The sequence below is a fragment of the Marivita geojedonensis genome, from assembly GCF_002115805.1.
GTDB classification, from domain to species: domain Bacteria; phylum Pseudomonadota; class Alphaproteobacteria; order Rhodobacterales; family Rhodobacteraceae; genus Marivita; species Marivita geojedonensis.
This window is the reverse complement of sequence record NZ_JFKC01000013.1, coordinates 1-56,129: the sequence shown is the minus strand read 5'-3', so window position 1 is coordinate 56,129 and position 56,129 is coordinate 1. Positions and strand designations below refer to the sequence as shown.

Genomic DNA, 56,129 nt, shown 5'->3' with positions numbered 1-56,129 from the left:
GAGGACGGCCATGCGCTCTTTCTCGGCCTCGCTGTCGAGAATGCCGGTCAGATCGAAACCGACGACATCGCCTTCCAGAGAGAACGTGTCTTCCAACGTCTGGCCGAATATCCAGCCGTAGCGGCCCTCTTCGGTCCACTCGAGCAGGCGCTGGTGCAGATCGCCGCCATCATCGGTGGACACAAAAAGCGATGCGAAGTCGCGCCAGTTTCGCAAGGCTGGGTTCGTGGCCTGCGCGTTCTGACGCACGACCTCCTGGATGCGGTTGGTCTGCGCAGGCGTGAGTGGTTTGTCGGCACGGTAAAGCAGGGTGGCGAGCCAATCCGAGAGCCAGGCCGTGCCGCGACTATCGGTTTCGGTCCAGAGGGGATTGAGACCCGTGGGCTGGCCGGCTTTCAAAGACGCGTAGCGCCCGTCATTGGCGCGGACCGCCATCTCCATACCGAGACGGTAATCGAAGACGAAGATCCGCGCCCCTGCTCGACGGGCTTGCGTCATCAGAAAGGCCGACAGCACCGACTTGCCAGACCCCGGTCGGCCCATAATCAGCGTATGCCCGCTGGTCGGTTCCTTCTCGGGACTGCCTTGCTCGTGATAGGAAAACCGGTAGGCGCTTTGCTCTGGCGTGGGTAGGTAGGTGATGACTTTGCCCCAGGGGGTTTTCTGAGCAGGCTTGCCGAGCTGGGTCCGATGAAACGCCGCAAAATCCGCGAAGTTGCGGTTGGTGATCGCGCTGGCGCGCACGCGCTTGGGCTGGTTGCCGGGATGCTGGCTGAGGTAATGGGCCTTGGCCGCGACCCGCTCGCCAATCATCTTCACGCCTTCGGCGGCGGCGGCGTTCACGATCTCGGCGCTCAAGCTCTGCAACTCGTCGAGCGTATCGCAGAAGATCGTCACGACCATGTGGTGCTCACCGAAACTCTGGCGCTTGGCCTCGAGATCATCGGCTGCGATGTCGAGGGCTTCCATCAGCGACAGGGCCGCATCCTGGCTGGCTTGCATCTGACGCTTTTGCCGCTTGATCCGACCCGCCATGAGGTTCGAATTGATCGGCGTGAAGGAATGCGTGACGATCATGTCGACCGGCAGGTTCAGCATGTCGAACATGGTGCAGGAGGTGGCCTCGGAGTATTCCCCGATTGTGAAGCTTTTGCCGTAGCGATGCCCCACGACGCCTTCGGAGAGCTCGAAGTGATCTCCTTGAAACGTCACTCGCGTGTTGGCCACGTTGAAGGACAGAAAGCCGTAGGTGTTCGCCGGATAGAGCGGCAGTTCCTGGCCGGTGTTGAGGGCACCCAGAAAGCCGATCAGCTCGCCGCTTTTGGCTGTTAGCACGCGCGGATTCAGTTCCGTCAGGCCCGACAGGAACACGCTCACGGCCTCGCCCAATCGGCGAAGGCGTTTCTCGGTTGCCTCCTTCAACCGGTCCGGAGCGCTGCGATTGAGGAAGGGCAGGACGCTCTTGGGGGGCGGGCGGTGAATGACCGTGAGGGTCAACGTCTTGTCGCGCAAGCCGCTGTTTTCGAGTTTCGCGCGCCACAGGCGGTCAACTTCTCCAGCGAAACTGTCCTCGCGTATGGGCTCGAGCTCCGGCTTGATCGCCTTCGAGACCTTGTGGACGTAGTAGCTGAACTCCGGCCCCAGCTGCGCGATGATCCGGGCAAAAAGCGCGGTCACCTTGTCGAGATAGGCATCATCTGTGGTGTAGCTGTTGACCCCGTCGAGCCGGATGCACTGAAAAAGCTCGTTCACCCGTGTGCGCACGGTGTGGTCATCGACCAGGCTGACGTACGGCAGCATATGCGCGAGGCGGGTCTCTCGGGCATACCAGTCCGGCGTCATTGTGCGGAGATCGAAGGCTTCATCCAAAGCTGTATTAGGGCGCATAGCTGTCCCCGCCATGGATGGAGCGGTTCCGCGTCGGTGGCGTCTCCTGCAGCGCCGTCATCATCACGTCGATGAAGCGCGGGTCCCAGTCAGCGGCCTTCCACAACACCGGATAGAGCAGGGCGGCCACGCCCAGCACTGCGATGTGCTGCACCCAGACAAAGAGCAGCACAGAGCCGAAGAGCCAGACCATCGCATACATGATGGGCAGGCCCAGAAGCTTCGGCGGACGCACGAGGCCGAGAAAGAGGGGCGAGCGTTCAGCCACCGGCGAAGACCGCGGCAACGATAGTGGGAGCGGCGGCGACACCTGCGATTCCGACGAGAACCCAGAGGGCCTGTCGCAGATCGATGATGTTGAAGAACCAGCTCAAGAAAACGCCGAGCACCGCCAGCGTTGCGATGACAACACCAAGCGGGCCGGTCAGCGCATCTACGATACCTTGCAACAGGCTTTGGATCGGCGAGAGATCGATACTTTGCGCAAGCGCAGGTTCGGCAACGAGCAGGAACAGCGCCAAAGAGGCGACGAATAGGTGTGAAATCCAATTTGTTTGGAAATAGCGGTATCGCCAATGCACTGCCGCGCTGCGCGCTCTCGTGACATTGGCGATAAGTGTTTTGAGGAATGATTTCCAAAAAGGTTGGGACATCATGAATTTGATCCTTCCAATCGGGCCACGACGGCCATGACACGGGCCACGTGGTTCTGGGTTTCTCTGTAGGGGGGAATGCCGCCATGCTGGCGGACCGCTTCCGGGCCAGCGTTGTAGGCAGCGAGGGCAAGACGCGGATCGCCAAACGTCTCCAGCATCATCGCGAGGTATCGGGCGGAGCCGTCAAGGTTCTGCAGCGGATCACGCGGGTCGACACCCAGATCGCGTGCCGTCGCGGGCATCAATTGGCCAAGACCGAGGGCGCCTGCGCTTGAGATCGCATCCTGCTGGTAGGCGCTCTCGACCTCGATATTGGCGCGGTAGAGGGTCAGCCAATCGCGAACCGAGAGATCCGTGCGCCGAAGCCCGGGATGCCCGGCGTAGCGAAGCGCGGTGGCCTCGATGGCCGCCAGAACATCGGCGCGGGGCAGAGGCGCAGGCCGCGCTGGGGCAGCAACCTGGATTTCGTCTGGCCCAAGTCCAGTCTCGCCGAGGATCGCCAGTTCATCAGCAGCGGACCCCTGGCCGATGCCGTCATTGTAATTTCGTGCAAAGCTGTCTTGAGAGCGGGACGGGGTCAGAGAGCCATCGCTCTCCATGACCAGTACCATCTGCGCATTGGCGGAACCCGTCAGGAACCAGAAAAGGAAAAGGCTACTTGCTGCCGCCCTTGTCGGTCGCAGCCAGCTTGTGTGTCGTCCGCTGGCCTTCCTCGAGCGGGACATCGGCATGGGAGAAACCGATGCCGATAAGGAAGGAGACCACGCCCGTAATGGTCTTGAACTCGCGGATCTTGATGTCGTTGTAAGTCGTCCGGGTGCGGGCCGTGACCAGCAGTTTTTCCACGCCCTCGTCAGAGACGACACGCATGATCCAGACCCCGTAATAACTCGGGCCCTTCTTGTGTGCCGACTCCTGGCACAGGATTTCAGCGCTATAGCCACTTTCCACGAGTTCGCGGAAACGTGCTTCCGTAACCACATTTGGTGCTTCTATGTCCCAGTTCATGGCCCGGCTCACGCTTTCTCCAAACGCGCAACGTCCGGGCATTCCCACTTGAAGCCCAGAGTTACGATAGTATATTATTAACCGCAAGATATAATGCGGCAGATACGGCTGTATCTCGGTTACTCAAACTCTAGGCACGGCCATTGGCGTCTATCAAGGAAAATAGGGGTTTCAGAAACCTGCGGTTGAGCCGATGGGTGAAGATGCAGGCTGTGGCCTTGCTGATGCTCGCTCCGGTCGCAAGCCAGGCCGGATCCTGTCTCGCCCCTGTCAGGCCTTTCGTTCCAAGCGATTCGCAGGCCGCCCGGGATTATGCCGACATCATCCGACGGGACTTTGAGGTCTACATCGCGGACATTCAGGACTACTTTCGCTGCCTCGAGCAGGAGCGTGCGCGTGCTTTTGAGGAAGCTCGCGAAGTCAGTCTGGACTACGGTCGGTTTCTGGAACTGGTGGGGGATTGATGGGCCACTGGGCATGCACCAGACGTGCACCCCTTGGAAACCAGACGCCGATAACACCCTCAAATATCTACTTTTTAGATAACAGATTTCATCCGCTAGCGACGTCACAAAAGGTATGTGACGCGTGGCGAAAACAATCAGAACAAATGGCCAGTTGGCGCTCGTCCGTGCGTTGGTTGATGCACGTCAGAATGCGGGTCTCAGCCAGCAGCAGTTGGCGGCGAAGCTCAAACGCCACCAGTCATTTGTGGCGCGTCTCGAAAGCGGCGAGCGTCGTATCGACGTGGTGGAATTTACAGTTCTGGCGAGGGTCATTGGCTTTGACAAAAATGAAGTCCTGTCGATTGTCGAAGCCGCCACGGAGCCCGACCACAAGATTTGAAAACAAAGAATTTTGGGGCGCTCCGTATTGGACGTTTTCATGTGAAGTGAGCTCCTTCAAGGAAGAGTATCAACCAACATCCACCAATTGCGTCATGCTGTGCAGGCGAGGCCTGGAAACACGATGCCGCGATTGCAGCGCCATAGTGCAGGAAGTCAGTAAACAGTGGACGATGATAAAGGTGAAGGCGTCGCGATCGCCAATCTGATCGGGACCGATGGGGACAGCATTGTTGGTTGGGTATATCGCTGGACTACAGGCGCGCATGCGGTGATGTGGGACGTCCACGGGCCCCAGCCGGTATCGGAAATCCGGCCGGATCTCACTGCGGAACAGAAGCAGGAAATCGACTTCGACGGTTTGAAGCGGATCGGAAGCGGCGACAGCAAATAGGCCTCTCAGGTAGCCGCCAGTTCATATTGATGGATAGGGTCCGCGAGCATACCAGACATTGGAGCCGAACGCGGCGAATGCGGACTCTGAGCCCACTTTACCGAATGTCGTGCAAGCCTCGAATTACTGCGAAGCACGCTTAGCTGACATTGCCCAGCATAGAGCCGGACCTGTCCCGCCTTCTGGGCTGCCACATAAGGCTACTTCCATGCCAGAAATCAGCCTGCCTCTCCGGTTTCCGGCAAAGCCGCGATCACGATCATCTCTACTTTGTAAGCATCAGTGGCCAACCGGGCCTCTCCGCAGGCGCGGGCCGGTGCATGGCCGTTTGGAACCCACGCGTCCCAAACGGCGTTCATTTCACCAAAGTCTTTCATGTCGGCCAACCAGATCGTTGTCTGGAGAATGTGGGATTTGTCTGAACCGACCTCAGCCAGCAGGGTGTCGATGTTTCGGAGACATTCCTGCGTCTGCCGTGTCACGCTGGCATTGGCCGTGCCAACCTGCCCGGCCAAATAGATAGTGTTGCCATGGATCACGATCTGGCTCATGCGATCGCCGATGTGAGAGCGTCTAATTTTAGGTATCGGATTTCCTTTGGTTTTCAAGAAGTGCCAACGAGTTTCAGTCCAAGGATCCCGGCGAGGATCAGGCCGACACAGGCCAGACGCGCGGGCGTCGCGGGTTCTGAAAAGAAGATAATGCCAAACAAGACGGTGCCCACTGTGCCTATACCTGTCCAGACGGCGTAGCCGGTGCCCAGTGGGATGCTGCGCAGTGCAAGGCCCAGAAGGCCCAGGCTGATGGCCATCGACACCACCGTCAGCACGGTTGGGCCCGCTCGGGTGAACCCTTCGGTGTATTTCAACCCGACGGCCCACCCGGTTTCGAACAGGCCGGCAACGAACAATATGATCCAGGGCATCAGGGCATCTACTCTTGTGGCATCAGACGCACAGCGTTTCGACCAGCCGTTCCATGAAGATCTCGCCCTTTTGGAACTGGTCGAGTGACATGAACTCATCTGGCTGGTGGGCCTGGGCGATGTCTCCGGGGCCGCAGATGACCGTTGATAGTCCTCGTTCCTGAAACAAGCCACCTTCGGTAGCATAGCTCACCACATGCGTGGCATTGTCTCCGGTCAGACGCCGCGCCAGTTTTTCTGCCTCGCCTTGCGTTTCAGGCGCGAGGCCAGCAACCCCGAAATCCTGATCGGCCGTTATCCGGGCATCGGGATGGATGGCCTGCATCTGGCGTTGCAGCGCCGCAACCTCGCCAAGAAATTTCTGTTGCCACTCTGAATGATCTTCGCCCGGCACCACGCGAAAGTCGATTTCAAAACGGCAATCGCGGGCGGTGATATTGTGAGCTGTCCCGCCAGAGATCGTCCCGACATGGATTGTGGTGTAGGGGGGCACGAAATCACCCGCCAGCGCGCCTGGCGTGGCCTGCGCGCATTGGCGGTTCATCCGGTTGGCCCAGCTGACCAGTTCGCCCGCCATCATGACCGCGCTGACCCCTTCATGCATCATCGAGGAATGCACCTCGTGTCCGCGCACATGCACTTGGTAACCGAAGCCACCTTTGTGGCCTGTCACAACCTTCATCATCGACGGCTCGCCTACGATGACCGCGCCCGGCCGTGGCAGGCCATGCGACAGCATGTGGTCGATCATCGGCGGGGCGCCGGTCATCCCGGTTTCCTCATCATAGCTGAGGGCGATCTGAAGGGGGCGTTTCAGCGGTTTACGCAAAGCCAGCGGAACCGCTGCCAGCGCAAGCGCGTCGGACCCTTTCATATCGCATGTGCCGCGCCCATAAAGGCGGCCATCGCGCTCGGTCAATGTGAACGGGTCGCTGCGCCAATCCTGTCGCTTGACCGGAACCACGTCGGTGTGCCCCGAAAGAACGACGCCACCAGCAGTTTCAGGTCCGATATTGGCGTAAAGGGCGGCCTTGTCTCCTTCCGGATTCATGACTTTTGTCGGGGTTATCTCATGGCTTTGCAGGTAGGTTTCGACAAAATTCACAAGCTCCAGGTTGCTTTGATCGCTGACTGTCGGAAAAGCGACAAGCCGCTCCAGGAGCTGCCGCGCGGTCAGTTCCATGATCTCAACCTTTCGATCTGTTCAGCATGCCGAACAAATCGCGTGGATCATCTGGGTCAGCTAGCATGTCGAGCTTTGTGAAATATCCGGTGCCCTGAACCGCCTTGTGGATATAGCGCAAAGCGGAAAAATCTTCGATCGCAAAGCCGACACTATCGAACAGTGTGATCTGCTTGTCATCCCGGCGGCCTTGCGCCTCGCCAGTGATAACACGCCAAAGCTCGGTGATCGGGTGGTCTTTTTCCAACTGCTGGATTTCGCCTTCGATCCATGTTTGTTCGGGATATTCCACAAATATCTCAGAGCGCAGCAGGATGTCGCGGTGCAGTTCGGTCTTGCCGGGGCAATCGCCGCCGATCGCGTTGATGTGAACGCCCGGGCCGATCATGTTGTCGGTCAGGATCGTGGCGTATTGTTTGTCCGCCGTGCAGGTGGTGATGATCTGCGCACCTTCCATGGCATCTTCACCCGATTTGCACGTCACGACTTTCAGACCGCTGGCCGCCAGGTTGCGCGCGGCCTTTTCCGTCGCCGCCTCGTCGATGTCATACAGGCGCACGGTGTCGATACCGCAGATCGCCTTGAAAGCGAGGCACTGGAATTCCGATTGAGCGCCGTTGCCGATCATTGCCATGGTTGTGGTACCCTTCGGCGCAAGATGGCGCGCTGCCATCGCCGAAGTAGCGGCGGTGCGCAAGGCGGTCAGCAGGGTCATTTCGGAGAGAAGTTTGGGATAGCCTGTGTCCACATCCGCCAGAAGGCCGAAGGCGGTGACTGTCTGCAAACCGTCCTTCGTATTCTTGGGGTGGCCGTTGACATACTTGAACCCGTACATTTCACCATCCGAAGTCGGCATCAGTTCGATCACGCCGACGTCCGAATGGCTGGCCACACGGGGTGTTTTGTCAAACAGCTCCCAGCGTTTGAAATCGGCTTCAATCTCATCGGCGAGATCGCGCAGCATTCGCTCGATGCCGAGGTGATGAACAAGCCCCATCATGTGTTCGACTGAAACAAATGGCACATAAGCAAGGTCAGATGGCAGCAGTGGCATCTTTGGTCCTCTTTTGAGTCATCGCCATGAGCAGACCTGAAATCAGGATGACCGTGATCCCTGCCCATGCGAGAAGGTTGGTTGCGGTACCCCAGAGCAGGAAGGCCCAGAGGCTGGCGAAAATCAGAAAGGAGTATTCGAACACGGCCACCACGGCAGGGGTGCCGATACGGTATGCTTGCGCAATCAGGGTCACGGCGATTACGGCGCCGGCGGCCTGGAACAGGGTGAGCCACAGGAAGCGCGCCGATGGGGTGGCCCAGGGGGCAGTGATGAAGGCCTCTCCCGGCCAGATCGTGACAACCCCCGACATGAGCAAACCGGCCAAACCGATGGTCAGGAAGATGCCGATGGCTAGTGTGACGGGGCTTTCGTCGGCGCACCAACGGCGGGTCAGCATCATGCCGAGCCCGTAGAAGAAACCGGCGGCCAGCGGCATGAACGACAGGACCGTCAGAGTCTGGAAATCGGGTTGGAGCAACATCAGCGCACCGGCAAAACCCAGCACCACAGCGAACACTCCTGTGACCCCAAGGGGTTGGCGGAACAGAAAGACCGTCAACAGCGCCACCCAAAGCGGAGCGCTGAATAGACCCGCGCCAGCCTGGGCAACGGGCAAGGCGCCAAGCGAGGCGAAATAGATCAACAGCCCGACGGAAACCGCCAGGCTGCGACCGATCAGGCCCCTGAGGTTCACCGGGCGGATCGAGCGACGAGTCATCCGGCCGACCACTATCAGGAAGGGAAGAGCAAACAGGCTGCGGAACAGCTGAAACTGCCATAGTCCGGCTTCTTCTGCCACGGAAGCCACGAAATTGTCGATGAAGCTGAGGATCGCCGACGCGGCGAGCGCCAGACCCGCCGCGGCGATGTTCTGTGTGCTGTGCATGGGGGATCAGGCTTGTGCGGTCATGGCGGCCAGAACCTCGTCAATAGAGCGGATCGCGCCATGTTGCAGGTATTCCATCGCATTGAGCGACGCCTGATGCGCTGCAAGACTGGAGCCTGCCACGCAATCCTCGATCACCCGGCAGAAATAGTCGCCCTGATGCGCATCGACAAAGGTGTAGTGCACACAAACATCTGTCAGGCCACCGACAAGGATCAATGTCTCGGCTTTGAGGCCGCGCAAGAGGATTTCCAGATCGGTGCCATAGAAAGCGGAATAACGGCGCTTGGAAATCCGATAGTCATCGGGGCGCATGCCAAGCTCTTCTTCAGCGAAAGCAGTGAGCGGGTTGCTATCGAGGCAATGAATTGACTCGTCTCCGTCCAGCTCTCGCCCAAAATCCACCAGATCCGCACGGTGAATTTCCTGGATGAAGATCACCGGGATACCCACTTCACGGGCCTTGTCGATGGCGACCTTCGAACGCGCCATGCGATCTGCATAATCGGGCATGTGCGCGATCGAGCGTTCGTCGTCGGGGATCGGGGCGAAGGTTGATTTCTGAATGTCGATGACAATCAGCGCGGGACGGCCTTCGATCAAGTCTCGTTTCTTGGAGTTGGTGTCGGCCATGAGTATCCCTTTCGACAGAGCTGTTGACAGTTTGGGTTTGGTTGGGCTGCGTCTTCAGGCGAGCGCGGGGCGCGGCGATTTTTCCGTTTCGCGGGGGCGCAAATGCTTGAGGTAGCGTTTTTCGGCATATCTGAAGGCCAGCGAGATCATGAAGACAATAGCCATGTAGAACAGCATGGCCGTTACGAAGCCTTCGTAGGCAAGGTAGTAGCGTCCGTTCAGCCAGCGTCCGACGCCAAGCAGGTCTTGCAACGTCACGGTGCTGGCAATGACAGAGCCGTGCAGCGTGAAGATCACCTCGTTGGAATAGGCGGGCAAGGCGCGGCGAAAGGCGCTTGGCAACACCACCAGCCGCATCCGGGTCCAGGGGGACATGCCGGCGGCCTTTGCCGCTTCGATCTCGCCGCGTGGTGTGGTTTCGATGGCGCCGCGCAGGAATTCGGTCGTGTAAGCAGCAGTGTTGAGCGTGAAGGCGATCAGGACACACCACCACGGATCGCTCAGGATCGGAGACCAGAGAAAACTGTTGCGAACCGCTTCGAACTGGCCCAGTCCGAAATAGAACAGGTAGGTTTGCACCAGCAAAGGTGTGCCGCGAAACGCATAGGTGTAGCCCCAGATGATCGGGTTCAGGACAGGTTTTCTGTAAGCCCGGGCAATGGCCAGCGGAATGGCGATCAGCCCGCCCAGCAGCAGCGCAAGGAACGTCAGTTGCAGTGTGACCCATGCGCCTTCGACGAACCTGTCCAGGTTGTCGAAGATTAGCATGAAGTCCAGCGGGGCCGTGGTTTCGCTAATATCGCGCAGATATTCAAGGAAAGTGCGTTCGGGTTCCATGGCTTCAGGCCTTTCTCTCGCCGACGCTGTATTTGCGGTCGACCCAGCGAAGTGCGCCGTCGGAAACAGCCGTGATGATCAGGTAGATGACCAGGACCGCGAACATGAAGGTGAACAGCGCGTGGTTGGACCGGCCTGCCGAAAAGGCATTCCAGACGAGGTCATGTAGCCCGATCACCGACACAAGGGCGGTGGCCTTGACCAGCACCAACCAATTGTTCGTGAAACTCGGCAGTGCATACCGCACCATTTGTGGCCATGTGACCAGAGTGAAGACTTGCCGCGCGCTCATGCCCACCGACAGGGCGGCCTCGATCTGGCCGCGCGGAATGGCCAGGATGGCGCCGCGAAAGGTTTCGGCCATGTAGGCACCGAAGATGAACCCAAGCGTCAGGACCCCGGCAATAAACTGGTTGACGTCGACATACCCCCAAAGGCCGGTAGCCTGGCCGATATCGTTGAGCAGCGCCTGGCCGCCGTAAAAGATCAGCATCATCAGAACCAGCTCGGGCACGCTGCGGACAAAGGTAGTATAACGATTGCCGATACGCCGCAGGCCACGAGACGGTGAAAGCTTGGCGAAAGCCCCCAACAATCCGAAACCCACCGACAGAAGCAGTGACAGAACAGCGAGCGAGATCGTAACAATTGTCCCTTCGATCAGGATTTGCCGATATTCGAAAATCAGGCCCATGAGTCTCTGTCCGTTTCAAGTTTTTTGAAGTGAAAGGCAGCAGGGACTGGGGAACGGGCGCCCCTGCTGCAACGGGTGATCCTACAGGATCATTTGCCGTAGATATCGATGTCGAAATACTTGTCGTTGATCGCCTGGTAGGTTCCGTTTGCACGAATAGCCTTGATCGCGGCGCTCAACTCGCCCGCCAGCGGATCGCCTTTGCGCACGGCGATACCGGTGCCTTCACCCAGACAGGCCACGTCATCAAGGTCGTCGCCAAGAAATGCGAAACCCTTGCCTTGCGGCGTGTTCAGGAAACCGTCAATTGCTTGCAGCGTATTGTTGATCTGCATGTCCAGACGCCCGGCGACCAGATCGGCGAACACATCTTCCTGGGTGTTGTAGAGCTTAATGTCGGCTTCGGGGAAATGTTTCTCGACATAGCACTGCATGGTTGTGCCACGCAAAAGACCGATCTTCACGCCCTTGGTCCCTTCACGGGTGAGTTCGAAAGTTGCGCCTTCCTTGGCGATGAAGCGCGTTGGGGTGGCATAGTACTTCTCAGTAAAGTCGACCTTTTTCTTGCGGTCCTCGGTGATGGACATCGACGCGACGATGGCGTCGTACTTGTTGGCGATCAGCGCGGGGATCATGCCGTCCCATTCCTGCTCGACCAGTTCACATTCACGCTTGAGCTCGGCGCACAAAGCATTTGCGATGTCGATGTCAAAACCCGACAGCGTGCCGTCGGCTTCTTTCATAGAAAATGGCGCATAGGCACCTTCCACACCAATGCGAAGCGTGTCGGCCATGGCCTGCCCGCCAAACAGCGCCACGGCGCTGACAACGGAGGCGATCAGTGTTTTTTTGAGTTTCATATTGTCTACTCCCTGTGTTGAGTGATGCGGGCCTGCCCGATTGGAAGCGCGGCATGACCCGTGGTCAGTTCCTGGTATTCGACAGGAATTCCTTGAAACGTGCTGAGTTGGGGTTTGTGAACATTTTATCGGGCGCGCCTTGTTCCTCGACCAGCCCCTGATGAAGGAAGATGACCTCAGACGATACATCGCGGGCAAAGCCCATCTCGTGCGTGACGACGATCATTGTGCGCCCTTCGTCGGCAAGCGACCGGATCACCTTTAGGACCTCTCCCACCAACTCCGGATCCAGCGCCGAGGTCGGCTCGTCAAACAGCATGACCTCTGGCTCCATCGCGAGGGCCCGGGCTATGGCGGCACGTTGCTGCTGCCCCCCGGAAATGTGCGACGGGTAGTAGTCGCGCCGATCGTACATTCCGACCCGCTCAAGCACAGCCTTTGCCTTTTCGATGGCTTCGGCACGCGGTTGCTTCAGAACGTGAATTGGCCCGGCGATCACGTTTTCCAGAACGGTCATGTGTGACCAAAGGTTGAAAGACTGGAACACCATAGCCAAACGTGCGCGGATGCGCTCGACCTGCTTGGCGTCAGATGGCTTGAATACCCCATGGCGATCCGTCGCCATCTTGATGTCTTCGCCATGCACCGTGACGGTGCCCGAGTTCGGAGTTTCCAGAAGGTTGAGACAGCGCAGAAACGTGCTCTTCCCAGACCCGGAAGACCCCAGCATGGAGATGACGTCGCCCTGTCGTGCTTCCAGCGAAACCCCTTTCAGGACCTCGACCTTCCCGTAGGATTTGTGCAGGTCCTGCACCTGCAGGGAAAGATCGGCCTCGGGTTTTGCTTGCGGCTGGGCCATGAAGCGTCCTGTCTGTCCTGGTGGTTGTGAAGGCTGTCCAAACGGTAACGAGCGAATTCGTGATCGAAAAACAGGAAAAACTGGCCCTGAGCGTCTGTTTTCGCTACGCTGCAACAATGACAACGTCGCTTCGCCACTTGAACGCATTACGCGCCTTCGAGGCCGCCGCACGCCATCAAAGTATTTCCAGGGCGGCGGATGAGCTGAACGTCAGCCATTCGGTTGTCAGCCAGCATGTGAAAAACCTCGAAGCCTGGTTCGGTACGGAACTGTTCACCCGTTCCGGCAACCGGATTGTGCTCAGTGAAGATGGGCGTGCGCTGCTTCCGCGTATCTCGGGCGGGTTTCAGACCCTGAGCGACGCGTGCAGCGATCTTCTCAGGGCGACACAAAAGGGCACTCTGACCATCAGTGCGGAACCGGCGTTGGCCTCTTTGTGGCTGCGCAAGCGTATCACCGAGTTTTGCGACCTTTTCCCAAAGATCGACATAGACCTGCGGCCGGCCTGGCAACCACCCCAGCTTGGCGAAGGCCATGCTGACCTGATCATTCACTTCGAAACACGACTTCCGGCGGCCGGTGTGAAACGCCATCGCCTGTTCCCGATAGATGGCTACCCGGCATGCGCGCCAGGGGTCCGTGACAGGTTGCTTTCCCAAGATGGTAAAATCGACTGGAGCGATGCTCCTCTGATCCACGACAATGGTCGGGAGATCTGGCACAACTGGTTTGTCGAGCACGAGCCCGGCAAAATACGATGGCAGCAGGGGCGGGTCTATTCAGATCTTTCTTTGGCCATTGACGCTGCCGTGGATGAAGAAGGCATTGTACTGGCCGATGACATTCTTTGCGCCAAGGAAATGAAATCCGGTATGCTGGTCCGGTTGGACGATCGGCAAATTCGTTGCGTCTGGTATTCAGTGGCAACCCCTCGAAGAGCATCCAGAAAAGCAGCAGTCGACACATTTACGGTTTGGTTGCTGGAAAAAAGCTCAGCATTGGCTGATTAAGTCAGCTGGGAATAGCGCGAAATCACAGCGGACTTGTCACGCGGCAACTTGCGCGGCGGACACTATGATGCCGCGCGGTGAAAGCCCGGAGGCCAGCTTTTACTGAACTTAGCTCCAGTCGCAATCCGGAGATAGCTGCCATTGGTGCACCAGAGGCTAACGGCAGCAAAGTCCGCTCTACAGACTTTGGCATCGTCAGCAGCGAACGACCGGTAATTGAGTAACTCAGAGCACTTAGGTCAATACGGATGAATGCCAACGCTGTCTTTGTAGGCGCTAGTAGTTCACCTGCTCAAAGCCGTAGTTCCCTTCATAGTCACGCCAGTCGACGAAGACGGAACGGTGATAGATGCCGGGGCAATTCTGGCCCCAGCGTTCAAGACCGATATGGGCGGAGGGTAGGGCGGTGATGGAGGACCTCTGCCAGGCGAAGTCGCCTTGGGTTCCGTATGTGCCGAGGACCACGGTGGCGCTACGGTTGCAGTCGCCGTCACGTCCAGATTCATGCTGTCGCGCATACCGGACATCATAGACACGGATGGACCGCACGAAATTGAATTCAGGTCCGCTGATATCGATGTCCGCGCGGTCCTGAATAAGCTGGAGGGCCCGGTCGGCGAGAACGAGATCGTCGACTGGCAAGGATTGGAGTGGTCTACGGCTATCGGGCCGGTACAAGATCTCGAAGATGCGGCCAGCGTTGTTTGATAGCCGATCGCTCTCATAGGAGGCGCCCATGGGACAGCGCCAGATTTGCAGTGGCGGTTCCACCGGCCAGGGCGTAATCCGCCGAATGAATTCGGCGCGGGCTCGGGCGCAAGGAACTGAAGCAGGCCAACCGCCAGAGAGACACAAGAGGATCGCGCAATCGATCGGGTATGTCTGCGCTCGGGCGGACATCGGTAGCGAAAGGCCTGTCACGGTTAAAGCGACTACGACCGAGGGGAGAAGCTTCTTTAGTAAATGACGCATGCTGAGGACCCTCTGTGACAGACCTCAGCATACATACGAAAATATACTATCGCAACACTAAGTATAAAGTCGCATAAAGAAGTTTATGTTAAGTAAGTACTATTTCGTGAACGGTTCAACACGCGACATCTCGCTTTGAAGCGATGCTGCTAAAGAGCCACCGCTCTAGATCGTGTGCATCCGGCTCAATTCTTTTCGCAAGACCGCCACAGAACTCCATGAATGCTTCGGCATTGAGGGCATTCAGTCCAACTAAAACCGGAAGTTCAATAGCCAGGGCCTCTCCGATCACCGTCCGAAATCCACGCCCGTCTGCTTCATGCTTCCCGAATTTGTTCACGATCAGACAATCGCTTTCGGGCAAACGAGCCTGTACCAAGCCTACGGCAGATTCCAGTGCTTCGGGGTCCAGCCTGCAGCCTCGCGCTTCACGTCCAAGACTTTGCGAAATTCTGAGCGTTGGTCCGGTTGGAAGAACGAGGACATCCATATCGCACGGACCGGCATCCGGTCTTTCTGTGTTGATTTGGGCCGTACCGGCCGGCCGATACCCTGATCTGATGATCGATTGCGCAACCTGGTGAAGGAGCAAGTCGGTGTCGCCCCGCCCGGGGGCCATTGTGTACGCGATGTGCATGTCAGTTCTCAGTTCGTGCAAAAGGGAAGAAATTCGACCAGGGCGCCTGCGGGCACGTGATCCAGTTCTGAGGGCAGAAATGCCAAGCCATCTGCCTCGGCGAAGTGGGAGACCTGTCCTGAGTTCCCGCCTGATTTGAATTCGATGACATCTCGCCCGTAGCCATCGATACCGACGATAGATGCGGCACGGATCTCACATCGACCCGCTTTCCGAGACAGGTCTTGTCCCAAAAGAACGTGCTGCCGTTTCGGGATTGTCTCCTGTCGTCCAGAAAGTGCGTTCAAAACAACCTCTCCGAAGATAGACCAAGTGACAAAGGCGGAGCCAGGATTTCCGGGGAGCCCGAGCCAGATCGCTTTGCCGATCCGTCCAAGCGTGATGGGTTTGCCGGGTTTAATCGCAACTCCCGCAAATATCATCTCACCCCCTGCCGATAGAACTGCATTATGCAAATGGTCTTCGTCCCCAACAGAGACGCCGCCTGTCGTGACAACGAGATCCGTGTATGCAGCGGCGGATTGAACGGCATCCCGAATGCTCTCCAGACTATCACTGACCCTCATGATGTCGTGCAGGACTACATCCGGGCGGGACAGAAGGGATTGCAGCATTGGCGTGTTGACGTCCCAGATTTGCCCGCTCTCCAGCGCTTGCGCGCCCGGCGTTGCAACCTCCGATCCTGTCGCGATGAGGGCAACGCGAACGCGGCTTTGCACTCTGACGCTTCCGTGCCCGGCGGCAGCGCAGGCCGCGATCGCGCGCGGCGTCAGCAAAGAGCCCGCAGGCAGGATTTCGGTGCCCGATTGATACGCCTCCCCTCTTCGGCGCACGTTTTCGCCCGGTTCAGGTCGTTCGTCGAACCGGATCGAGTTCCCAAGCCTCTCAGCCCTCTCCTGCATGATCACGCAGTCATACTGCACGGGAAGCGGCGCCCCAGTGAAGATCCGGCAGGCATCCGAAGAGGCGTATCGTGCGTTCGGAGCGTCGCCCGCAGCAATGCGACCTGCGACGGGAAACAGCCATGGGCCGTCGCCTGCAAATGCCCTGCTGTCTACCGCATATCCATCCATGGCAGCGTGGTCGAAGCGGGGCATGTCGCATTGTGCGCAAACCGGCTTTGCAAGGACACGCCCGCGGACGTCTTGGATCGGCAGAGTTTCCGTAGGCGCGCTTGGGAGAACGTGATCCGATATCCTCCGAAAAGCTTCATCGATGCTGATCCAACTTGATGACGTTGTGAGATCATCACACCCACAGCCGGCTGGAATTTGCCTTGGGAGATATGTCATGAGGGCCCCATTCACTTTTGAGGCGCTTTACGCGCCAGATGCTCTGTGGTCGCGAAAATCGGAAAGACGACGCTGAAACATTGCTGAGCGCAACTCGGCCAACTCATCCTCGGTCAAGAGCTGCTTGGCGAGCGGCAGCAGCCTGCTGTTTTCCATCGCCATGTCTGTCCGCAAACTTGTTGCCAGATCGCGCAGGCATTTTTGTTCGGAATATGTGAGCCCGCGAAGCTGTTTCTTGAGGATTTGAAGCAGGTCAATCGCGGGCCGCGATCTGAATGCGATTTCCTGATGGAGCTCCGTGACGCGGCGCAGAACTTCGAAGAGCGATGGTGCTTCGCCCACATGCCCGCGCATCAGTCGCGCAAGGTCTGCATCCTCATCAACGATGAAGAGAGGCAATTCGTTTTCGAGGTAGGTCAGCGCTTCGAAGACATCTTCTCTGGTAGGCATTTCACTGTCGGCTATCCGATCAAATGCTGCACAAACTGTTCTTGTCCGGAGGTGATCCTCTTCAAGGAACTCGAGCGGGTTGGCCAATAAGTCCATGTCTGTCGCATGATGGTGTGAGTCTCGCGAACGCGCATTGGACAAGGATTTCTTCATTTTCGTGCTCTCCGGGGGAAGGATTGATGATGTTGGAACTACGTCGCGAAGAGGCTCTCTAATCCTCTTCGCTTGAGCATTGCGGAGCGAAGCGCGTGCAAGTCTTCTTCGGTCAACCGCGCTTTGGCCAAAGGAAGCAAAACCGCATTCTCGAGGATAAGATGACGTCGTGCTGCGTTTGCCAGTTCAATCATTGATGTCCGCAGAGTGTCCGATAACGACGTAGCAAGTGCCAGACCGGCAAGACCTGAAGTCACAGCCTTCAAGTGATCGGATATATCGGAGTGCTCCTTTTCCAAGCGCTTCGCCAGCTTTGGCAGTTCATCTTCCGGTTCCGCGCGAGACAAAATGCGTGGCATGAGGTCGTCGTCTTCGTCAGCCAGCAACAGCGGCAATTCGTGCTCCAGATACTCGATCATTTCCGAGATCGCCGGACCTTCGATCGTTGTGGCTTCTGCCAGACGATCCAACTCTGCGCTCATTGCTCTCAGACGAAGGTGGTCCTCTGCGATGAAGTCCAAGGGATTCTTCAGGAGCATGACATTGGTCGGTGTCTTGCCGTCGATTGAACGTTGGTCAGTGGTGATGCTTTTCATGATCTGCCCTCCTGGGCGAGACCGGTCGGAGGTCCGCGCCGGAGATCTCGGCGGACGCAACCAGGGTTTGCACAAAGTCTTTGGCCGCGCGGGCCCAGGATGCCTTCTCCATGGCATCGGAAATCTTCTGTTTTACGCTGTCGAAGGGAAGCACGGCCCCTGTCGCGACCGCATCCATCTTGATGATGTGCCATCCATAGCGCGTAAGGATGGGTTCTGCCGTGATAGCACCTTCTGTCAATTCGCGGAGTGCGGCTTCAAATTCGGGGACAGAGTCACCGGGGCTCAACTGGCCCAAAGCTCCACCGCTTGATTTGGAGCCGCATTCGCTGACTTGCGCCGCAAGCTTGGCAAAAGCCTTCGGGTTGCCCAAGGCCTTCCCAGTTAAGTCGACTGCGCGGGCATGCGCTTCTTTCCGCGCGCTGTCATCGCGAGGGTCACACGCGATCAGGATATGCGAGACTTCCCACAAGGGCGGGCTGCGGAACCGAAGCGGGTCTTTTTCCCATTCTGCCCGAATAACCTGTTGCCCAGGCTTGGACACGATCACAGCCTCGTCGAGAAGGCCCCGGATCAGGGCCTCCTCCTCTGTTTCAAATCGACCTGGGCCGACCTCTTGAACCTGCGCTTCAATTCCGCGCTTGTGTGCCTCTTGCAGCAGCAAGGTCCGCACGGCGATGGCATTTGCGGCCTTCCGCCAGGCGATGCCCGGTTTGCCTTTGGGGCCATCGTGGTTCTGGGCTTCTGCTGCAACTTGAGAAGAGGGCACCGTTTCGCCGTTGATGACGAGATCCGGAAAAAGCGCGTTCATGAGGGTCACTCCGCTGGGGTTGGCATGGCGTCGGGCGCTGAGGCCCCTTGGCTTGCGGGTGCAGGTCCCTTGCGTCCACGCGGGATGGCTCCAACGTTTTTCGGCAAAGCCTCTGTGCGGCGCGAGCGCACGACTTGATATCCGGTCCGGCCAAAGAGATAGCGGAATGGGGCCGCAAAGCCTGAAAGGATGTGCACAAGCCGTGTGAACGGGAACACCGCGATGATCAGCAGACCGAGGACTAAGTGCAGCTTGAAGATGATCGCCACATCCGCAACGTATCCCGCCGCCGCACCGTTAAAGGTAAAGATACCTTGTGCCCACGACATGAATTTGGTCATTTCATGCCCGTCGAGGTGACCCAGCGAAACAAAGATCGTGCCAAGGCCCAGCACAAGCTGCGCAATCAGCATCAGCAGGATCGCATTGTCCCAGAAGCTGGAGTTCTTCGCGATCCGGGGATCGGTCCAGCGACGATGGAACAGCAGGATGCCCCCGATCAGCGCCGCGATGCCCGCAACACCGCCGGCCACCACCGCCAGAAGCTGTTTCGCACCGTGGCTTATGCCGATGGCGTCAAAGATCCATATCGGTGTCAGCAGACCAACAAGGTGGCCAAAGAAGATCACCAGTACACCGACATGGAACAGGACAGAGCCGACGATCAGTTGCTTGCGCCGCAGCATCTGCGATGAAGACGACTTCCAGGTGAATGGATCACGCTCGTATCGCGCGATGGAGCCGATGATGCAAATCGCCAGCGCGATGTAGGGGAAGGTTCCAAAAAGAAACTGGTTCATGACATCCTCCGTCATTCGGCCGCGTGTTGCGGTGCGGGGGTGATAGGTTGATCCATGCGCGACAGCATATCGCGCACTTGAGGGCATCCGGCATTGGGATCAGGACCGAAGCGGACCTCGGATTCCTCCCAGACCTTGTCGAGCGCTTCGAGATCATCGGAGTCCATTTCCGGTTCCTCGAGCAACTCGGCCACGGCCGCCTTGTCCGCCTTCGCGCCAGAAAGCTGCAGCAAAGCGGCGAACGCGGCTCCATATGGGCTTTCCCGACGACAAAGCCGTGCGTTCAAAGCCTCAAGAATGTGAGCCGCGTCCGCCAAGGTTTCCTGTGCCTCGACGAAGGGACGCGTGGACAGGAATTCCAGAAGCATCGGCAGATGATCGGGCAGTTCCGAGGTAACAGGGTCGAACCCGGCTTCACGATACATCTCTACCAGCGAGACCATGGCGCCGCCCCGGTCACGGCTTTCGCCGTGAACATGCTCGAACAGGTTGAGCGACAGCGTGCGCGACCGGTCGAACAGGCCCACATAGGTTTCCTGCAAGTCATAGATGTCTCGCCCGCCCAGTTCCTCGACGAGCGGGCGCAGGGCCCGACGTGCTGCTGCAGTCAATCGCGTGTCAGAGGCAAGAACGCCTCCGATCTCGGGCATGGCCTGCTGCAGCTCGCGCGTTGGGTAACTCAAGACCAGCGAGAGGGCTTTGAAAGTACGATCAATGGTCATCACATGGCCTCCGGCATTTTGAGGGGTTTCTTGCCTTTGCCGAAAAGCGACGGTTTGGACGTCCCGGTGGAGCAACCATTGCCATCCGTGAACCCACACCCGCCCTTTAGGTCATAAGCCTCTTCGACCTGCTCGCGGTGGGTGGTCGGGATGACAAAGCGGTCCTCGTAATCGGCAAGGGCCATGATCTTGTACATATCCTCGATCACGCGCCCGCTCAGGCCAACCCGTGCAGCGATCGCTTCGTCAATCACACCCTCCACGGTCTTGGAGCGCATGTAGGCACGCATGGCCATCATGCGCTCGAGGGCGCTAATCACCGGGGCCTCGTCGCCCGCTGTCAGCATGTTTGCCAGATAACGAACCGGAATCCGCAGGTCCTGTACCTTCGGCATCATGCCATCCATACCGATCTTTCCGGCCTCGGCGGCGTTCTGGATCGGAGAGAGCGGCGGGATGTACCACACCATAGGCAATGTCCGGTATTCCGGGTGGAGCGGGAAGGCGACCTTCCACTCCATGGCCATCTTCCAGATCGGGCTTTCCTGTGCGGCCTTGATCCAGTCTTCCGGGATGCCATCCGCACGTGCCGTCTCGACAACGACCGGATCGAACGGATCGAGGAACACATCCAGTTGCGCATCATAAAGCTCTTGCTCGCTGGGTGCGTTCGCGGCTGTGTCGATCTTGTCGGCATCGTAGAGCATCACGCCCAGATACCGGATGCGGCCCACGCAGGTTTCCGAGCACACGGTCGGATTGCCGCTTTCAATCCGGGGATAGCACAGCGTGCATTTCTCCGACTTGCCGCTTTCCCAGTTGTAGTAGACCTTCTTGTAAGGACAGCCCGAGACGCACATCCGCCAGCCACGACACTTCTCCTGGTCGATCAGGACGATGCCGTCCTCCTCACGCTTGTAGATCGCGCCGGATGGGCAGGAGGCGGCACAGGCCGGATTCAGGCAGTGTTCGCAGAGCCGGGGGAGATACATCATGAAGGTGTTCTCGTATTCCCCGTAAATCTCCTTCTGGATGCCTTCGAAGTTGTAATCCTCCGACCGTTTTGAGAATTCGCCGCCCAGAATTTCTTCCCAGTTGGGGCCTTTCTCGATCTTCTCGATCCGCTCGCCGGTAATCTTGGAATAGGGGCGCGCCGTGGGGAACGCCTCCATTTCCGGAGCCGACTTCAGGTGATCGTGGTCGAAATCGAACGGCTCATAATAGTCGTCGATTTCCGGCAGGTCCGGGTTGGCGAAGATGTTGGACAGGATCCGCCACTTGCTGCCTTGCTTGGGCTGCAGCTTGCCGGACTTGGTCCGCTCCCAACCGCCGTTCCACTTGGCTTGGTTCTCCCAGTCGGTCGGGTAGCCCGTGCCGGGCTTGGTCTCGACGTTGTTGAACCACGCGTATTCGACCCCATCGCGTGTGGTCCACACGTTCTTGCAGGTCACGGAGCAGGTGTGGCACCCGATGCATTTATCGAGGTTCAGCACCATGCCGATTTGCGCACGAACTCTCATTCTGCGGCCTCCTTTTCGGTCGCTTCATTGTCGAGCCAGTCGACTTTTTGCATTTTCCGCACGATGACGAATTCGTCCCGGTTGCAGCCCACAGTGCCGTAGTAGTTGAAGCCGTAGGATTGCTGGGCGTAGCCGCCGATCATGTGCGTGGGTTTCAGGACAGCGCGGGTCACGGAGTTGTGGATGCCCCCGCGCTTGCCGGTCTTTTCGGAGCCGGGCGTGTTCACGATCTTTTCCTGAGCATGGTACATGAACGTGGTGCCGTCCTTGATCCGCTGGGACACGACGGCCCGCGCGGTCAGAGCACCGTTCACGTTGTAGAGCTCGATCCAGTCGTTATCCGCGATGCCCGCCGATTTGGCGTCGTTCTCGGAAATCCAGACCACCGGGCCACCACGGTTGAGCGTGAGCATCAACAGGTTGTCCGAGTAGGTCGAGTGGATGCCCCATTTCTGGTGCGGTGTGATGAAGTTCAGCACCAGATGTGGGTTTCCGTCACGCGCCTCGTGGTTGATCTCTGCCGTGACGGTTTTCAGATCGACCGGCGGACGGTAGGACATGAAGCCCTCGCCAAAAGCGCGCATCCAGAGGTGGTCCTGGTAGAGCTGTTGGCGTCCCGTGAGTGTGCGCCATGGGATAAGCTCATGCACGTTGGTGTAGCCCGCGTTATAGCTGACCTTCTCACTCTCGATGCCCGACCATGTGGGCGAGGAGATGATCTTGCGGGGCTGCGCCGCGATGTCGTGGAAGCGGATTTTCTGATGGTGCTCGCCTTCGGCCAGATGTGCGTGTTCACGCCCTGTGTTCTCGGACAAAGCCTCCCAAGCCTTCACGGCCACGTTGCCGTTGGTCTCGGGAGCCAGCATCAGGATCACTTCGCAGGCATCGATCGCCGTTTCGATCTTCGGCCGTCCTTTCGCGGGCCCGTCCTGTTTCACACCGTTCAGCGCGGCCAGTCCGTCGATCTCCTCCTGCGTGTTCCAGGTGATGCCTTTGCCGCCATTGCCAAGCTTGTCCATGAGCGGGCCAAGCGCGGTGAAGCGGTCGTAGATCGCGGTATAGTCCCGTTCGACCGGCACATAGGCTGGCGCGGTCTTGCCCGGAATCAAGTCGCATTCGCCTTTCTTCCAGTCGCGGACCTGATCCTGCGCAATTTCCGCCGGCATGTCGTGCAGCAGAGGCAGCGCGACAATGTCGGTTTCCTTGCCGAGGATTTCCGGGGCGACCTCTTGAACCTTCTTGGCGATGGCCTTGAAAATCTCGAAGTCCGACTTGCTCTCATAGGCCGGGTCCACAGCCGCTTGCAGCGGGTGGATGAACGGGTGCATGTCCGACGTGTTCATGTCGTCCTTTTCATACCAACTGGCCGTCGGCAGAACGATGTCGGCATAAACCGCCGTGGTGGACATGCGGAAGTCGATCGTTACCAGCAGGTCAAGTTTGCCCTCCGGACCTTTCTCGTGCCACTTGGCTTCTTTCGGCAGGGCCCTGCCCTCTTCGCCCAGATCCTTGCCCAGAACACCGTGATCGGTGCCGAGCAGGTGCTTGAGGAAGTACTCGTGCCCCTTGCCCGAGGAGCCGAGCAGGTTGGAGCGCCACACGAAGAGGTTGCGCGGCCAGTTTGCCGGATCGTCCGGGTCCTCGCAGGACATTTCAAGCTCGCCCGATTTCAGCTGCTGCGCGACATAGGCTGGGATTTCCATCCCGGCCGCTTTTGCCTGCTTGGCAACTTCCAGCGGATTGGTTTTGAGTTGCGGCGCCGAAGGCAACCAGCCCATCCGTTCGGCCCGGATGTTGTAGTCGATCAGGGAAATGTCCCAATCGCCTTCTGGAGCAGTTGGCGACAGGATCTCGTTTGCCTCCAGCGTCTCGTAGCGCCACTGGTCGGTATGTGCATACCACGCCGAGGTCGAGTTCATGTGCCGCGGTGGGCGACCCCAGTCGAGCGCGAAGGCCAGAGGTTGCCAGCCGGTCTGCGGACGCAGCTTTTCCTGCCCCACATAATGCGCCCAGCCACCGCCGGACTGACCGACACAGCCGCACATCACCAGCATGTTTATGACGCCACGGTAGTTCATGTCCATGTGGTACCAGTGGTTCATCGCAGCGCCGATGATGACCATGGCCTTGCCTTGGGTCTTTTCGGCGGTATCCGCGAATTCGCGGGCCACGTGGATGATCTTGTCCGCAGGAACGCCGGTGATCTTTTCGGCCCAGGCCGGTGTGCCGGGGACATCTTCGTCGTAAGATGTGGCGACCCAATCACCGCCCAAGCCGCGATCCACACCATAGTTGGCGCAGAAGAGGTCAAAGACGGTCGCCACCAGCACTTCGCCATCGGCGGTCTGGATGCGCTTGACCGGGATGTTCTTGGTCAGAACGTCAGGGCGTTGGTCGCCCGTGGTAAAGGCCTCGGTTGCGGCACCGCCGAAGTATGGGAAGTCCACACCGCGCACATCGTCATGATCATCATCAAGGATGAACGACATCTGCAACTTGGCCTCTTTGCCGTCTGCCTTCTCTTCGAGGTTCCATTCGCCCTTTTCGCCCCAGCGGTAGCCAATGGCTCCGTTGGGCGACACCAGCGTGCCGGTTTCTTCGTCGAAGGCGACGGTTTTCCATTCCGGGTTGTTGTCCTCGCCCAGAGTGTCGTCGAGGTCAGCAGCCCGCAGGAAACGACCGGGAACAAGGCTGCCGTCCTTTTCGTCCAGACGCACCAGCATCGGCATGTCGGAATACTTGCGGCAGTAGTCTTCGAAGTATTCGGCCTGACGGTCGATGTGGAACTCGCGCAGGATCACGTGACCAAAGGCCATCGCCAGCGCCGCGTCGGTGCCCTGCTTCACGTTCAGCCAGACATCCGCAAACTTGGACGCCTCGGAATAGTCGGGGCAGATGACGGCGGACTTCGTGCCCTTGTAGCGCACCTCGGTATAGAAATGGGCATCCGGCGTACGGGTCTGCGGCACGTTGGAGCCCCAGAGCAGGAGGTAGCTGGAGTTATACCAATCCGCACTCTCTGGCACGTCCGTCTGTTCACCCCATGTCATCGGCGAGGCTGGCGGCAGGTCGCAGTACCAGTCGTAGAAGGACATGCAGACGCCGCCCATCAGGCTGAGGTAGCGGGATCCGGCGGCGTAAGAGACCATCGACATCGCCGGGATCGGCGAGAAGCCGAAGATCCGGTCGGGGCCATAGGTCTTAGCCGTGTACGCGTTCGCCGCTGCCGTGATCTCGGTGGCTTCGTCCCAAGTGGCGCGGACAAACCCACCGGAGCCCCGCTTCGAGGTATAGCTGTTGCGCAGGATCGGATCGTTCTGGATCGCGGTCCAAGCCTGAATGGGGGTCTTGGTCTTGCGCATTTCGCGCCAGATCTTCATCAGCCGCCCGCGGATCAGCGGGTTCTTAACCCGGTTCGCGGAATAGAGATACCAGCTGTAGGACGCCCCCCGTGCGCAACCGCGCGGTTCGTGGTTTGGCAGGTCGGGACGCGTGCGCGGATAGTCCGTCTGCTGTGTCTCCCACGTGACGATGCCGGATTTGACGTAAATCTTCCAGCTGCAAGACCCGGTGCAGTTCACCCCATGGGTCGAGCGGACGACTTTGTCATGGCGCCAGCGGTTTCTGTAAGTGTCTTCCCAACCGCGGTCTTCATTCGTGACCTGACCGTGGCCGTTGGCGAACTCTTCCAGCTTATTGGACTGGAGGAAGTTCAATCTGTCGAGCAGGTGGCTCATGGAATTGTCTCCTATTGGCTACCTCTGCGCCGGTAGGATCCGGCGCAGAGTTTGGTCAGTGGATCAGCAGGGAACGGGTGCGTTTTTCCGGCTGTAAACGGCCCAGGTGATCACGGCGCAGAGCGCGTAGAAACCGAGGAAGGCCCAGAGTGCGCCATGCGGAGCACCGGTCAGCGCGATTGAGGTGCCGTAGCTCTTCGGGATGAAGAAGGCGCCATAGGCAGCGATAGCCGACGTGAAGGCGATGATGGCGGCCGATTCCCGTTCGATGGTCCGCTGCATGTTGGTCGCTTCGAGATTGGGCAGAATGCGCGGGATTTCCTGTTTCATGATCGAGGGGATCATCTGGAAGGTGGAGGCATTGCCCACACCGGTCAGGAAGAAGAGCGCCATAAAGCAGGCAAAGAAGCCCCAGAAGCTGCCATCAGCCGCTTCGGGTGTGGAAGGCAGGAACTGCAGCACGCCGTAGACCGCCGCGATCATGCCGAGGAACACCCAGAAGGTTACGCGTCCACCGCCAAACTTGTCGGAAATCCAACCCGTTGCCGCCCGGCTCAGCGCGCCGACAAGCGGACCAAGAAACGCATAGGACAGCACATCCACATCCGGAAACTGGGTTTTCATCAGGAGCGGGAAGCCCGCAGCGTAACCGATGAAGGAGCCAAAGGTCCCGGTGTAGAGCACACACATGATCCAGTTCTGCTTGCGCTTCAGGATAGACAGCTGATCGCCCAGAGAAGCTTTCGCATCGGCGATGTCGTTCATGCCGAACCAGGCGGCGATAGCCCCCACGACGAGGAACGGCACCCAGATGAAGCCTGCGTTCTGAATGAAGAGCTGGCCACCGTCGCTGAGTTGCTGCGGTTCACCGCCAATGGCACCGAACACGCCCATTGTGATGACGACCGGTACGACGAATTGCATGACCGACACGCCAAGGTTGCCCAGACCGGCATTCATCGCCAACGCCTGCCCCTTAACCTTCTTCGGGTAGAAGTAGGCGATGTTGGCCATGGAGGAGGCGAAGTTGCCGCCACCAAAGCCGCAGAGCAGCGCGAGGATCAGGAAGGTGAAATACGAGGTCTCCGGGTTCTGCACGGCGAAACCGATGCCGAGTGCAGGAAGCAGCAGAGATGCGGTCGAGATCGCGGTCCATTTCCGACCACCGAAAATCGGGATCATAAAGCTGTAGAAGATCCGCAGTGTGGCGCCGGACAGACCAGGCAGAGCCGCCAGCCAGAACCGCTCGGAAACAGAGAAGTCGAAGCCGATTGCGGGCATTTTGGCGACAACGACCGACCAAACCATCCAGACCGAGAAGGCCATGAGCAGGTTTGGGATCGAGATCCAAAGGTTACGGGTTGCGATGGCCTTACCCTTTTCCTCCCAGAATTGGGGGTCTTCGGGGCGCCAATCCGTCAACACATGACGGCTGCTGCCATTTGAGGTGTCTGTTATCGCCATGGGTAAGTCCTCCCGTATTGGCGGTTTCGGGGGGCCGGCCGGAGCACCCTGCCCGACCGGCCATGCATTCATTCAGCGGGTTGCTGGCTGCCGTTTGGACCAAGCCGGGCCAAAGCGGTCTTGAGATCATCGAGGTCTTTGAACCGGGCGGTGACGGTCAAACCATTGCCTTTTTCGGCAAGCGCGACCTTCTCGGAGCCTTCAAAGATCAAAGCGAGTTCTGCTTCGGCCTCTTTCTTCCGCACGGCTTCGGCTGCAATTGCGTGGTCGACGGAGCTGAGGACATATTCTTCGTCAAAGCCGCCTTCCGGTTCCTTCAGCCAGAAGAAGCAGACGATCCAGGAAATCAGAGCACCGGTGGCGATGATGAAGAAGAAGGTCTGTGTATCCACGAAGGTAAAGATAAACAGATAGAATACCGCGCCGACATTGCCGTAGGCCCCGGCCATACCTGCGATTTGTCCGGTGACCCGACGTTTGATCGACGGGATGATGCCGAAGGTCGCACCTTCCGCGCCTTGGACAAAGAACGAGCAAGCGATTGTGATTGCGACTGCAATGATCAACGGCCATTCGCTGTTCAACAGACCCATCAGAGCAAAGCCAATGGCGATCCCCAGCATGTAGGACAGCATCACAAAGCGGCGGTTGCCCATCCGGTCGGACACAAGGCCCCCCATCGGACGTGCCACGAGGTTGATGAAGGCAAACGAGGCCGCAATCAGACCAGCGACGACTGCTGTCAGCCCCCAGGTTTCCTGGAAGAACATCGGCAGCATCGACACCACCGCCAGTTCGGCACCGAAGTTGGCAAAATAGGTGGTGTTGAGCGCAGCAACCGAGCTGAAAGGGTACTTGTCATCCTCGGGCACACCTTTACGGAGGATCGGCAGGTTAGTCCGCAGCACTTGCCAGACCTGGTAGACCACCAAAGTCGCGATCGAAGCGTAGCAGATGGTTGCCACGAAGCCATCAATATAGCCCATCATCTGCACGCGGTAGATAAGGATCGACAGGATCCCGATCAACGGGACAGTGAAGATGACCAGAAGCGCAAGGTCCTTATAGGTCGACACTTCCAAGGCAGAGCCCTTAGCCTTCTTGTGCGTATCGGGGTTGGGGCCATCGGTGATAGCGAACCAGTAGAACACGCCATAGGCGGCCATGATGATGCCGGACATGGCAATCGCATAGCGCCAGCCATCGTCACCGCCGAATACGTTCAGCGCGATGGTCGGGATGGTCAGGGCCGCGGCGGCGGAACCGAAGTTACCCCAGCCTGCGTAGAAGCCTTCTGCAAACCCGATGTCCCGCGGCTTGAACCAAAGCGCTGTCATGTGGATGCCCACAACGAAGCCAGCACCGACAGACGACATGATCAGACGCGAGACGAAGAGTTGCATCTTGGTGTCGCCAAACGCAAAGAAGAGCGTCGGCACGGCCATCACGACCATGAGGATCGAAAACACCCGGCGTGGCCCGTATTTGTCTAGCGCAAGCCCAACGAGGATCCGGGCCGGGATCGTCAACGCCACGTTTGCGATGGCGAAGAGCTTGATGTCGTCTCTAGTCAGCCAATCATTCGCCGCCAGCATGGAAGATGCCAGCGGGGCCATGTTGAACCAGACGTAGAAGGTGATGAAGAAAGCGATCCAGGTCAGATGGAGCGCGCGAATAGCGCGATCCTGAACCCGGAAGAGAGTTGAGATTTTCATCGGTGGTGTCCCCCGGGTTTATTCGGCCGCCTGCATCGAAGATGCGGGGACATGGGTTGGAATGATAAGGATCGGGCATTTCACCCGGCGTGCGAGAAACGCGGAAACAGACCCGAAGGTCATGTGGTCAAATTCCTCGGCGATGGCGTCGAGTTTGCGCGTGATGAAGCCCAGGGCTCCGCCATCCGCTTGATGAGAGTGACGTGCCATGACCAAAAGGTCCGGCTGACGCTCTTCAGTGGCGCGCAGGATCATCTTGCGCGCATCGCCCTCGGCAAGCATGACCTTCGCCTTATAGCCTGCCGCCATCAATTCGGCGGCCGCTGCCTCGACGCCCGCCTTCTGGTCCTGATACTGTTCGGTGAAAAGCTCGTCCGCGCCCGATGTGGCGCTGCCGATGTCTTCCACGACCGAAACCAGCGTGACGCTGGGTTTCAACGGGCCGAACATCTGTTGAATTGCGTCCAGCGCAATTCGCGCATTGCGCGAATGGTCGTACGCAAGCATGATTTCCATGGGTCCCTCCGTTCTCGCGTGTCCAGAAACGGACACATTTCGCGTTGAGACCTGTGTGAGAGGGTTAGTGGCGTTTTCTGTTGATCTGGATCAAAATTCGGTGGAAAGTGTAATGAAATAAATGCCTTATCAAGATTTGTCATTTCGGTTGCAGTGCGGCATCAAACGGGCGATCGAAATATATCAAATCTATGATTGACATTTATCAAGACATGAAACCACATATATCAAGTGGAGTAAGCAGGTGTACCTTGGGATGCCCGAGTCGGACTTTCCGGATATTCGCGGTCTGCATCTATTTGCAGATATGAGCGACGAGAACTTTCTCGCGCTCATGCGCGGCTCCTATGTCCAAAACTTCCCCCCACAGATCGAGCTTATCGAAGAGGGCGACCCGAGCGACTTTCTGCATATCGTTCTGTCCGGTTCGGTCGAGCTTTTCTCAAGCTGGAACAACCGCGAGACGTCAATGGCGACAGTCCGCCCGGTATCCACCTTCATTCTCGCGGCAACCATCAAGGACGCGCCCTATCTGATGTCAGCGCGCACGCTAGAAAAGAGTCGCGTCGCCCTAATCCCGAGCCAGGATGTTCGAGGCGTATTTGATATTGATGCCAAGTTTGCGAGGAACGTGGTGACGGAACTGGCGCAATGCTACCGGTCCGTTGTCAAGAATACCAAAGACCTGAAGCTGCGAACCTCGCTTGAGCGCCTGGCAAATTACCTTCTGCGCCAACAAAGACGCACGGGTGGAAATCCAGACTTCGAACTGCCAATCGAAAAACGCCGCGTCGCCTCAATGCTTGGCATGACCCCAGAAAACCTGAGTCGCGCCTTCAAGAGCCTGCAATCCTACGGCGTGAGCGTAGACGGCAACCACGTGACTATCTCGGACCAGAAGGACCTTGAGAAGTTCGCGAAGCCAAGCCCCCTCATAGACGACTATTCAACCTAAGGAAGAGATATGTCCGAAAAAATGCCCGGTGCCGCCGGAGACCTCGCCGAAGAGTTCCCCCACGTCTGGAACGCCTACCAGATGCTTGGCCGAGCTGCTGCGGATTGTGGGCCTCTCACTGATCGAGAGCGTCGCCTGGTAAAACTCGCCTTGTCGATCGGAACGGGTTCTGAAGGCGCGGTACACTCGCACACGCGGCGCGGGAAAGCCGAGGGCATTGAGAAAGAAGCGCTTTTGCAGGTAGCGATGCTGGCCATCGGTCCGCTTGGTCTCCCGCGTGCGGTTGCGGCGAAAACCTGGATCGAAGATATCAAAGACTAAAACGCGGTCGGCGTTTGCGGTCTGTCACCGAGCCTTAGGACCCACAGGCCCTACTGCCAAAAAGCGACGACTTAGCGATGGTTGGGGCAAGTTCAGCCAAGTGGGTCGACGCTGAAGAGCCAAGGGTGCAGCCACAGCAGCCCGACGTAGAGGAAAATGCCGATCGCAAGGCGGATCGCCAGAGCTCGCCATGAGACAGGTGCGTTAAAAAACGAGGTCTCAGCCACCTGATCCCACACGATTCGCCAATCTGGCCCCATTTCGCGGCGTTTCCTGCGGTCGATCAGTCGGCCTCCCAGCACCGCGAAGGCCGCGAAGGTGCCAAACAGGATCACATGCGCCAGATCTCCGTTGGGCACGACATGGGCCACTGCCCAAAGCGCCAGCGCGGCAAGCAACGGATGACGCGACAAGCGGACGATTCCGGGTTGTGCAGGATCGAACAGATCGTTGCGCGCCCCGCCGAACGAGAACGGGTTGGGCTGGCCGATGGACAGCGCAAGGATCAGGCAGACCGGAGCCATGACTGTCAGTGGAACATGGACCTGCCATGGCGCCCAATCCCAAAGGGCCAAGTGCGGTGCGCGGCCTGCTGCCGCGATCAGCCAGGTCAGCACCGCTAGCGACAGGGCGGAATAGACCATGGTGAAACCGACAGGGCCAAGCCGCGCCTGAAGCCAGGGTCGCAGCGGCGGTCGCACGGGCAACGAATGCGACAGGAAGAACACGACATAGGCGAGGGCGAACTCGAACCATCCCATGGATGCGCGTCTCAGATCTGCTTGGCGGCGGGCAGACGTAGCAATAGCCCGCCGTAGATGACCGCAAAGCTGCCGAAGGCAAGTGTCCAGAATAGCCCTGCCACAGTGTTCAAGGGGCTGGAAAATTCGGGCCATACGCCGCCCGCGACCCGCGCGAATACGGACAGGATCAGGGCCATATAGATCATGAAGGTTCCTCCTCCCGCCCGCAGGTCCTGCCCGGTATGACCAAGCGTGGCACGTGTCATCACGGCCAGTGTCATCAAGCCAATTGCACCCGCCATCCAGAAATGCTGCGCGCCCGCCATTCCGAAGGACCCGGGAGCCAAGATTTCTGCGGCCAATGCCAGGGCCCCCAACGGCACGAAGGCATAGCCTGCGTGCAACACAGTCACCAGCGGTTCCGCAAAGGTGTGGTGTCCGGCCCAACGGGCCAGGCGCAGGGCATGCAACACGCCCGCCAGCGCAAGCGCCAACCCGGTCAGCGTCCCAAGAGGCAGCGCTACCCACAGCACAAGCGCCACCAGAAGGGTTCCGAGCGCCCCCTTATCGAAGGGCTGCATCGGCGCTGCGGGCAGGACGGCGCTGCGCCGTTTCACCAGCCAGTTGCGGGTGAAGGACGGCACTATGCGGCCGCCGATGACCGCGATCATCATCACGCCCGCGCCGAGGCCCAGCCGCAGGCCGTAACCTTGCGCGGCATACTCCTCCCGTGCAGCCTCCCAGTGAAACAGCGCGTTGCCGAGGGCAAAGACCGCGAGCATCCCCAGCACGATCAGATTGCGCCAGTTCCGCCCCGCCACGATTTCGCGCCCGATCACCGTGGCCAGTACGACCGGGAAGGCAAGGTCGACCACCGCCACAAGCAGCGCCGGCAATCCCGCCGAAAAGATCGCAGCCACGCGCCCCACGAACCACAGTGCCGCCAGTCCGCCCAGCGGCCAGCCGACGATTGGCAGGCGCCCCGTCCAGTTTGGCACCGCAGTCAGAAGAAAGCCCGCGACGACTGCGCCGAGGTAACCGTAGAGGAACTCGTGCGCGTGCCATGACACGGGGGCGAAGGCTGTGGGCAACGTCAGGTGCCCTGACAGCATCGGCACCCAAAGCGCCATTGCGAGAACGGCCCAGACCGCCGCGCCGAAAAAGAACGGGCGGAACCCGTAGGTCAGGATCGCGGGTCCGGTCCAGGCGCGCATCTGTTCGGCGGTCGAGGTCATTTGTGGCGTCCCTTGCAAATTCAGGCCGGCGCGGCAGCGGCAATGCGGCGGTAGCCCGCCGTGCCATGATAGAAACCGTTGCTCAGGCCCGCATGCCCGCTCAGCATCGCAAGGTGAGCATCGGCCTCGCCTGTCGGCACATGCCCATCGAGCACATCACGAAACACCTGCGCCACCGCAACCATGTCCACCGCCTGTGGCATCAGCCGCAGGTGCGTGACGCCATCGGCAATCAGACAGGCCGCTTCGGGGAGCAGGTCGATATAGCTTTCCGACAGGGTCTGGATGCCGTTCACCCGCAGGATCGGCCGGTCGTCGCGGGTGCGGAGCGGCATGCCGTCGGAGTCTTCTTCACAGACGAACTGGCAGTTGTCTTTTGTGCGGCCGTGCGCGCGGGCGTGGTAGCACCGCGCCGACACAGCCAGAGAGGCGCGGCCGTAAACCTGCACTTCGACGCCGAGCCCCAGTGCGCCCGCAGCTCGCGCCGCAGCTGCGATGGCCGGGGCCGGCATCTCGGCAGGCAGGCAGACATGGGTCGCGCCCTGCCCGGCCATCCAGGCTATGGTTGCCTCATTATAGGCATTCATGAAGGGGCCGATCCGGTGCGGGCGCTTCCCGCGGGCGAAAAGCCCTGCGGCGTTGTTCACCTCGATCTCGGCCGAGTCCATCTCGGCGATGTCCTCGGTTGCCTTGCGCTCGCGCTTCAGCATCACCTCGGCCAGCGTCGACAGGATCACGCGCTTGCCGGCGCGCTCCAACCGCTCAATCGTGGCCGGCAGGTCTGCCTCGTGGAAGGGCGCGCGCTTGGAGCAGATCACCTCGCCCAGATAAACCTCGTCGACGGGCGCCTCATCCGCGATGCGGGCATAGAAGTCACGCCGTGCATCCGCGGACCAGTGGTAGGCGATCGGGCCGAGCGTCAGTTTCGTCATGGTCTTCACCGCCATTTCTTTGTCTCGAAGGCGCCCTGGGTCTGCTTCTGCCCCTCGGTCAGGGCGATCAGGTCGGCGATGTTTGCCTCGCGTCCGGCCTTGATGTCATCCACCGCTGCGCGGAACGCACGCACAACGCCGCGGACATAGCTCTTCGACCGCTGACGCCCTTCGATCTTGAAAGCATGCACGCCCGCCTCGATCAGGTCCGGCAGCAGCCGCGACAGATTCAGGCTGATCGGTTCCTCGAAGGCGTAGTAGCCCTCGGGGCGATGGGGCGCGGCGTAGCGGCCCTTGCAGATCGTGGGATAGCCGGTCTTCTCCTCGGGCCCGAACCGGTCGATGGTGAACCCCGCAAGCTGCGAGGACATCGACCCGTCAGCGTCGCGCACATACTCCACGTCCGAGGCGGGCGAGCACACCCCGTCCATGTTCGTGGATTGACCCGTCAGGTAATTGGTCAGGCTGCACCGCCCTTCCACCATCAGCCCGTGATTGCCGAAGATGAAGGTCTCGATCTCGCAGGGAATTTCGCGGCGGATCTGGCGGATCTCGGGGATTGTGAGGATGCGCGGCAGGACCACGCGCTTTACACCGAAATTCTCGCAATAGTAGCGGATCGCCTCGGGCGATGAGGCCGCGGCTTGTACCGACAGGTGCAGCCGGATGCCCGGATACGTCCGGGCGATGTAGTCGGCCACGCCCATGTCGGCGACGATGAAAGAATCCACGCCCAGCCGCGCGCCGGTGTCCGCTGCTTGCCGCCAGAGATCGACCTTGCCCGCGGGCGGATAGGTGTTCAGCGCCAAGAGCAACTTGGTGCCGCGCGCATGGGCATAGGCTACCGCCTCGGCCAGTTCATCAGGGGTGAAGTTCAGTCCCGGGAAGTTCCGCGCATTGGTCGCATCCTGGAAGCCGCAGTAGACCGCATCGGCGCCTGCATCGACGGCGGTGCGCAGCGCGGCGGGGGTGCCCGCAGGGCAGATCAGTTCGGCAAGGCTCATGCGTATTCCCTCGGTTTGGTGGCATCCGGATAGGCCCGCCGCAACCGTGCGAGAACCGCCCGTCCGGGAGCTCCGAACATCGCCGACGCCTCCTCGGCCAGCGAGCCGTCCATGTCGTCGAGCGCATTCCTAAGGCGAACGACGGCCTCGGTGTCCCCACTGACTTCCAGATCGCGCGAGAAGAAGGCCGCGTCGCCGTCCTGCTCGGCGTCGATCAGTTCCAGAAGCAGCAGGAACCGCCCGCGGATCGTGGCCCCGGCCTGCGGCGCCGACTCGCGCGGCACGGCGCGGAAGACGAGCGCCTGCGGGTCGGGGCGCAGATGCAGCGCAAAGGGCAGCTCAACGGGATCGATCAGGAAGTCGGTCGTCTGGTGCGGCCCGAGCCGCGCGAAGAGCGACGGGTGCCGCGCCGCGACCCGACGGACAACGCGCGTCAGGGCCGGTTGCAGCACAAGGCAGGCAAGCCGCGCGATCGCGCCTTCGCCGGGCCGCAACCGGACCGTTGATTCGCTCGTAGGGGTCATGATGGGTCCTTTCGCTCCCCCGATACGCCCGTCTCGGTCACGATCAGGTCGAGGGGAATGTCATGGGGCTGCGGGTAGATTGTGGTCAGTCGGGCTGCCGCCAGCGCGACGCCGATGGTGACGGGCCGCGGCGAAAGCGCGGCAAGTGTCCGGTCATAATAGCCGCCGCCCCAGCCGAGCCGATAACAACCCTCGTCCCAGCCGAGGCAGGGCGCGAGCGCGATGTCGGGCGTCAGGACCTCCGCTTCGGGCGGCGGAACGGGGATGTTCCAATGGCCGCGCAGCATGCGCATGCCCGGCATCCATCGTCGGAACACGAGCGGCGCTGCGGGAGTCTCCACCACCGGCAGCGCGACACAGGCGCCCGCCGCGTGAAGATCGGACAGGATCGGGCGCAGATCCGGTTCTCCTCGGATCGGCCAGTAGCCGGCCACCACGGTCTCACGCAGGGTCCCGCGCGCGCCGAGGACCGTTTCGAGATGACCGCAGATGGAATTGCTCACCTGCGCCCGTCCTGTCTGGCCCAACCCCTCCCTCAGGCCGGCCAGCCTTGCCCGCTCGGCTCGACGCCAGCGCGCCACGTCGCGCGCCTGCTGCGCATCCGTGCCAATCGGATCGAAATAGGTCGGGTCCACCTCCGCCGCCATGCAGGGGGGCGAGGCATAGGCTCCCTGTCCGCTCATGGAGACGCGCCTTCCTCGGCCACGGGCGCGACGGCGGCGTTGCACCAGTCCATGACGGCAGCCTCGGTCGGTGTGAGGATCGTCGCCATGCCATCGGCGTAGCGGTCGAACGCTGCCCTGTGGGTTTCGGAGAGGCCAGTCAGGACAGGAACGCCGCGGGCAAGCGCCTCGGAGATCAGCGCGCGGAAACCGCGCCCCTCTGCCTCGCTCAGGCCAAACTTGTTGAGGATCACGAGGTCTGCCCGGCCGGCCCGAAGCCGCGACATCGCCAACCCGACGGCCTCCTCGAAGGCGCCCGCATCCATCCGGCAGGCGGTGGCGCCGGGTCCGAGATCCTGCGTGATGCGCCAGCGCGGCCCGTTGGGCAGCAGCCAGAGATCGCAGTCGCACGACCCCGATCCGGCATCGGGCGAGGCCGCGCGCAACGCACCCACCAGCCGGACGCCATCCCGCGTTAGCCGGTCAGCCACCGCGTCCAGAAGACGATCTGTCCCGCCGCGTCCCTCGACTGTCACTCCCGCAAGCCGCATCTCCGCCTCAAGCTTGCTCGAATCGCGGGAACAGCACGTCATTCTCCAACGCGATATGGGCAGCAAGGTCGTCGAACAGCGCCGTCAGACCGCCATAGAGCGAGCGCCAGGAGCCGCAGGCGTGCCCGGGTGGCGTCAGATCGCAGGTGAGCCGCCGGATCAGTGCGATGTTTTCGGCGTGATCGTCGTGGTTGGCGCGCATCACCGCGATGGGGTGCTCGATGCCCGGCCCGCCGCCCGCGCGCATGGCCGGAAACAGGATCATCTCCTCCTTCATCATGTGATCCTCCATCTCCCCGGCGAGCGTCCGGATGGCCGCGGCGAGCCCCGTAGGCGCCTCGGGATCGTCCGCGTGCACCCGCTCGACCCGGTCGGCGAGCGGTACGAGCGAGGCGAGATCCTCCCGATGCATCTCGTGATAGCGCGTCAGGATGTGATCGATCAGGCCGCCGGTGTCCTGCGGCACGTCCGTTTCGGGGAGGTCTTTCATCGCGGGTCCTTTCCCTCGAGCGTCGCCCGGTCCTTGCGTGGGCTGCAGCGAATTGGTATTTGAAATACGCATACCTCTCGTGAATACGCACTTCAACTACCAAATCAGGAACGCGACCTTGCGCCTCACCTCTTTCACCGACTACGGCCTGCGCGTTCTGATGCGGATGGCGGGTGCACCCGACCGGGCCTTCACCACGTCGGAACTCGCCGATGAATTCCGCGTCTCCCGCAACCATCTTGCCAAGGTGATCACGGCGCTTGCCGCCGCAAGTCTTCTGGACACCCGGCGCGGCGGTGGGGGCGGCGCCATGCTTGCCCGCGAGCCGGAGGACATCCGCCTGGGCGATGTGGTGGCGGCCCTCGAAGCAGATCAGGCTCTGGTGGAGTGCTTCGCCGCAGGCACCAACAGCTGCACTTTGACACCGCAATGCCGGTTGAAAGCGCGGCTGGCTCATGCAGAGGCGGCATTTGTTGCCGATCTGAACCGCAGCACCCTGGCCGATTGCGTTTACCGACCGGAAAACGCCTGACGCGCCACCCACGCGATCCAGCTCCAGACCGCGCTGCGCAAGGCCATGGCGTAAACGGTACGCATCTCGAAGGCTCCACCTTGGGCGACATGCAGGCCGAAGGCCGCGAAAACCAGCAGCGTTGCGGCAAAGATCACGAACGAAAGTGGCCAGGCCCATCGCCACCCCTGCCACAGGCCGAGACCCGCGACGACATAGGCGAGCCCGGCCAGCGTGTTGAACCACAGCACGAAGGGTACGACCGCCACTATGTCGGCTGATCCGAGCAATGTTCGGCCACCAGAGAAAACGGTCAGCACGCCAAAGGCAATCGCAACACCGCCCGCTATGCGGAGCGTCAGACTGGTTCTAGGCATCGCAAGCGCCCTCCTTCGCGCGTAGAAGTTCCATCTGCACGTCAAACAGCCGCAACCCCTCAGGCACGAGCGCAAAGCCCCGGGCGCCGAGCGTCCAGCGGATGGCGATACCCTGCACCAGCGACGTCAACAGGATGGCGACATCTTCCGGGCTGACGTCGTGCTTCAGATCGCCCGCAGTCTGCAGATCACCGATCACGGCAACAAGGCGGCCCTGGAAAGCGCCCAGAAGCCCCCGGAACACCTCGCGCAGGGCTTGATTGTCCACCTGCAACTCGCGAGAGAACAGGATTGACGGCAGGGCTGGCGTCTCGGATATGGCTGACAGCTGCGCGCCGATCAGCGCCTTGAGGCGCGCGTGCGGCCCGGTGGCTCCTGCCTCAGCCTTGGCCCAGGCTCGCTGCAACCGGTCCGCGATAGCCTCGGCCACCGCCAGCCAGAGCGCATCCTTGGTCGAGAAATGCCGGAAAATTGCAGGCTGGCTCACGCCCACTGCGCGCGCGACATCCGTGGTGCTGAGCCGGTCGGGTCCGATCTCATCAGCCAGTCGCAGCACCTCGGCCACGATCTGCGCCTTTCTCTCTTCAGCACTTTGACGGCCCGACATGTGTCACCTCTTGTTAGTTATAACTCACTAACATATACTGTTGACAACCTCAACCTCTATCCCGAGTCGCGCACCCTGACCGAAAGGACCCTCGTCATGCCTGCCAAGACCGCCCCCACCGGCTATTCCCGCCTTCAGATCGCGCTGCATTGGCTCGTCTTCGCGTTGATCGCGCAGCAATATCTCTTCAAAGACGCGATGTCGGCCGCATGGGACCGCATCACCGATGGGCTGGAGGCTGGGTTCGACCCGCTCGTGCTGGCCCATGTGGCGGGCGGCGCGCTGGTGATGATCTTCGCGCTGTGGCGGTTGACCCTTCGCGCCCGGCGCGGCGTGCCCCCGGCGATCGAGGCTAGCAAGGTGCAGGGCATTCTCGCGAATCTCACCCATGTCGGGCTTTACGCGCTCATGCTCCTGATGCCACTCAGCGGGTCTGTCGCGTGGTTCGGCGGGGTCGAGGCCGCGGCGCAGGGGCACAATGTGTTGAAGATTGTCTTGCTGGCGCTGGTTGCGCTGCATGTGATTGGCGCGCTCTACCACCAGTTCATCCTGCGCGACGGCACGCTGGCGCGGATGCGCCGGGCGCAGGGCTGAACCCATGCGCCTCGCCCCGCTCCTGGCGCTGCCACTCATCGCGCTCGGCATTGCCGCGGCGGCCTGGATGATCGCGTCTGCCCCCGGCCCCGCGCAGGTCGGGGGCGACGCGCCCGCGCTGCCCGTTCGGGTGATGACGGTCGCGGCGCAGGATATTCGGCCCGCCGCAATCGCTTGGGGCAACCTGCGCGCGGCCGAGACCTGGGTCGCCGTGGCCGAGGCGCAGGGCGAAGTGATCTGGCGCCATCCGGACCTTGAGCCCGGTCGCCTGATCCCGGCGGGGACGGAAGTGCTGAGAATCGACCCCACCGACTACGAGCTGGCGCTGGCGCAATCGCAGGCCGACCTCGCGGTGCTGGACGCCGAGCGCGTGCAGCTTACGGCGGAGGCGGACAACACGCAGCGCATCCTTTCGCTGGAACAGAACCGGCTGGCCCTGGCCGAGACCGATCTGGAACGCACGCGCACACTCGTCGCGCAAGGCGCCGTTCCGCAATCGCGCGCCGACGAGGCCGAGCGCGCGACCCTTCTGGCCCGCCGCACGGTGGCGGAACTGGAGAACACACTCGCCCTGATCCCGTCTCGCCAAGCGCGGATCGCGGCGCAGGTCGCACGCAGCGAGGCCGCCATCGACCGGGCGCGCCGCTCGCTCGACCGCACGGCCCTGACAGCGCCGTTTGACCTGCGCGTGACCGAGGTGAATGCTGAGCTGTTTCAGACCGTCGCCCCCGGTCAGGTGGTGATCCGTGCTGACGGGATCGCGGCAGCCGAGGTCGTGGCGCATTTGCCGATAGACAGCTTTCGACGGCTATTGGGAGATACACCGGAGGGCATCACCCTTGGTGACATGATGCGCGACATGCCCGCCACGCAGATCGAGGTGACGCTCAGCCCTATGGCGGACCCGAGTCAGATCTGGAGCGCCCGTGTTGTCGGGATCGAGGGCGCGCTGGATGCGCGTGCGCGCACCGTGCCGGTCGTGGTCAGGGTTGACGACCCCTATGAGGGCGCGGACCCGCCCCGCCGCCTGCCACTGGTGCCCAACATGCAGGTGCAGCTTTCCTTTTCGGGCGCTTCCATGACAGGCCTCATCGCGATCCCCGAGGCGGCGTTGCATGGCGACATGGTGCGTATCCTTGGCCCCGATGACTTGCTGGACTTGCGCCCCGTCACTGCCGCCTTCGCGCAGGATGGCCGCGTCGTTATTGCCGCTGGCCTGTTGCCGGGCGAACGCGTGGTGATCGACGACATCGCTCCGGCCATCCCCGGCATGGCGCTGACGCCGGTCGAGGTCCAGCCATGATCCGCTGGTTCACCGGCCACCCGACGGCGGGCAACCTGCTGCTTCTGTTGTTCCTTGCAGCGGGCATCTTTGCCGCGCCGGGCCTGTTGCGCGAAACCTTCCCCGATTTCCGCGCCGTCGAGGCCGAGATCACCGTGCCCTATAGGGGTGCTGCCGCCGAAGATGTCGAAACCGCCATCTGCGCGCCGCTGTGGGACGGGGTGCAGGGTGTCGAGGGGCTGGCGAACTTCACGTGCACCGCCCAGTCCGGCCGCGCGCGGGCCGTGGCAACCATGGCGCCAGGCAATGACGCGCTTCGCTTCGTCAATTCCTTGCGCACCGAGGTTTCGGCCATCGACACCTTCCCGGACCGCGCCGACCCGGCTGTCGTCCGTGAATTGCACCGCTCCGATCCGGTCACTTCGGTCGCCATATCGGGCGATCTACCGCTGGGCGAGTTGGATCTTTACGCCGACGCGCTGTCGGACCGACTGACCGCCCTGCCAGGTGTCGCGGGCGTCACCCGCGGAGGCCTCGGCACCCGGACACTGACCATCATTGCGGAGCGCGCCGTGCTCGACAGCCACGGGCTGACCCCCGCGGCCCTCGCCGCGGCCCTCGCCGCGCAGAACATCGACCTGCCCGCCGGTACACTGGAGGGGCCGGGCGCGGAGCTGACTCTGCGCTTCACAGCCGAGCGCGACACAGCCAGGACGCTTGCCACGATCCCCGTGCTGGTGTTACCCAACGGCGGGACCCTGACTCTGGGCGACGTGTCGGCGATCGAGGAGCGCTTCGAGCCGCCGCACGATCGGGCCTTTGTCGACGGCGCCCCCGCCATCGTGATCGACGTGGCCAAGGCGCTCGATGCCGATGCGCTTCGGGTACTGGACAGCGTCGCAGCGCTGGTGGCCGAGGAAACGGCACGCCTGCCCGAAACGATCACGGTTGAGGTGGTGCAGGACGTGACCTCCATCATCCGCGACCGGCTGGTGATGCTGGTGCAGAACGGGGTGATCGGGCTTGTGCTGGTTGTCGTGGTGATGAGCCTGTTCTTCCGCCCCGGTTTCGCGGTCTGGGCCGCCATGGGCCTGCCCGTGGCCTTTGCCGGGGCATTCGTCTGGATGGGGCTGACCGGGCTCAGCCTGAACATGATGACACTGGTGGCCCTGCTGATGGCGATCGGGATCGTGATGGACGATTCCATCGTGATCGCGGATTCCATCGCGGTGCATGCCGCCAAGGGCGCGACGGTCGAAACCGTGGCGGCGGGCGTCGCCGCCGTGGCGCCCGGCGTGATCTCATCCTTCCTGACGACGCTGGCCGTGTTCCTGCCTCTGGCCTTTCTGGCGGGCGAACTGGGGGCCGTCCTGGAGGTTCTGCCCGTGGTCCTGCTGGCCGCACTCGCCGCTTCGCTGATCGAGGCCTTCCTTATCCTGCCCCACCACTTGAAAGGTGGGATGAAGGACACCGCCGCGTCCCGTTTTCGCATCCACTTCGAGGCGGGTTTCGATGCCCTGCGCGAACGTGGCGTGGGCCGCCTGGCAGACACCGCGATCAAGGCGCGCTGGCTTGTTGTCGGGCTGGCCATCGGCGCGCTGATCGTGACCGTCGGCGCCTTGGGCGGCGGCGTGGTCAAGCGCGAGGCGATGCCCGAGATCGACGGCGACGTGCTGGAGGCGCGGCTGATGCTGCCCGCGGGCACACCGCTTGGGCGCACGACCGAGGCCGTCGCCCAGGTAGAGGCGGCGCTGGAGCGCGTGAACGCCCGCCTGTCCCCCGAACAACCCGGGGCGCAAGCGCTTGTCGTCCGACGCATCACGCGGCTGGGCCGCAACCTGTCGGCGGGCGAGACCGGTGCCCATGTCGCCACCGTCGCAGTGGACCTGCTCGGCGCCGAGACACGCAGCAGCACGCTGGACGAAATCGTCACGCTCTGGCGCGACGAAATCGGCCCCCTGCCCGGTGTGAACTCACTAATCCTGACCGAGCCGGGGATCGGTCCGCAGGGCATCGCGGTGGAATTGCGTTTGACCCACCCAGACCTCGCCACCCTGGAGTCCGCAGGCCGCACCGTGTTGGCGGAACTCGAGACCTATGCCGGTGTGCGCAACGCGATCCTCGATTTGCGCCCGGGCGCGCCCGAATTGCGACTAAAACTTGCGCAGGGTGCCGAAGCCCTCGGACTGACCGCCACGGACGTCGCCAGCCAGATCCGCGCGGCCTTCCTTGGCACGCAACTTGCGGAAATCCGGCGCGGCGATCTGGCCTGGAATCTTGAGGTGCGGCTGGCCGATGATGATCGCGTCAGCCGCGCCGATCTGAGCAACTTCGAAATCGCCCTGCCCGGTGGCGGCACCGTGCCGCTGTCCACCATCGCCACCATCGACGAGGCGCGCGACTGGGGCACCATCACGCGCCGCAACGGCCTGCGTACACTGACCGTCGCCGCCGATGTGGACGGCCGCATCGGCAATGCCGACGCGATCACCGCGCGGCTGGCCGAGGGATTCCTGCCCGACCTGGCGGCCACCAACCCCGGCCTGGGTTTCGAGATCGGCGGGCAAGCGGCGAATTCGGCGGAAACGGTCGCCTCGATCCTGCGCGGGTTCCTGATCGGGCTGGTGGGCATCTACATCGTCCTCAGCTTCCAGTTCCGCAGCTATGTAGTGCCGCTCATCGTGATGATCACCATCCCGCTGGCGTTCCTGGGCGTCATCTGGGGCCATGTCCTGATGGGCTACAACATCTCGATGCCCTCGCTGGTGGGGGCGGCCTCGCTCGCGGGGATCGTGGTGAACAACGCGATCCTCCTGGTCGGGGTCATAAAGACCCGCCGCACCGAGGGTCTGTCCGCCGCGCGCGCCGCAGGCGAAGCCGTGCGGTCCCGGTTCCGACCGATCTTCGTGTCGGTTTCAACCACCATCATGGGAATGGCGCCGCTGCTGCTCGAAACCTCGACGCAGGCGCAGACGCTCAAGCCGCTGGTCATCTCGGTCGTCTTCGGGCTGCTCGCAGCCACCGTTCTGATCCTCGTGATCCTGCCTGCCTTCTATGCCGTGCTGGAGGACATGCGCGAACCAAGATCGGCTGACCCGGCGGTCAGTCGCGGACTGGAGCGCCCCTGACCCGGGATCGACGGTCGCGAGCGGCCTGCCGCCTTGCGGCGCGGTCCGGGGCGCTGCGTCAGACCAGGCGGCAGTCCGACAGCCGCCCGATGGCCTCCTCCACCTCCTTGCCCGCGAGCAGACAGAGCCCGGTCGATAGGGCGTCGGCCAAGGCCGCGGTGGGCGCGGTGATCGACACGCTGCGCGCCGTTGCCGGGGCGGGCAGTCCGGTCCGGGGGTCGAGGATGTGGCCGATGGTTTCAGCCGTGTCGAAGGACGTGCCCAGCGGTGCCGATGTCGCCAGCGCGCGGTCACGGAACCTGAACGCCTTGCCATCGGGCAGCGACACCGACCATGGGGCGTCAGACGGCATGCCACCCAAGGCGCGCAACTCTCCCGTGTCGATCAGGATCCGGTCGAGGCCCTGCGCCTCCAGCATCCTTGCCACGCGATCGGCGACATAGCCTTGCGCGATGCCGTTCAGCGTGAGGGCCATGCCCGACCGTGCGAAGGCGATCCGCGACGGGGCGACGGTGAGCCGTGACCAGCCGACGCGCGATCGCGCTTCCTCCAGCATCGGGCCCGTCACCGTGCCGCCCACGGCATATGCCTCGGCATAGGTCGCCCAGAGCGGCTGAACCGTCGGGTCGAAGGCACCGCCGGTCGCGTTATGCACGGCACCGGCGATGCCAAGGCATTCGACAAGCTCGAACGGCGGCGCATCCAGCGACCCGTCGCGGTTCAGCCGCGACAGGGCCGAGCCCGGCCGATAGAGGCTGAAGACATCCTCGAGGCGGTCGATTTCGCGCAGCACGGCCGTGACGATCTTGGCAGAATCCGGGTGGTCCAGCGTGATCGACGCCCGCGCTCCAAGCGCGGTACCGGACCAGTACCGCTTCGGCGCCGCCGAAGCGGGGCCCGCCAGCGCGGCGGCGGCAGAGATCGCGATGAAGCGACGGCGGGAAAGGCTCGGCATGGTGGTCTCCTAGTCGATGGCCGCCCCCTCGGGCGGGATGAAATTGCCCTCGTCGTCGAGCCTGAACTCGACCGGGGCCAGCACCGTCTCGTCCGGCACCGAGAGCAGCGACAGGATCTCGCCGCCGTTTCGGGCGACGAAATCCTCTGCAGCGGTGCGATCGGCAAAGGGGATCAGCTCGGGCGCCCCCATGCCGCCCGCGACGGTGGCGCCAACCACGTAAACGGCGGTCTCGGCGGCGATCCAGTTGTCGGCGCCGGGCGCCTCCCAGCTGGGGGCGGCGCCCATGTCGCTGACATAGATCGCGGCGATGGCGTGGCTTTGCTCGGGCATCCGCTGGTAGGCGATCGCGTCGCGCACCTGGCTGAAGAACAGCGGATCGGGCAGACCCGACAGATGGACCTGCGCTTTGGGGCCGGGATGTTCCAGCAGGTCCATCTGGCAGTAATGGCCCACTGCCTCGGCGGTCATGGTGACGGGCGACGGCCGTTCGGCCAGCTCTTCCTTGCAGCCCGACAGCATGAGAGCGACAAGCGCGAGAGCGATGAGGCGGGTCATGGCCGCACCCTCCGGAAGGCGAGCAGGGCAAGGGCAAAACCGCCCGCCGCCCAGACCAGCAGCAAGGATAGCGCCAAGGCCGGCGGAATGGTCTGCGCCGCGCCTGCGACGCCCGCCGCCGCGCCCGCCGCCTCGGAGGCAGCGAGGTTGTAGAGGCGGAAGGCGTCGGCCGGGTTGGCCAGCAGCAGCCAGGGGAAGACCCCCGTGGTGAAGGCGCCCCCGCCATCGGCGACCACGGCGGCAAGCAGTCCGAGATCGTAAAGCACGACGAAGACCAGCCACAGCCCGATGGCCGCGCCGGCGGCCGCGCCCGGGCGGCGCGACACCGCCGAGACGGCATATCCCGCCCCGAGGAAAGCCGCGCCCAGCAACAGGGAGGACAGCAGCAGCCGCACAAGCGCGGGCAGGCCTGCCGCCGCCCCGGGATCGAAAGCGAAGGCCGCCACGGCGGCCACGCCGTAGCCAGCCAGAAGGGCGATGCCCAGAACCGCCAGATGCGCGAGGAACTTTCCCGCCAGGATCTCACCCCGGCTGACGGGATAGGTCAGGATAAGCGGCAAGGTGCCGCGCTCGATCTCGCCCGCCACCGCGTCGAAGGACATCAGCAAGGCGAGAAGCGGAACGAGGTACACGGCGAGAGAGGTGAGGCTCGCGACGGTGACCGACAGCTTGTCGGCGCCGATCTGCCCGGTTGGCGCGCTGCCTGCCGCCGACAGGACAAGCGCAAAGAGCGCCATCATCGCTACCGCGATCGCGACCCAGCGGTTGCGCATCGCGATGCGGATCTCGGATCCGGCCCCGGCCATCACACGGGTCATTGATCTGCCCTCCGGCTGAAATGGGTGTACAGGTCCTCAAGGCTCGGCGGGATCACCTCGACGTCCTCGATCATGCCGCCGAGACCGGCGATCTGGCCGAGGCGGGACAGCTTGTCGCCATGCGCGCAGGTCAGGTCGACCCGCACGCCGTTGACGCGGGTGCCATCCAGCCGCCGTGCCACGTCGCCCACCGTCTCGGGCCGGGCGGCCACCTGGATGTGGATCGGCAGTCCGGCCTCGCGGCGCAGGTTGGCCAGGGTGTCGTTGGCGACGAGCCGCCCCTTCGACAGGATGGCGATGCGGTCGGTGCGCGCCTCGACCTCGGTCAGGGCATGCGAGGACAGCAGGATCGCCGTGCCGTCCCGCGCCAGGTCGGCGAGGATGGCGTAGAATTCGCGCCGCGAGACGGGGTCGAGGCCGCTGGTCGGTTCGTCCAGCACCATCAGGCGCGGCCGTCCGATCAGCGCCTGCGCCAGCCCGACGCGCTGCCGCATCCCCTTGGAATAGGTGCCGATCCGGCGGTCGGCGGCCTGCTCCAGCCCGACCCGTTCCAGCAGGGAGCCAGCCTTCGACGCGGGTTCGCCGCGAAGCCGCAAGTACAGCGCTATCTGCTCGCGCCCGGTCAGGGCCGGATGAAAGGCCGCATTTTCCGGCAGATAGGCCGTGGCCTCGCGCGCGGCGCGGTCGCCGGGCGCGGCGCCCGCCACGCGGATCTCGCCCGAGGTTGCCGGGATCAGGGCAAGGATAGTCTTCATCAGGGTCGACTTGCCCGCCCCGTTGTGACCCAGCAGCGCCACGCGCTCGCCTTCGGCCACAGAAAGGCTGACATCCCGCAGCGCCTCGACGGCGCCAAAAGTCCTAGTGACCCGAGAGCAGGTCAGCATGGCTCATCTCCTCAATGTCTTCGGCGCGGGCCACCGCATCGGCCTCCAGCGTCGCGATGTCGCCCGGCACTCCGATCTCGGGCGCCACCATCAGCGGCGCGCTGTCCAGCACGCCGCCCGGCAGGGTCGCCGGAAAGGCCGACTGGCTCCAGCGCACCAGTTGCACTGCGGGCGAGCCCAGCAGCAGCTTGGCCGAAGGCTGCGACCACAGGATGTGGTCCATCAGGTCGTTCGGCCGGAAGGCACCGTCCGCGATCCCGTCACCGTCCAGATCGAAGGCCGGGTGGTCCGACCAAAAATTGCCGCGGCCTTCCGCGCTCCATTCCATGTGCCGGGTTCCGACGTATTTCACCTGGTGGCGGTTGCCGACAAAGGCATTGCCGGTGATCTGGTTGCGCTCGGACCCGGCGGTGAAGTGAATGCCGATCTCGCATCCCTCGAAGCGGTTGCCCTCGATCCGGTTTTTGTGCGCGTTGTAGATGAAGGTGCACTTTTCATGCGTGCCGCCGCGCACCAGGTTGCCAGTGACCTGCGCGTTGTTGGCGTAGTTCAGCATGATTCCATGCGTGCGGTCGCCCAGCGACAGGTTGTCTCGCACCTCGATCCGGTTCGAGAACATCAGGGCAAACCCCAGGGTATTGCCCAGCGAGATGTTGCCGATGACCTGGGAATTGTTCGTGTACATGTAGTGTACGGCAAAGCGCAGGTCGCGGAAGGTGTTCTTCCGAAAGGTGTTATCTTTCGAGGCATTGGCGAAAATTCCGTCGCGGCCCCAGATCACGTCATTGGCCTCGACCAGCGTGCCGGGTGCGTTCCAGACGTAGATGCCGTTGCCCCGGTCGTTCACCCGCCGATCGCGACGGCCTTCGATCTGGTTTCCGCGCACGATACTGTCGCGCGCGCCGTGCACGGTAATGCCGTGCAGGTTGCCAGTCAGGCGGTTGTTTTCGACAAGCGCGTTCGTGGCAGTCCGTTCGAGCTTTACTCCTGAATCGATTTCTGCGCCGTCATTGCCCGAGCCACGGATTGTCAGGTTGCGGATCACCGCGCCGTCGCCGCTCACGGAAACGACGCTGCCCGTTCCGTTGCCTTCGAGAATGGCGCCGTCGTGGCCTTCAAGGGTCAGCGGAAGGTCGATGGACACCGGGCCCTCATGCAGGCCCGGCATCAGGATCAGCACGTCGCCGGAGTTGGCCCCGGCGACGGCGGCGGCAAGCGCCCCCGGCCCCGGCTCGACCACGCGCGTCTCCGCCGCCGCCCCGGAGGGGACGGCGAGAAGGGCGGCGGCGAGAAGGAGACGGAGGCGCAGCACGCTCAGGCGCCTTGCGGTTCGACGAACATCCGGCCGCGCATCTCCATGTGGAGCGCGTGGCAGAACCACTGGCAATAGTACCAGTAGACGCCCGGCTGCGCCGCCGTGAAGGTCACAGAAGCCGTCTGCTGCGGCCCGACCTCCATCGCGACGCCGTGGTTGCCCATGGTGAAACCGTGGGTCAGGTCATCGATGTCGTCCATGTTGGTGACATAGACCGTCACTTCGTCGCCCTGCTTGACGGTGAACTTCTCGAGGCTGAACTGCGGCGCGACCGAGGACATGTAGACCCGCACCTTGTTACCGTCGCGGATGATCTCGTCATGGCCCCAGTCTAGGTCGACGCCGTCCGCCGCGGCCTGCTGGCGCGCGTCTTCCCACATCGGGTCGTCGCGGTTCCAGGCATGCAGCGGATTGACCTTGGAGCGGTGCACCAGGATCGAGTCGTGCGGTTCGGCGAAGGTCGGTCCGTCGTGAATGAGCGTCAGGTTGTCGCCGTCGATGACAAACAACTGTTCGTTCTCGGGCTTGAGCGGGCCGACGTTGATGAAGCGGTCCTTAGAGAATTTGTTCATCGAGATGTAGTATTTCGGCGCTGCATCGAGCGTCTCGCCCTCAGCGGTCGAGTTGTGGCCCGGCTGGTAGTGCACGTCGGTCTTCGAGATGATCGGATCGACGCTTTCTCCGGCATAGGCCTGCACCGCCTTCTCGATGTTCCATTTCACCACCTGGCTGTCGAGGAACAGAGTGGTGAAGGCGTTGCCCTGGCCGTCGAAGCAGGTGTGAAGCGGACCGAGACCCAGTTCCGGTTCCGCCACCACTGCCGAGCGCGGCTCGGCGCCGTCGTAGAACACCGCGTCCAGCTTGCGCACGTCGATCACGCTGACCGTCGGCGACAGCTTGCCACCGATGCACAGGTGCACCCGGTCCGGCGCCATGTTGCAGCCGTGCGGATTGTTCGGGATCGGGATGTAGCGGACGTAGTTCTTTTCCGATCCCTTGCGCCCGTCGATGACCTTGACGCCGTTCAGTTCGACAAAGTCGCCGGCCTCGATGCCCTTTTCGATCTCGGCAATGTTGTAGACCACGACATGGTCCATGTCCGCCGCCGTCATGTCGGCGAGGTTCATGCCCATCTCGGAGTTGTAGGAGGTCGAGAAGGCGTACTTGCCGTCATAGTCCGCATCGGTGTTGTCGAGGTTGCCGGTCACCATCACCTGCCAGGCGATGGTCATGTCGTCGGCGTTGATCGCGGTGTAGAAGTTCACGTATTTCGACGGATCATCGAGGATCATGCCGTCGTTGACCATGGGCGCCTCATCCTCACCGTTGGCAAAGACGTAGTTGGTGCGCGGCCATTTCTGCGGGCGCAGACCGTGGATGCCCTTGGCATTCGGGATCTCGATGATCTTGTCGCATTTCATCACGTCGCAGCGCACCCGAGCGACGCGCGTGTTGGCCTTGTCGTTCATGAACAGGAAGCGGCCGTCGTACTTGCCCTCGGTGAAGGACATGTGGACGTGGTGCAAGTCGCCATTGCGCGGGAATTCAAGGCCGTTTGCGGCGAGGTAGTCCTTGGTCTTCTGGGTCAGACCCTCAGTCAGGATCTTCTTGGACTCGTTGGTGATCCCCCAGCCGGTGGCCGAGCAGATGTTGAACACCGGCACGCGCATCAGTTCGCGCATCGAGGGAACGCCGAGGATACGCATCTCGCCGGTCTGGCCAGACGACCAGAAGCCATAATACTCGTCCAGCTCGCCCGGCGCGACATGGCCGGCCTCGCTTGCGGCCCGGGCCGGCGTCGCCGATCCGAGGAAGGCCGCGCCCGTTGCGCCGCCCAACATGGCACTGCCGGATACGCCCAGCGTGCCGAGTGCGGCCCCTCCAGCCGTCGCGCCAAGAAGGCCGCGCCGGCTGATGCCGCTTTTCCCCATTTTGTCAGACATTTTGAGTCTCCTTTCTGTTGGGGTGATTGGTCAGAACCCTGTCGAGTGCCTCGGCGCTCGCCGAAGCGTTCGCTCGGCGTTTCTCGCGGCGCTGGACGACAGGGCATTTCGTTTTCGACCGGTAGAGTACCTGGCAGTTCAGACAGTTCAGGCACTCGTTCGGGTTGATCTCGCCGGTCGGGTGAATCGCCTGGACCATGCAGTCGTTGGCGCAGGTCTGGCAGGGATTGCCGCATTCGCGGTACCGTTTGAGCCAGTCGAACATCCGGATCCTGGCCGGAATTGCGAGGGCTGCGCCCAGCGGGCAGAGATAGCGGCAGTAGAACCGCTCGACGAAGAGCCCGATGAACAGCAGGACGCTGGCATAGAGCACGAAGGGCCACGCGCGGTCGAACTTCAGCACGATTGCGGTCTTGAATGGCTCGACCTCGGCCAGATGCTCGGCCTGTTCGATGGAGGCGAGGGAGACGCCGAACAGCCCCAGAAAGAGCATGTACTTCACCGCCCACAGGCGTTCATGAAGACCCCAGGGCAGCTCCCATTGCGGCACCTTAAAGACTTTCGCCATTCGGTTCGAGAGCTCCTGAAGCGCGCCAAATGGGCAGAGCCAGCCGCAATAGGCACCGCGCCCCCAGAAGATCAGTGCGGCAGCAACTGAGAACCACAGGATGAAGGTCAGAGGATCCAGCAGAAACGCTTCCCATGTGAAGTCGGTCGCCAGCGAATTGGCCAGCGCCATCAAGTTCACAACAGACAGTTGCGCATTGGCATACCAGCCGAGGAAAACCAGCGTAACCGTCAGAAACCCCATGCGGAACCAGAGCGTGGCGCGGGCCGAGCGCGTGACGAGGTCCTGGAAGAAGAACACGACCGTCAGAACCGCGAGCATCACCGCCAGAACGGCGATTTCCACCGTCTTGTCACGCCAGATGCGCTGCCAGAGTGCCGTCTTGGCGCTGGCCTCGTCCGGCTCGGGCGCGATCGCTGCGGCGGGCGCGGGTTCGGGTGTGATCGACTGCAGGAAGGCGGCGGGCGGCTGCCAGCCCATCTCGAAGGTGGTATAGACACGCTCGATGGCGCCCACATCGCGCTGGACCAGAAGCTGCAGGCGGAATGGCCCGGTCGGATCGAAGCCGATGTCGGCGGGAATTCGGAACAGGTCCATCTCGGACAGGGTCGGCACCCCGTCGGTGACGATGGCGCCCACCCGGCGGTGGTCGCGGTCGCGGAAGCGCACCGAGATATCGCCCTGGATCAACTGGATGCGGTCGAAGATGCCGCCACGGACATAGCCCGAGCCCTTGAAGGAATACTGCCCACGACCGGCGACCAGCAGAGCGTGCTCGCCCTCGGCCAGCCAGTCGCGCAGGTTCTGGCCCTCGGCCGGTTCGAGTAGCGATTCGGTGATCCCGGGTATCGAGACAAGCGTGGCATAGAGATCGATGAACGTGTCGTCTTCCGCCCCGGCAATGGGACGCGCCGCCGCGCGCGGGTCTTCAACCTGTTCAAAGGCGCGGTTCACCTGTCCGACATCCAGCGACAGGCGCCGGATCGTGCCGTCCCCGACCAGGGTCTGCCAGTCGCCTGCCGCGGTTGCCTCGGCATTGATCGCGTATTTAGGCCCCTCGGGCGCGGTTTCGGGGGCGAGCCCACCCAGACCCAGGGTGCGCGCCACCCGGATCGAAGACCGGACGACCGAGTCGTCGATGACCATGATCGTAACCGTCGCGCCGGAAATGATGTTGAGATCATGCGCGACACCGCCGGCCGCCGCTTCGGCAGCGATGTCCAGACCGGCGTATGAGGCGGTCAGTGCCTGCACCTTGGCCTCGGGAATGCCGATCAGGACGATGGGTTCGGAATGCTTGACCAGGCGGACCGCGCGCAGCACGGCATCCTGTCCGATGGCGACCATCACGTGGATGGGTTTGCCGGAATAGCCGGTCGTGCCGACAAAATCCGACGTGACGAATGCCCAGCCCACGGTTTCGCCGCCGGTCTGGACGGGGACGACCGGCAGATCGTCACGAATCGGGCCGAAGGCGTCTGCGCCTTCGATAAGCTCGGAAGGGGAAACTTCGCCGAGAAACTGGCCGAGAACCGGACTCTGCGCGGCTGCGGGCGCGGCCATTGCGGCAAGCAGGAACAGGATACGAAGGAGGCTTCGGAACAGGAACATCAGGCTTCTTTCTCGGTCGGGGGGCCGCGCGGGACCGGCAACCGCCCGCGTTCACGGGCGCGGTTTGTCGATTTCAAGGTGCATGGGACGGCGGCCGCAAGGGACATCGGTTGGTCTTGGGCAGAAGCTTCGAGTATCAGGCAAACGACACCGGAAGATGGACATGCGGCACAGCCACAATCGCAAACGGCGTTGCCAGGCGCTTCGATGGGATTGCCCTCTCGATCGACCGTTATCGTTTTGGCCCCGTCGCCGGAGCATATGACGATTTCGAACCCATAAGCGCTCTCACCGGCATGGGCGCGACCGGGTCGGGCGATATCCATGACCAGTCCAATGACGGCAAGGATCACAAAAACGCGGCAGAAAACCTTGCAGAGGCTTCGAAGACATACCGGGATCTTATTTGGTTCAGTCCTAGACATTCCAAGGCCGCAATATTTGGGTCATTGAAAATCACCCTTTTCTGAAATGCTTGTCGCACCCCACGCGAGCTGGCACCTTGATTAAGATCAAATAAGATGATCCTTTTGAGAGTTAGTCTTCCGGAGCGGGCAAATCCGGCCACGCACACTTGCCTCACGAGGAGATGTCGCCTTGCGACTGACCAAATTTTCTGACTACGCTTTGCGCGTACTAATCCTTGCGGCGAGCAAGGGAGGCACCAACGTCACCATCGAGGAGGCGGCGGCAGTCTACGGAATTTCCGCGCCACATTTGAAAAAGGTGATTCGGACGCTCACGCACGAAGGGTTCCTCGAGGCTCAGCGCGGACGTTCGGGTGGCTTTCGACTGGCGATGCCGGCAGAAACAATCAACCTAGGCAGTGTTATACGAACGACCGAGCCAGATTTCGCGCTCGTAGAATGCTTCCGCGCCGACAACCAATGCCTGATCACGCACTCATGCCGCCTACCCCGCATCTTTGACAGAGCCATCACGGCGATGCTTGACGTTTTTGACGGCTACAGCCTCGCTGATATCGTGATCAACAGCACGGAATTCCAAGTTCCAGAATCCGAACCTCACAAGAATTAGAGCACGGCCATTCGCGAAAACCGGGCCACGGACAGTGCCAGTCTTCCTCCAGACGATCCAGTGTATGGGCTGCAGCATGGTGTCTATTGCGTTGTCTCGCCTAAGCGACAGAGCTTTCGGAAGCATTGTATGTTTGAGAGACCCCGTCGAAGCGAATACATGGTATTGCAACTTTTCTAGGATCCGGGCGAACTCACCGGAATACCTGCGGAACGCTGCGAAATCATCCGATCGAAACACGAACATGAGTTGCACACTAAACGCTTCAACCTATCGAAAACCATCCGTCGCCGTCACAATCCATTAATGGAAGCCCAATACTCCGTCAGCTTTCCACATTCGATACCGCCCCTGCCCTGTCACTTCGCAGATCAAACCGCTCGCCTCCATCCACGCCAGATTGCGCTGAACGGCGGCGCGACTGGCTCCAGTCGTCGCCTCAGCCATTGGGGCGGAGACCAAGGGCCACTGAGAGAAAGTTCTTCGCAAGGCAAGCGGCGTGCGGCCAGACAATTGCGCCATGACGTTTTCTGCCCGACCCGTCCACGCTTCAATATCGTCAAGTGTTCGCATCGCCGTCAGAATTGCGCTGTTCATGCCATCCAACCAGCGGGCCAAGCGTTCGGTAGGCGTGCCCGAGCCACGCAGCCCCCCTGCCCCGCCCATAGCCAGCGGCGCGAAGACGGCGCCTCTTCCGTCGCAGGCCGCGACCCTGGACGCGGTGACGGCAGCTTCGATCTGGTCACCATGCCCCCCGAGGCCGGCCAGGCTCCAGAGATGAAAACCCATGCAAGCCCGCGTGATTGGGTGGAGTTCGGCTGCTGAGGCCATTACGTCCAACCATCCGCCCGCGCGATCTTCGAAACGCTCAGCGCTGCCTTCAATGTTCTCGGGATCGCGGCGATCCAGGAAGGCGGCCAAGTCAGCCTTCGGTCCGGGACCACCTGTCAGGCGCCGAACAGCCCATCCAACTCTTGCTAGGGCATTGGGGTCATCCTGTGCACCTGACAGCCGCATCGATATCCAGAGCGCCAGTCGATCAGAACTCACCCGATCCCCTGCGAACCAGCTAAGGTCCGCTGCCTCGATAAGAGCGAGGCGATGCCGCCAGCCTTCCGGGCCACGCAGCAGCCGGTCATCCAGAGCACCCAGGCGTCCAGCCACGCGTGCCAGTCGCGCAGCGTGAACGCTTTCTGCCTTTGCCCAGTCTTCGATGACGGCCGTGTCCGGCGGTTCTGCACGCGGCCCGGGAGGCAAATCATCTGGTTCTTTTTCGAATGGTCCCGGCAGAAACCAGAGATCTTGTTCGCGGGCCTCTTCATCCTCCTCGATGGTGATGAGGGGGTCATTGAAATTATCATTCAAAGCCGATGCTTGGGTCTTCATATGTGCAAAATACTGTTCTTTTGCACAATACCCAAGTGATTTTGTGGCGGTTGCCTTCGCTCTTTATTTAATACGCACGCGCGACTGCCGGTGAAACCGCTCAGATCGCGCTCAGCGCAAGGAAACCAAGGGTTTTTGGACGAGCGCGACGAGAGAGCACCTACTTGCATTCGTTTACAAACGGTCGTTTAGTAGCGATATCTTAAATTGCAAACAGGCCGGTTTCATGCCTTTGATAGGCTACGCCCGAGTTTCCACTGAGGATCAGACCCCCCTGCCCCAGTCTGAGGCTCTTCAGTCTGCGGGATGCGCCGAAATCTTCGAAGAGCACGCCTCCGGCGGCAATCGCGCGCGTCCGGTGCTTGCGCGGGTGCTCGAACGTGTCCAGAGCGGCGACACGTTGGTTGTCGTACGGATTGACCGGCTTGCGCGGTCTTTATCGCACCTTCTCGAGGTGATTGAGCGTTTGGAGGCCAAGGGCGCCTTCTTCCGCTCCCTGCAGGACCCCATCGACACCTCATCCCCGCAGGGCAAATTCACGCTGCAAGTTCTGGGCGCTGCGGCCGAGTTCGAACGTGCCCTGATCCGTGAGCGTACCAAGGCCGGGCTTGCCTCGGCGCGCGCCAAAGGGCGCGTAGGCGGCAACCCAGGGCTTCGCGCCAAGGACCCTGCCGCGCTGCGCAAGGTGCGGCTGGCGCGACAGGACGGCTACATGGAGCGACTGAACGAGACAGCGCAGGATTGGGTGCCGCATGTGCGCCGCCTGCGCCCCGATATGGCTTGGGAAGACGTCCTGCGGATTGTCAATGGCCGGCTGCCGCCAGATCGCCATTGGACCCAAAGCCGCCTGCTCCGCGCCGTGAAGGCGTATGTGCGCGACGGGTTTCTACCCGCCGAGGTCCTAGCCCGAGCTGGTCGCCGCGAAACCGGCGATCGCCTGCCCGCTATCGTGGCGGCCATCAAAGGAGCTGACCCCGAAATCACATTGCAAGCGATCTGCGACCGGCTGGAAGCTATGCGCGAACGCACCCCTCGAGGTCGTGCCAGCTGGCAGCCGTCTTCGGTCAAGATGTTGCTCGAACGAGCGGAGCGACTTGGTCTAATTTCATCAGAATCGGCTCACTCCCGACTATAACTAGCAGGGACTCATCCAACTGAATCTATCGCTCCAGACGCCGCCAGAAGGTCAATTGTGCCATTGGTTGCATGGGTTTAGCTGAAACCATCCAAACAATTCGGATTGGCAGCTTGAAGCGCGATCGCGTCGACTTAATGCAATAAAATCAAACGTTTGCGGCTATCCTGATGCGACTGAACTTATTGGTGCTGTGGATAACTTTCACACTACATCTAGATTCTTCTTGCCGGACTCACTGGATCGTGGCATTCCCATTCTGACGGCAAAACGCGTCAGATACGCTGTACACCGTCAGAATGACCAAGAGCCTCAACAGAGGCCGAGAGTGGGCGGCAAGATATGGATGATCGTAACGTTGGATACGCGCAAGGCATAGGCTCTTCCGACATCGGAGCATTTGCCGACAATCTGGCTGAGTCTTTGGATCGCCAGATGAAGATCGCTTTCGAGCCCGAAGAACGAAAGTCCCTGCGCCGTTTCAGTTCTACCGAGGTTGCCAGCCTCTTGCGCGTGAGCACATCTAACCTGCGCAACCGGCACAAGGACGGCAGCTTCCCGGAAGTGCATACAGACAACCGCGGACACCGGTTCTACACAGCCCAAGAGATTGATAAGTTGCGCGATATTCTGGGGCGCACTGGAAAGAACGCAGAAAGTTACCGTCCTGGTCGACGTGAGGGCGATCGTCTCCAGGTGATATCTGTCGTCAATTTCAAAGGCGGATCGTCAAAAACGACAGCAACGATACATCTTGCACAACGGTATGCCTTGCGAGGCTACCGAGTATTGGTTTTGGATCTCGATCCACAGGCAAGTCTGACCACTTTTTTCGGTTTTCGGCCTGAGCTCGAGTTCGCTGAAGGCGGCACAATCTATGATG

Annotated in this window: 59 protein-coding genes (1 of these 59 running past the window's edge); 13 read left to right on the top strand and 46 right to left on the bottom strand. The window is 61.4% G+C overall.

The features are described from left to right. The 5 genes from MGEO_RS13310 to MGEO_RS13290 form a co-directional block, all read right to left on the bottom strand. A protein-coding gene (locus MGEO_RS13310) for a VirB4 family type IV secretion/conjugal transfer ATPase (RefSeq protein ID WP_085638554.1) crosses the window boundary here: on the bottom strand, positions 1-1,887 show its 5' portion. It extends 489 nt beyond the left edge of the window; only the first 1,887 of its 2,376 coding nucleotides appear in the window; its start codon is at positions 1,885-1,887; its stop codon lies off the left edge, out of view. Beyond that, positions 1,877-2,155 (bottom strand): type IV secretion system protein VirB3, encoded by a 279-nt coding sequence (locus MGEO_RS13305; protein WP_008327373.1) that lies wholly within the window; start codon positions 2,153-2,155, stop codon positions 1,877-1,879. The genes MGEO_RS13310 and MGEO_RS13305 overlap by 11 nt, the downstream gene beginning before the upstream one ends. Continuing rightward, on the bottom strand, positions 2,148-2,432 hold the full coding sequence (locus MGEO_RS13300) for a TrbC/VirB2 family protein (RefSeq protein WP_085638700.1): 285 nt from the start codon (positions 2,430-2,432) through the stop codon (positions 2,148-2,150). Before MGEO_RS13300 ends, MGEO_RS13305 begins: the two co-directional genes overlap by 8 nt. 107 nt (positions 2,433-2,539) lie before the next feature. Continuing rightward, the gene (locus MGEO_RS13295) at positions 2,540-3,154 is read right to left on the bottom strand and encodes a lytic transglycosylase domain-containing protein (RefSeq protein WP_085638552.1); all 615 of its coding nucleotides are present in this window, start codon (positions 3,152-3,154) and stop codon (positions 2,540-2,542) included. Between the two features lie 43 nt (positions 3,155-3,197). Beyond that, complete coding sequence (locus tag MGEO_RS13290) at positions 3,198-3,551, bottom strand: hypothetical protein (RefSeq protein ID WP_012187165.1); 354 nt, start codon at positions 3,549-3,551, stop codon at positions 3,198-3,200. A gap of 203 nt (positions 3,552-3,754) precedes the next feature. On the opposite strand from MGEO_RS13290, the gene MGEO_RS13285 reads away from it, so the two are divergent. From MGEO_RS13285 to MGEO_RS13275, 3 genes are all read left to right on the top strand, one after another. Next, positions 3,755-4,015 (top strand): hypothetical protein, encoded by a 261-nt coding sequence (locus MGEO_RS13285; protein ID WP_085638549.1) that lies wholly within the window; start codon positions 3,755-3,757, stop codon positions 4,013-4,015. A 124-nt stretch (positions 4,016-4,139) separates the two neighbouring features. Continuing rightward, entirely contained in the window at positions 4,140-4,397 is a 258-nt protein-coding gene (locus MGEO_RS13280) for a helix-turn-helix domain-containing protein (RefSeq protein WP_068241761.1), read from the top strand. Between the two features lie 165 nt (positions 4,398-4,562). Further along, a complete protein-coding gene (locus MGEO_RS13275; protein ID WP_085638546.1) occupies positions 4,563-4,790 on the top strand; it encodes a hypothetical protein in 228 nt (75 codons plus the stop codon). Between the two features lie 218 nt (positions 4,791-5,008). On the opposite strand, the gene MGEO_RS13270 is transcribed toward MGEO_RS13275, so the two are convergent. From MGEO_RS13270 to MGEO_RS13225, 10 genes are all read right to left on the bottom strand, one after another. Next, on the bottom strand, positions 5,009-5,377 hold the full coding sequence (locus MGEO_RS13270) for a RidA family protein (RefSeq protein WP_198948113.1): 369 nt from the start codon (positions 5,375-5,377) through the stop codon (positions 5,009-5,011). 17 nt (positions 5,378-5,394) lie between these two features. Next, on the bottom strand, positions 5,395-5,715 hold the full coding sequence (gene sugE, locus MGEO_RS13265) for a quaternary ammonium compound efflux SMR transporter SugE (RefSeq protein WP_085638541.1): 321 nt from the start codon (positions 5,713-5,715) through the stop codon (positions 5,395-5,397). 22 nt (positions 5,716-5,737) lie between these two features. Continuing rightward, complete coding sequence (gene argE, locus MGEO_RS13260) at positions 5,738-6,898, bottom strand: acetylornithine deacetylase (RefSeq protein ID WP_085638538.1); 1,161 nt, start codon at positions 6,896-6,898, stop codon at positions 5,738-5,740. Between the two features lie 4 nt (positions 6,899-6,902). After that, positions 6,903-7,952 (bottom strand): ornithine cyclodeaminase, encoded by a 1,050-nt coding sequence (locus tag MGEO_RS13255; protein WP_085638535.1) that lies wholly within the window; start codon positions 7,950-7,952, stop codon positions 6,903-6,905. Then, positions 7,933-8,841: a DMT family transporter gene (locus tag MGEO_RS13250; RefSeq protein ID WP_085638532.1), complete on the bottom strand. Its 909-nt coding sequence runs from the start codon at positions 8,839-8,841 to the stop codon at positions 7,933-7,935. Before MGEO_RS13250 ends, MGEO_RS13255 begins: the two co-directional genes overlap by 20 nt. Positions 8,842-8,847: 6 nt before the next feature. Continuing rightward, positions 8,848-9,474 (bottom strand): cysteine hydrolase family protein, encoded by a 627-nt coding sequence (locus MGEO_RS13245; RefSeq protein ID WP_085638529.1) that lies wholly within the window; start codon positions 9,472-9,474, stop codon positions 8,848-8,850. Between the two features lie 54 nt (positions 9,475-9,528). Then, complete coding sequence (locus tag MGEO_RS13240) at positions 9,529-10,311, bottom strand: ABC transporter permease (protein ID WP_198948110.1); 783 nt, start codon at positions 10,309-10,311, stop codon at positions 9,529-9,531. 4 nt (positions 10,312-10,315) lie between these two features. Then, positions 10,316-11,005, bottom strand: coding sequence for an ABC transporter permease (locus MGEO_RS13235; protein ID WP_085638526.1), 690 nt, complete (start codon positions 11,003-11,005; stop codon positions 10,316-10,318). 89 nt (positions 11,006-11,094) lie between these two features. Beyond that, entirely contained in the window at positions 11,095-11,865 is a 771-nt protein-coding gene (locus tag MGEO_RS13230; RefSeq protein ID WP_085638523.1) for an ABC transporter substrate-binding protein, read from the bottom strand. Between the two features lie 64 nt (positions 11,866-11,929). Next, on the bottom strand, positions 11,930-12,724 hold the full coding sequence (locus MGEO_RS13225; RefSeq protein WP_085638520.1) for an ABC transporter ATP-binding protein: 795 nt from the start codon (positions 12,722-12,724) through the stop codon (positions 11,930-11,932). A 59-nt stretch (positions 12,725-12,783) separates the two neighbouring features. Between MGEO_RS13225 and MGEO_RS13220 the strand changes: the two genes are divergently transcribed. Continuing rightward, positions 12,784-13,734, top strand: a complete 951-nt coding sequence (locus MGEO_RS13220; protein ID WP_143746274.1) for a LysR family transcriptional regulator — start codon at positions 12,784-12,786, stop codon at positions 13,732-13,734. 276 nt (positions 13,735-14,010) lie between these two features. Here the strand turns inward: MGEO_RS13220 and MGEO_RS13215 are convergent, their stop codons facing one another. From MGEO_RS13215 to MGEO_RS13155, 13 genes are all read right to left on the bottom strand, one after another. Beyond that, the gene (locus MGEO_RS13215; protein ID WP_233139922.1) at positions 14,011-14,706 is read right to left on the bottom strand and encodes a hypothetical protein; all 696 of its coding nucleotides are present in this window, start codon (positions 14,704-14,706) and stop codon (positions 14,011-14,013) included. A gap of 115 nt (positions 14,707-14,821) precedes the next feature. Beyond that, positions 14,822-15,325, bottom strand: a complete 504-nt coding sequence (locus tag MGEO_RS13210; RefSeq protein WP_332908315.1) for a DUF2478 domain-containing protein — start codon at positions 15,323-15,325, stop codon at positions 14,822-14,824. 26 nt (positions 15,326-15,351) lie between these two features. Then, positions 15,352-16,635, bottom strand: coding sequence for a molybdopterin molybdotransferase MoeA (locus MGEO_RS13205; RefSeq protein ID WP_085638508.1), 1,284 nt, complete (start codon positions 16,633-16,635; stop codon positions 15,352-15,354). A gap of 27 nt (positions 16,636-16,662) precedes the next feature. Then, positions 16,663-17,238: a hemerythrin domain-containing protein gene (locus MGEO_RS13200; RefSeq protein WP_085638505.1), complete on the bottom strand. Its 576-nt coding sequence runs from the start codon at positions 17,236-17,238 to the stop codon at positions 16,663-16,665. Between the two features lie 38 nt (positions 17,239-17,276). Further along, positions 17,277-17,834 carry a hemerythrin domain-containing protein gene (locus MGEO_RS13195; protein ID WP_085638502.1) on the bottom strand — a complete coding sequence of 186 codons (558 nt, stop codon included), beginning with the start codon at positions 17,832-17,834 and terminating at the stop codon, positions 17,277-17,279. Next, complete coding sequence (locus tag MGEO_RS13190; RefSeq protein ID WP_085638499.1) at positions 17,815-18,645, bottom strand: peptidylprolyl isomerase; 831 nt, start codon at positions 18,643-18,645, stop codon at positions 17,815-17,817. Before MGEO_RS13190 ends, MGEO_RS13195 begins: the two co-directional genes overlap by 20 nt. Positions 18,646-18,650: 5 nt before the next feature. Next, the gene (gene narI, locus MGEO_RS13185) at positions 18,651-19,445 is read right to left on the bottom strand and encodes a respiratory nitrate reductase subunit gamma (protein WP_085638694.1); all 795 of its coding nucleotides are present in this window, start codon (positions 19,443-19,445) and stop codon (positions 18,651-18,653) included. Positions 19,446-19,456: 11 nt separating this feature from the next. Then, on the bottom strand, positions 19,457-20,167 hold the full coding sequence (narJ, locus tag MGEO_RS13180) for a nitrate reductase molybdenum cofactor assembly chaperone (protein WP_198948109.1): 711 nt from the start codon (positions 20,165-20,167) through the stop codon (positions 19,457-19,459). Further along, complete coding sequence (narH, locus tag MGEO_RS13175; protein WP_085638496.1) at positions 20,167-21,687, bottom strand: nitrate reductase subunit beta; 1,521 nt, start codon at positions 21,685-21,687, stop codon at positions 20,167-20,169. Before narH ends, narJ begins: the two co-directional genes overlap by 1 nt. Beyond that, entirely contained in the window at positions 21,684-25,424 is a 3,741-nt protein-coding gene (locus tag MGEO_RS13170) for a nitrate reductase subunit alpha (RefSeq protein WP_085638493.1), read from the bottom strand. Before MGEO_RS13170 ends, narH begins: the two co-directional genes overlap by 4 nt. A gap of 63 nt (positions 25,425-25,487) precedes the next feature. Next, positions 25,488-26,888 (bottom strand): NarK family nitrate/nitrite MFS transporter, encoded by a 1,401-nt coding sequence (locus tag MGEO_RS13165; protein ID WP_085638491.1) that lies wholly within the window; start codon positions 26,886-26,888, stop codon positions 25,488-25,490. Positions 26,889-26,956: 68 nt separating this feature from the next. Continuing rightward, on the bottom strand, positions 26,957-28,603 hold the full coding sequence (locus MGEO_RS13160) for an MFS transporter (RefSeq protein ID WP_085638488.1): 1,647 nt from the start codon (positions 28,601-28,603) through the stop codon (positions 26,957-26,959). 18 nt (positions 28,604-28,621) lie between these two features. Further along, positions 28,622-29,119 carry a universal stress protein gene (locus tag MGEO_RS13155; protein WP_085638485.1) on the bottom strand — a complete coding sequence of 166 codons (498 nt, stop codon included), beginning with the start codon at positions 29,117-29,119 and terminating at the stop codon, positions 28,622-28,624. Between the two features lie 256 nt (positions 29,120-29,375). Between MGEO_RS13155 and MGEO_RS13150 the strand changes: the two genes are divergently transcribed. Beyond that, complete coding sequence (locus tag MGEO_RS13150; protein WP_085638482.1) at positions 29,376-30,074, top strand: helix-turn-helix domain-containing protein; 699 nt, start codon at positions 29,376-29,378, stop codon at positions 30,072-30,074. A gap of 9 nt (positions 30,075-30,083) precedes the next feature. Next, a complete protein-coding gene (locus tag MGEO_RS13145; RefSeq protein WP_085638479.1) occupies positions 30,084-30,395 on the top strand; it encodes a carboxymuconolactone decarboxylase family protein in 312 nt (103 codons plus the stop codon). A 92-nt stretch (positions 30,396-30,487) separates the two neighbouring features. Here the strand turns inward: MGEO_RS13145 and MGEO_RS13140 are convergent, their stop codons facing one another. Genes MGEO_RS13140 through MGEO_RS13105 form a run of 8 tightly spaced genes read right to left on the bottom strand, consistent with a single transcriptional unit; the run spans position 30,488 to position 36,536 of the window. Then, entirely contained in the window at positions 30,488-31,156 is a 669-nt protein-coding gene (locus MGEO_RS13140) for an NnrU family protein (RefSeq protein WP_085638476.1), read from the bottom strand. A gap of 11 nt (positions 31,157-31,167) precedes the next feature. Continuing rightward, positions 31,168-32,373: an NnrS family protein gene (locus MGEO_RS13135; RefSeq protein WP_085638473.1), complete on the bottom strand. Its 1,206-nt coding sequence runs from the start codon at positions 32,371-32,373 to the stop codon at positions 31,168-31,170. A gap of 20 nt (positions 32,374-32,393) precedes the next feature. After that, positions 32,394-33,305, bottom strand: coding sequence for a ubiquinone anaerobic biosynthesis protein UbiV (gene ubiV, locus MGEO_RS13130; protein WP_233139916.1), 912 nt, complete (start codon positions 33,303-33,305; stop codon positions 32,394-32,396). Positions 33,306-33,310: 5 nt separating this feature from the next. Beyond that, positions 33,311-34,309 carry a ubiquinone anaerobic biosynthesis protein UbiU gene (ubiU, locus tag MGEO_RS13125; protein WP_085638468.1) on the bottom strand — a complete coding sequence of 333 codons (999 nt, stop codon included), beginning with the start codon at positions 34,307-34,309 and terminating at the stop codon, positions 33,311-33,313. Further along, positions 34,306-34,833, bottom strand: coding sequence for a ubiquinone anaerobic biosynthesis accessory factor UbiT (ubiT, locus tag MGEO_RS13120; RefSeq protein ID WP_085638465.1), 528 nt, complete (start codon positions 34,831-34,833; stop codon positions 34,306-34,308). The genes ubiU and ubiT overlap by 4 nt, the downstream gene beginning before the upstream one ends. Continuing rightward, positions 34,830-35,516 (bottom strand): 5-formyltetrahydrofolate cyclo-ligase, encoded by a 687-nt coding sequence (locus tag MGEO_RS13115; protein WP_085638462.1) that lies wholly within the window; start codon positions 35,514-35,516, stop codon positions 34,830-34,832. Before MGEO_RS13115 ends, ubiT begins: the two co-directional genes overlap by 4 nt. Beyond that, complete coding sequence (locus MGEO_RS13110) at positions 35,513-36,046, bottom strand: DUF2478 domain-containing protein (protein ID WP_085638459.1); 534 nt, start codon at positions 36,044-36,046, stop codon at positions 35,513-35,515. The genes MGEO_RS13115 and MGEO_RS13110 overlap by 4 nt, the downstream gene beginning before the upstream one ends. 7 nt (positions 36,047-36,053) lie before the next feature. Next, positions 36,054-36,536, bottom strand: a complete 483-nt coding sequence (locus tag MGEO_RS13105; RefSeq protein WP_233139915.1) for a hemerythrin domain-containing protein — start codon at positions 36,534-36,536, stop codon at positions 36,054-36,056. Between the two features lie 118 nt (positions 36,537-36,654). Here MGEO_RS13105 and MGEO_RS13100 point away from each other — a divergent pair, with 118 nt between their 5' ends. Continuing rightward, a complete protein-coding gene (locus tag MGEO_RS13100) occupies positions 36,655-37,068 on the top strand; it encodes an RrF2 family transcriptional regulator (RefSeq protein WP_085638453.1) in 414 nt (137 codons plus the stop codon). Here the strand turns inward: MGEO_RS13100 and MGEO_RS13095 are convergent. Beyond that, entirely contained in the window at positions 37,047-37,424 is a 378-nt protein-coding gene (locus MGEO_RS13095) for a hypothetical protein (RefSeq protein ID WP_085638451.1), read from the bottom strand. The two genes, MGEO_RS13100 and MGEO_RS13095, sit on opposite strands and share 22 nt — an antisense overlap. Next, entirely contained in the window at positions 37,417-38,031 is a 615-nt protein-coding gene (locus MGEO_RS13090) for a TetR/AcrR family transcriptional regulator (RefSeq protein WP_085638448.1), read from the bottom strand. The genes MGEO_RS13095 and MGEO_RS13090 overlap by 8 nt, the downstream gene beginning before the upstream one ends. 96 nt (positions 38,032-38,127) lie before the next feature. On the opposite strand from MGEO_RS13090, the gene MGEO_RS13085 reads away from it, so the two are divergent. The 3 genes from MGEO_RS13085 to MGEO_RS13075 all read left to right on the top strand — a co-directional run bounded on the left by MGEO_RS13085 (position 38,128) and on the right by MGEO_RS13075 (position 43,035). Then, positions 38,128-38,625 (top strand): cytochrome b, encoded by a 498-nt coding sequence (locus MGEO_RS13085; RefSeq protein ID WP_085638445.1) that lies wholly within the window; start codon positions 38,128-38,130, stop codon positions 38,623-38,625. 67 nt (positions 38,626-38,692) lie between these two features. Then, complete coding sequence (locus MGEO_RS13080) at positions 38,693-39,928, top strand: efflux RND transporter periplasmic adaptor subunit (protein ID WP_143746273.1); 1,236 nt, start codon at positions 38,693-38,695, stop codon at positions 39,926-39,928. Continuing rightward, a complete protein-coding gene (locus tag MGEO_RS13075; RefSeq protein ID WP_085638439.1) occupies positions 39,925-43,035 on the top strand; it encodes an efflux RND transporter permease subunit in 3,111 nt (1,036 codons plus the stop codon). The genes MGEO_RS13080 and MGEO_RS13075 overlap by 4 nt, the downstream gene beginning before the upstream one ends. Before the next feature lie 58 nt (positions 43,036-43,093). Here MGEO_RS13075 and MGEO_RS13070 read toward each other — a convergent pair whose 3' ends face one another. Genes MGEO_RS13070 through MGEO_RS13040 form a run of 7 tightly spaced genes read right to left on the bottom strand, consistent with a single transcriptional unit; the run spans position 43,094 to position 51,687 of the window. After that, positions 43,094-43,990 carry an FAD:protein FMN transferase gene (locus tag MGEO_RS13070; RefSeq protein ID WP_085638437.1) on the bottom strand — a complete coding sequence of 299 codons (897 nt, stop codon included), beginning with the start codon at positions 43,988-43,990 and terminating at the stop codon, positions 43,094-43,096. 9 nt (positions 43,991-43,999) lie between these two features. Then, the gene (locus MGEO_RS13065; RefSeq protein ID WP_085638434.1) at positions 44,000-44,548 is read right to left on the bottom strand and encodes a nitrous oxide reductase accessory protein NosL; all 549 of its coding nucleotides are present in this window, start codon (positions 44,546-44,548) and stop codon (positions 44,000-44,002) included. Further along, the gene (locus MGEO_RS13060; protein WP_085638431.1) at positions 44,545-45,366 is read right to left on the bottom strand and encodes an ABC transporter permease; all 822 of its coding nucleotides are present in this window, start codon (positions 45,364-45,366) and stop codon (positions 44,545-44,547) included. Before MGEO_RS13060 ends, MGEO_RS13065 begins: the two co-directional genes overlap by 4 nt. Then, positions 45,363-46,250, bottom strand: coding sequence for an ABC transporter ATP-binding protein (locus MGEO_RS13055; RefSeq protein WP_085638428.1), 888 nt, complete (start codon positions 46,248-46,250; stop codon positions 45,363-45,365). Before MGEO_RS13055 ends, MGEO_RS13060 begins: the two co-directional genes overlap by 4 nt. Beyond that, entirely contained in the window at positions 46,225-47,559 is a 1,335-nt protein-coding gene (locus MGEO_RS13050) for a nitrous oxide reductase family maturation protein NosD (protein WP_085638688.1), read from the bottom strand. The genes MGEO_RS13055 and MGEO_RS13050 overlap by 26 nt, the downstream gene beginning before the upstream one ends. Before the next feature lie 5 nt (positions 47,560-47,564). Next, on the bottom strand, positions 47,565-49,508 hold the full coding sequence (nosZ, locus tag MGEO_RS13045; RefSeq protein WP_085638424.1) for a TAT-dependent nitrous-oxide reductase: 1,944 nt from the start codon (positions 49,506-49,508) through the stop codon (positions 47,565-47,567). Next, positions 49,501-51,687: a NosR/NirI family protein gene (locus MGEO_RS13040; RefSeq protein WP_085638421.1), complete on the bottom strand. Its 2,187-nt coding sequence runs from the start codon at positions 51,685-51,687 to the stop codon at positions 49,501-49,503. Before MGEO_RS13040 ends, nosZ begins: the two co-directional genes overlap by 8 nt. Before the next feature lie 597 nt (positions 51,688-52,284). Here MGEO_RS13040 and MGEO_RS13030 point away from each other — a divergent pair. Continuing rightward, positions 52,285-52,725 (top strand): RrF2 family transcriptional regulator, encoded by a 441-nt coding sequence (locus MGEO_RS13030; protein WP_085638415.1) that lies wholly within the window; start codon positions 52,285-52,287, stop codon positions 52,723-52,725. Positions 52,726-53,028: 303 nt separating this feature from the next. Here the strand turns inward: MGEO_RS13030 and MGEO_RS13025 are convergent, their stop codons facing one another. Beyond that, positions 53,029-54,111, bottom strand: coding sequence for a hypothetical protein (locus MGEO_RS13025; RefSeq protein WP_085638412.1), 1,083 nt, complete (start codon positions 54,109-54,111; stop codon positions 53,029-53,031). Between the two features lie 226 nt (positions 54,112-54,337). Here MGEO_RS13025 and MGEO_RS13020 point away from each other — a divergent pair, with 226 nt between their 5' ends. Both MGEO_RS13020 and MGEO_RS13015 read left to right on the top strand, forming a co-directional pair. Beyond that, positions 54,338-55,246, top strand: coding sequence for a recombinase family protein (locus MGEO_RS13020; protein WP_085638409.1), 909 nt, complete (start codon positions 54,338-54,340; stop codon positions 55,244-55,246). 342 nt (positions 55,247-55,588) lie between these two features. Next, the coding region (locus MGEO_RS13015; protein ID WP_143746272.1) for a nucleotide-binding protein at positions 55,589-56,129 on the top strand (541 nt) is incomplete at its 3' end.

Coding starts and splice junctions, on each gene's coding strand:
- MGEO_RS13145 (WP_085638479.1), top strand. CDS start 30,084: ATGTCCGAAAAAATGCCCGGTGCCGCCGGAGACCTCGCCGAAGAGTTC.
- MGEO_RS13190 (WP_085638499.1), bottom strand. CDS start 18,645: ATGAACGCGCTTTTTCCGGATCTCGTCATCAACGGCGAAACGGTGCCC.
- MGEO_RS13040 (WP_085638421.1), bottom strand. CDS start 51,687: ATGTTCCTGTTCCGAAGCCTCCTTCGTATCCTGTTCCTGCTTGCCGCA.
- MGEO_RS13055 (WP_085638428.1), bottom strand. CDS start 46,250: ATGCTGACCTGCTCTCGGGTCACTAGGACTTTTGGCGCCGTCGAGGCG.
- MGEO_RS13195 (WP_085638502.1), bottom strand. CDS start 17,834: ATGAAAAGCATCACCACTGACCAACGTTCAATCGACGGCAAGACACCG.
- MGEO_RS13070 (WP_085638437.1), bottom strand. CDS start 43,990: ATGCCGAGCCTTTCCCGCCGTCGCTTCATCGCGATCTCTGCCGCCGCC.
- MGEO_RS13105 (WP_233139915.1), bottom strand. CDS start 36,536: ATGAAAGACCTCCCCGAAACGGACGTGCCGCAGGACACCGGCGGCCTG.
- MGEO_RS13225 (WP_085638520.1), bottom strand. CDS start 12,724: ATGGCCCAGCCGCAAGCAAAACCCGAGGCCGATCTTTCCCTGCAGGTG.
- MGEO_RS13140 (WP_085638476.1), bottom strand. CDS start 31,156: ATGGGATGGTTCGAGTTCGCCCTCGCCTATGTCGTGTTCTTCCTGTCG.
- MGEO_RS13135 (WP_085638473.1), bottom strand. CDS start 32,373: ATGACCTCGACCGCCGAACAGATGCGCGCCTGGACCGGACCCGCGATC.
- nosZ (WP_085638424.1), bottom strand. CDS start 49,508: ATGTCTGACAAAATGGGGAAAAGCGGCATCAGCCGGCGCGGCCTTCTT.
- argE (WP_085638538.1), bottom strand. CDS start 6,898: ATGGAACTGACCGCGCGGCAGCTCCTGGAGCGGCTTGTCGCTTTTCCG.
- MGEO_RS13110 (WP_085638459.1), bottom strand. CDS start 36,046: ATGCGGCTTGCGGGAGTGACAGTCGAGGGACGCGGCGGGACAGATCGT.
- ubiU (WP_085638468.1), bottom strand. CDS start 34,309: ATGAGCCTTGCCGAACTGATCTGCCCTGCGGGCACCCCCGCCGCGCTG.
- MGEO_RS13090 (WP_085638448.1), bottom strand. CDS start 38,031: ATGTCGGGCCGTCAAAGTGCTGAAGAGAGAAAGGCGCAGATCGTGGCC.
- MGEO_RS13240 (WP_198948110.1), bottom strand. CDS start 10,311: ATGGAACCCGAACGCACTTTCCTTGAATATCTGCGCGATATTAGCGAA.
- MGEO_RS13255 (WP_085638535.1), bottom strand. CDS start 7,952: ATGCCACTGCTGCCATCTGACCTTGCTTATGTGCCATTTGTTTCAGTC.
- MGEO_RS13285 (WP_085638549.1), top strand. CDS start 3,755: ATGCAGGCTGTGGCCTTGCTGATGCTCGCTCCGGTCGCAAGCCAGGCC.
- MGEO_RS13250 (WP_085638532.1), bottom strand. CDS start 8,841: ATGCACAGCACACAGAACATCGCCGCGGCGGGTCTGGCGCTCGCCGCG.
- narH (WP_085638496.1), bottom strand. CDS start 21,687: ATGAGAGTTCGTGCGCAAATCGGCATGGTGCTGAACCTCGATAAATGC.
- narI (WP_085638694.1), bottom strand. CDS start 19,445: ATGAACCAGTTTCTTTTTGGAACCTTCCCCTACATCGCGCTGGCGATT.
- MGEO_RS13020 (WP_085638409.1), top strand. CDS start 54,338: ATGCCTTTGATAGGCTACGCCCGAGTTTCCACTGAGGATCAGACCCCC.
- MGEO_RS13230 (WP_085638523.1), bottom strand. CDS start 11,865: ATGAAACTCAAAAAAACACTGATCGCCTCCGTTGTCAGCGCCGTGGCG.
- MGEO_RS13150 (WP_085638482.1), top strand. CDS start 29,376: ATGCCCGAGTCGGACTTTCCGGATATTCGCGGTCTGCATCTATTTGCA.
- ubiT (WP_085638465.1), bottom strand. CDS start 34,833: ATGACCCCTACGAGCGAATCAACGGTCCGGTTGCGGCCCGGCGAAGGC.
- MGEO_RS13115 (WP_085638462.1), bottom strand. CDS start 35,516: ATGAGCGGACAGGGAGCCTATGCCTCGCCCCCCTGCATGGCGGCGGAG.
- MGEO_RS13290 (WP_012187165.1), bottom strand. CDS start 3,551: ATGAACTGGGACATAGAAGCACCAAATGTGGTTACGGAAGCACGTTTC.
- ubiV (WP_233139916.1), bottom strand. CDS start 33,305: ATGACGAAACTGACGCTCGGCCCGATCGCCTACCACTGGTCCGCGGAT.
- MGEO_RS13165 (WP_085638491.1), bottom strand. CDS start 26,888: ATGGCGATAACAGACACCTCAAATGGCAGCAGCCGTCATGTGTTGACG.
- sugE (WP_085638541.1), bottom strand. CDS start 5,715: ATGCCCTGGATCATATTGTTCGTTGCCGGCCTGTTCGAAACCGGGTGG.
- MGEO_RS13215 (WP_233139922.1), bottom strand. CDS start 14,706: ATGCGTCATTTACTAAAGAAGCTTCTCCCCTCGGTCGTAGTCGCTTTA.
- narJ (WP_198948109.1), bottom strand. CDS start 20,167: ATGACCATTGATCGTACTTTCAAAGCCCTCTCGCTGGTCTTGAGTTAC.
- MGEO_RS13210 (WP_332908315.1), bottom strand. CDS start 15,325: ATGGCCCCCGGGCGGGGCGACACCGACTTGCTCCTTCACCAGGTTGCG.
- MGEO_RS13235 (WP_085638526.1), bottom strand. CDS start 11,005: ATGGGCCTGATTTTCGAATATCGGCAAATCCTGATCGAAGGGACAATT.
- MGEO_RS13085 (WP_085638445.1), top strand. CDS start 38,128: ATGCCTGCCAAGACCGCCCCCACCGGCTATTCCCGCCTTCAGATCGCG.
- MGEO_RS13080 (WP_143746273.1), top strand. CDS start 38,693: ATGATCGCGTCTGCCCCCGGCCCCGCGCAGGTCGGGGGCGACGCGCCC.
- MGEO_RS13245 (WP_085638529.1), bottom strand. CDS start 9,474: ATGGCCGACACCAACTCCAAGAAACGAGACTTGATCGAAGGCCGTCCC.
- MGEO_RS13155 (WP_085638485.1), bottom strand. CDS start 29,119: ATGGAAATCATGCTTGCGTACGACCATTCGCGCAATGCGCGAATTGCG.
- MGEO_RS13025 (WP_085638412.1), bottom strand. CDS start 54,111: ATGAAGACCCAAGCATCGGCTTTGAATGATAATTTCAATGACCCCCTC.
- MGEO_RS13205 (WP_085638508.1), bottom strand. CDS start 16,635: ATGACATATCTCCCAAGGCAAATTCCAGCCGGCTGTGGGTGTGATGAT.
- MGEO_RS13160 (WP_085638488.1), bottom strand. CDS start 28,603: ATGAAAATCTCAACTCTCTTCCGGGTTCAGGATCGCGCTATTCGCGCG.
- MGEO_RS13095 (WP_085638451.1), bottom strand. CDS start 37,424: ATGCCTAGAACCAGTCTGACGCTCCGCATAGCGGGCGGTGTTGCGATT.
- MGEO_RS13060 (WP_085638431.1), bottom strand. CDS start 45,366: ATGACCCGTGTGATGGCCGGGGCCGGATCCGAGATCCGCATCGCGATG.
- MGEO_RS13065 (WP_085638434.1), bottom strand. CDS start 44,548: ATGACCCGCCTCATCGCTCTCGCGCTTGTCGCTCTCATGCTGTCGGGC.
- MGEO_RS13075 (WP_085638439.1), top strand. CDS start 39,925: ATGATCCGCTGGTTCACCGGCCACCCGACGGCGGGCAACCTGCTGCTT.
- MGEO_RS13295 (WP_085638552.1), bottom strand. CDS start 3,154: ATGGTACTGGTCATGGAGAGCGATGGCTCTCTGACCCCGTCCCGCTCT.
- MGEO_RS13170 (WP_085638493.1), bottom strand. CDS start 25,424: ATGAGCCACCTGCTCGACAGATTGAACTTCCTCCAGTCCAATAAGCTG.
- MGEO_RS13200 (WP_085638505.1), bottom strand. CDS start 17,238: ATGAAGAAATCCTTGTCCAATGCGCGTTCGCGAGACTCACACCATCAT.